A 47,515-nucleotide genomic window follows, 5' to 3' on the forward strand; every position below is an offset into this window, starting at 1 on the left:
GATGGTGCCCGGGAGGTCCTCCTGAATGGCATTGCGCACGGTGTACAGCTGGAGTGAGTACGGCATGGGGCTCTCCTTAGAGGATCTCGACGGCTGTTTGCTTTTGACGGGGCAGTATCAGATGGCGACTGCGGAGACGGTGCCGCCGGTGACCGTCACCTCGAACGGGATGAACCCGCCGTCGGCCGTTGGGACGGTGACGGTGCGGCGGTGCCCTTCTTCAGCGGCGAAAGCCTTGAATTCCATCTGCGTGGCCCACTCGTACTCAGGCCTGTCCGTCACGGTGCCGAGCGGAAGGACCGCTCCCTGCCGGACATAAACCGCCGCTTCCATCACCGTGAACTCCTTGCGGTGCCACCGTGAGCCGGAGAGCTGCTCACCGGTTACCAGGTGCGTCCAGGTTCCCTCGGGCAGGTAAAAGTCCACAGTCCCCCCTGCGCCCATCACGGGAGCGACGAGCAGCTCGGATCCCAGCATGTACTGCCGGTCGAGGTAGGCGCACGCTGGGTCTTCAGGGAATTCCAGGAACATGGGACGCATCAACGGCGCCCCGGTCTGGTGGGCCTCCTCTGCGGCTCCCAGCAGATAGGGCATCAGTTGCATCTTCAACCCGGTGAAGTGACGCAGCACATCACTGGATTCATCGTCCACCAGCCACGGCACGCGGTAGGAGTTGGAACCGTGAAGCCGGGAGTGCGAGGACAGCAGGCCGAACGCAATCCAGCGCTTGAAGAGTTCCGGATCCGGCGTCCCTTCGAACCCGCCGATATCGTGGCTCCAGAAAGCGAATCCGGAAGACGCCAGGGACAGGCCGCCACGGAGGGATTCGGACATGGCGGAGAACGTGGATTCGCAGTCGCCGCCCCAGTGCACCGGTAGCTGCTGGCCGCCGGCGGTGGCAGAGCGGGCGAACAGCACGGCCTGGCCTTCGCCGAGCTCCTTGGACAGAAGGTCGAACACCGCCCGGTTGTAGAGCTGCGCGTAGTAGTTGTGCATCCGCTGCGGGTCCGAGCCGTCATGCCAGGCCACCTCTGTGGGAATCCGCTCCCCGAAGTCGGTCTTGAAGGAGTCCACGCCCTGGTCCAGCAAGGTGCGGAGCTTGTCCTGGTACCAGGTCACCGCGTCCGGGTTGGTGAAGTCGACCAGGCCCATGCCGGCCTGCCACATGTCCCACTGCCATACCGAGCCGTCCGCCCGCTTGACCAGGTAGCCCAGCTCCCCGGCTTCACGGAACAGGTGTGAGCGCTGCGCGATGTAGGGGTTGATCCAGACGCATACCTTAAGGCCGCGCTCGTGCAGGCGCCGCAGCATACCCTCCGGGTCCGGGAAAGTGGCGGGGTCCCAGACAAAGTCGCTCCAGTGGAAGGCGCGCATCCAGTGGCAATCGAAGTGGAACACGGACAGCGGCAGCTTACGCTCGGCCATGCCGTCGATGAAGGACATGACAGTCTTTTCGTCGTAGTCCGTGGTGAAGGACGTGGAGAGCCACAGCCCGTAGGACCAAGCCGGAACACGCGCGGGCCGGCCGGTCAGTTCGGTGTAGCGGCGCAGGATGTCCTTGGGCGTGGGCCCGTGGATCACAAAGTACTGGAGCCGCTGCCCCTCCACACTGAACTGAGTACGGGACACCACCTCGGAGCCCACCTCGTAGGACACCCGCTCCGGATGGTTGACGAACACCCCGTAGCCCGCGTTCGTGATGAAGAACGGCACGTTCTTGTAGGCAAGGTCGCTGGAGGTGCCGCCGTCCTCATTCCAGATATCGATGGACTGTCCGTTCTTCACCAGCGCACCGAACCGCTCCCCCAGGCCGTACACATTGGTTCCCACCCCGAGGGTCAGCTGTTCGTGGACGAAGTGCCGGCCGTCCTGGTCAGTGATCAGACCGATGCTTCGGGGCACCGAGCTGGTCAGTGGCCGGCCGTCCCCCACGAAGTCCACGTTCCAATCGCCCCCGGTGCTGATGTGTGCGGTGAGGCCACCGGACGTGAACGTGGCGGTGCCGGCGTCGTTGGTGATGCTGACATCGGCGCGGCCGTCCTTCAGCCCGAAATGCGGCCCCTTGTTCACAGCGCCCTGGAAATGTTCGATAGTGACCCCAATGACGTCCGGCAGGGGGGACTCGAAGGTGATGGTCAGCTGGGGGCAGTTCAGGGCATCCCCCCGGGACCGGATTTTCTGCGTCGGCGCGTAGATGGTGAGCTTGCCGTCTGTGGCTTCCACGTCCGATACGTCCCGCGGATGCAGTGCTGTGAGGCCTTCGCGGTGGAGCCAGTAACCGTCCGTGAATTTCATGCTGTTCCTCTGTTTCGATCGTTCTTCAAGTTGGAAAGTTCTGCGGCCCCGGTTTGTGTGGGCACCGGTTCTTTGAGCACCAGCGCACCGAAGGGCGGCAGGGTAAGTTCAGGGCCGTGGGCCGTGCCGGTCAGCAGGTCAACCGAGGTCCAGCCCAGCCCCACCTCCTGCGGCCGGGCGGAGTGGTTGAGCAGGAACAGATGCCCGCCGCGGCTGGCGGCCTCCACCGGGTCCGGCAGGGGCGCAGTCAGCGGCGATGCGATCCCTGCCGCTGCCAAGGCGTCCGCCAGGACAAGCTCCAGCGCTTCCGCAGGTAAATCGGCGCCCACATACCAGCTGCTTCCTGCGCCATGGCAATTGCGTACGACGGCGGGACGGCCTTCCAGCCTGCCAGCGCCGAAGTGCGCCATCACCTTCCCGGTATTCCCCCTGAGTGCCAGGTCTTCCGCCCAGATGTGTGCCTGCACGGCCTGTATTGGCCCAAAACGGACTTCCACAGGCGAAGCAAGCGGAACCCATTCCTCGCCGTCGACACCCAGCAGGTCAGCGAGACTTCCTGGGAAACGGCCGTCGGCAAGATGCCCGTTGCTGTCCGCTACGGCGCTGAAGGGACCCACCACCAGTTGTCCGCCTCCCCGGACGTATGCTGCCAATGAGTTCGAGTGTTCCGGGGCCAGGAGGAACAGGCTCGGCGCGACGACAAGGCCATACCTGCCCAGCTCCGCGGAGGGGTGGACCACCTCGACGGACAGGCCCCTGCGGTGCAGCGGGGCGTAATAGGCCTGGAGCTGTTCCAGGACCTGAAGCCGGTTCGTGGGTGTGTCCGGCGATTCTGCTGCCCACCAGCTCTCCCAGTCGAAGAGGACGGCGATGGTTGCCGCGCAGCTGGTGCCGGCGACCTGCCGCAGGGACCGCAGCTCCTTGCCCAGTTCGGCCACTTCGCGGAACGCCCGGGTGTTCTCGCCAGCCAGCGGCACCACGGCGGAGTGGAAGCGTTCTGCGCCGAAGCGGGATTGGCGGAACTGGAAGAAGCAGACGCCGTCGGCCCCGCGGGCGACGGCCGAGAGCGCGTCCACCCGGAGTTCGCCAGGCTCCTTGGGCACATTGTGTTCACGCCAGTTCACCGCGGAGGTGGCGGACTCCATCAGGAGCCACGGCATCCCGCCAGAGAGTCCTCGGCAGAGATCGTGAGTCAGGGCTCCGAGCCTGTGCGAATCAGGGTCCGCCGGGTCCGTGTACCAGTCGTTGGCCACAACGTCGGTTTCCTTGGCAAAGGCGAAGTAGTCCGCCCCGCGGAAGAAACCCATGAGGTTGGTTGTGACCGGGCACCGGGTGTCATAGCGCCGGATGATGTCCCGCTCCGCACGGTAAAGGGAAAGCAGCTGGGCGGAGGTGAACCGCTGGAAGTCCAGTTTCTGGCTTGGGTTGATCAGGTAAGGCGCTTTCCGCGGCGGCAGGATCTCCTCCCAGCTGCCGTAGGCCTGGCTCCAGAACGCGGTTCCCCAGGATTGGTTGAGTCTGTCCAGTGTGGCGTAGCGCCGGGTGAGCCAGGTACGGAACCCCAGTGCCGTTTCGTCGTCGTAGCTGACCTGTCCCAGCTCATTGCCGACATGCCACATGGCCACGGCGGGGTGGCCGGCGTAGCGCCTGGCCAGGGACTCCGTGATGGCAGCGGCTGCCTGCCGGTACTTGGCGGAAGACGGATTGAACTGGTTGCGGGAGCCGTACCAGAGGGTGCTGCCATCCGCGTCCACGGGCAGGGTTTCGGGGTACTCATGGCCAAGCCAGGCCGGCGGTGATGCCGTGGGCGTGGCCAGGCAGACCCGGATACCGCCTCCGTGAAGGAGGTCCATGAGATGGTCCAGCCAGCCAAAATTCCGGGCACCCTCGCTGGGCTCCAGCCGAGCCCAGCTGAAGACTCCCACGGTGACCATGTTGATGCCCGCCTCCTGCATCAGCCGGATGTCCTCGGGCCAGGTGGCCGCGGGCCATTGCTCGGGGTTGTAGTCGGCGCCGAAGATCAGACCGGAACGATCCGTCAGGCCGGTCAGGCTGTGGCTGCTGGAAAACATGAAAATCCTTGGTTAAATGGGAGGTATGGATAATCGAAGGGCTTCAACAGTGGCTACCATCAACGATGTGGCCCGCGAGGCCGGAGTTTCCACCAGTACCGTGTCTTATGTGATGAGCGGGAAGCGGACAATATCGAAAGAAACCCGCGATATTGTCGAAGCTGCCATGCGAAGGCTGAAGTACAGCCCTCGGTCCAGCGCCCGTGCACTCGCCTCGAGCCGGTCCAATGTCCTGGGGCTGGTGGTGCCACTTCGCGCGGATGTCAATGTCGGCGTCGTGATGCAGTTCGTCACCGCCGTTGTCACCACGGCCCGGACTTTCAACCAGGACGTGCTGCTGTTGACCCAGGACGATTCCGGAAGCATCGAACGGGTGACGTCCCAGTCCATGGTGGACGGCCTGCTCATGATGGACATCGAAGCCCGCGATCCGCGCATTCCGGTGCTGGCCAAGCTGCAAAAACCGGCGGTGCTGATCGGGATGCCGGATGATCCCCGCGGCCTGAGCTGCGTGGACTTCGACTTTGCCGGAGCGTCCCGCACCGCCGTCCGGCACCTTGCGGAGCTGGGACACCGCGGGATCGCGTTCATCGGTTCCCCTCCGGCCTCGCTGCGACGGCACGCCACCTACGCGGACCGGGCACTGCGCGGGTTCCAGGACGCATGCGACACCCTGGAGATCGGCTATGTGTCGGTGGCCTGCGAGGCGAACTCGCCGGACCTGGCCAAGGCCCTGGAGAAAGTGTTCGCTGGGCCAGAACCCATCACGGCGCTGCTGGTCCACAACGAGGGCCTGCTGCCGATGCTGCGGGAAAACCTCGCGTTCCGCGGCCTGTCCATCCCGGCTGACGTCTCGGTCGCCGTGATCGCCCCTGCTGACGTGTCCATGGCCACGGCACACCCCTGGACCGCGGTCTCCATCCCGGCCATGGACATTGGCCGGGCGGCCGTGGAGATGGTGATGGACCGGCTTGGCCTGGACAAGCCCGCCGAACTGCGCCTCATCGCGCCCACTCTGACCCTTGGTGAAACCACCGCTCCAGCGGCCCCGGATGCCGGCTCCGTTCCTGTCGGGACTTTTCCTGCCCGGTAGCAGCAGGGCGTTCATCCCTTAACAGCCCCGATCATCACGCCCTTCGTGAAGTGCTTCTGGACGAACGGGTATACCATCAGGATGGGGATCATGGCCAGGACAATCACGGCCATCTGCAGCGCCGGCGAGGCAGCAGCGCCATCGCCTACGTTGATCTGCCCGGGCACAGTGACGCCTTGCAGCACGTAGGAGCGCAACACCACCTGGAGCGGGTTCATGGCGCTGTCATTGATGTAGAGGACGGCGTTGAAGAACGCATTCCAGTAGCCCACACCGTAGAAGAGGGCGATGACCGCGGTGACGGCTTTGGACATGGGCAGCACGATCTGGGTCAGGGTGCGCCACTCGCTGGCCCCGTCAATCCGGGCGCTTTCCAGGATTCCCCTGTCGATGCCCATGAAGAACCCGCGCAGGATGATGATGTTGAATACCGAGATGCAGCTGGGCAGGATCAGCGACCAGTAGGTGTTAATCAGGCCCAGGCCGGACACCAGCAGATATGCCGGGATGATGCCGGCGCTGAAGAACATGGTGACCAGCAGAGTGAAGAGGATGGGAGTGTGGGCGAAGGACCCCGGCCGGGACAGCCCGTAGGCGCAAAGCACGGACACCACCATGCTCAGCAGGGTGCCGGTTGCGGTCACTCCCACAGAGACCAGGACGGCCCGGGTGACCACCCCGCCGCTGAGGATCTGCTGGTAGGCGGAGAACGTCAGCTCGCCGGGGATCAGCACCAGTCCCCCGGCGCGCGTGATGGTGGCCTGCGAGGAGAGGCTGGTGAGCACGATCGTATACAGCGGGCCCAGGACAGCAAGGATGACGGCGGCGAGCACCACAACCTTGACGGCTTTCGCCACCCGCCCGGGTTCTTCCTCCCAGGCCGGCCGTTCCGGCCGGAGCCGGGGTTTGGTTATAGTTGCGCTCATTTGGAATACACACCGCTCTCGCCGAATATGTGGGCTACCTTGTTCGCGGCCAGGATCAGCGCGAGGCTGACGAGACCCTTGATCAGTCCGGCGGCGGCCGCGTAGCTCCAGTCGCCGTTCTGCACGCCCGTGTAGTAGACAAACGTGTCCAGGACTTCGGAGGCATCCACGCCCACAGCGTCCCGTTGCAGGATCAACTGTTCGAAGCCCACAGTCAGTGAATCGCCCAGCCGCAGAATCAGCAGCAGCACAATGACGCTGCGGAGCCCGGGCAGGGTCACATGCCACATACGCTTCCAGCGGCCGGCGCCGTCCACGGCTGCCGCCTCGTACTGGGCGGGGTCGATTGCGCTGAGCGCCGCCAGGAACACGATGATGCCCCAGCCTGCGTCCTTCCAGACCGCCTGGGAGGTGATCAGGAACAGGAAGGTGTCTGGGTTGGTCATCACGTCCACGGCCTGCCAGCCATTGGCGCGCAGCGACTGGTTGAGCAGGCCCGCTCCCCCGAAGATCTGCTGGAAGATGGAGACCACCAGCACCCACGAGAAGAAGTGCGGCAGGTACACCACAGCCTGGATGGCGGCCCGTAGCCGCGGGTTGACCAGGGAGTTCAGCAGCATGGCCAGGGCGATGGGAATTGGAAAGAAAAACACCAGTTGGAAGGCCGTGATCACCAGGGTGTTCTTGACGGCGTGCCAGAAAGCGGGGTCGCCCATCACGCGGCTGAAGTTTTCCAGGCCCAGCCAGGGGCTTGCCGGGATGCCTACGAAGGGTGAGTAGTCCTGGAAAGCCACTATGTTGCCGAGCATGGGCAAGTAGGCGAAGACACCTAGCAGGATCACGGCTGGCAACGCCATGAAAACCAGCGAACGGTCCCGGTTGAACCGGACCCTCAGGCTGGCCCGCGGGCGAAGGTTCCCGCCGCCCGGCTTGCCGGGCGGCACCTGGAGGGCTGCCGACGTCGGACGCGCTGCCGGCGCCGCGCTCCCGGTGTTGGGCCTCGCCGGGGCTAGGGTGGAGGACCTGTGTTCTGGACCAGTGGGCATATTTCCCGCCGGCCTATGCCAGGAATCCGGCGTAGAACTCGCGCAGCTCGTCGCCACCCTTGCTCTTCCAGGTGGCGATGGCGCTGTCCAGGTCGGTGAGGCCTTTGCGTCCGCGGATGATGTCCTTGGCCAAATCCTCGAAGGGCTTCCCCAGGGAGCCGAACTTGGCTGGTTCCTGGATCTGCATGCCGAAGAAGATGTCTTCCTGGACGTTGGGTGCCTGCCGGGCTTCCCACTCTGACTGGGACTGGACCAGTCCCGGGTACTGGATCATGGAGTTCACGATCGGACCGCTGACCAAGAACGCGTAGGTGCTGGTGACTTCCCGGGTTCCCTTTGCGGTGGCCTGCGGGATGCCCTGCGCATCGCGGGTGAAGTGCACGCCCTCCACGCCGTTGTTGACCAGGACGTTTTCCTCGGTGCCGAAGGGGGCTGCGATGAAGTTGGCCAGTGCCAGTATCTCCTCCACTTTGGCGGGTTCCGTCTTCTTGATGAAGCTGAAAATCGCCGCGGGCGAGGCTCGGAAAATTGTGGGCTTACCGCCGTCGGGGGCGAAAAAGTCTAGGGGTTGCATGTTGAACGCGGGGTTCGACGGCAGGACCCGGGCCAATGCTTCGTGCCAGCCACCCACCCCGTCCGAGGACATCAGCGAGGCGCCGGATTCGAAGCGCTGCTTGGCCTGCTGGGCGTTTCCGGCCACTGCGTCCGGGTGAACGGAACCGTCGGCGAACAGCTTGGCCGTCCATTCCAGCGCGGCGCGGTACTCCTCGGTTTCAAACTTGTTCTGGAGCTGGCCGCCCACCTTCTTCCATTTGGGGACCACGCCATGCATAAGCTGCGCACCGTTCCAGATGTCCTCGGAACCCCAGCGGTTCTTGGATTCATCTGTAAGTTCCTTCGCCACGCTGCGGTATTCTTCGGCAGACTTGGGCGGTTCAACGCCGAGTTCCGCGAAGAGGTCCGCGCGGTAGAAGATGGCATCGGAGATCAGCGCGCCCGGATACGGCAGGCCGTACAGGCCGCCCTCAAAGCAACCCAGCCTCCACGCGGCGGTGGGTATGTTTGCCAGGTTGGGGTACTTCTTAATCTTGTCACCGGCGAGGAATTCCGAGAGATCGGTGAAGATGCTGGTGGCTGCCTGCCCGAAGCGCGGCGGCATGTTCCAGGACGGAATGACCATCCAGTCCGGCACGTCCTTGGGCGAGGCCAGGACAGTCTGGATCTTGTCCGCGTAGGTATTGCCGTCGTTGACCTGGAAGTTTATTGTGGCGCCCAGTTTTTCGTTGACGGCCTTGTAGTAGCCGTTGTCCGGCAGCGCCGGCGGGACCGCCCACCACGCAGGGGTCATGACGGTGTAGGTCCCGCCCGCGCCGGGCGCGGAGGCCACGGATTTGACCAGGGCCTTGGGGGTGGAGGTGAACCCGGGGGTGGAACCATTGACGGAGGCAATGTCCGGCTTGACCAGGTCCAGCGGAATGTAGGACGGGACCAGTTTGGCGACGGCCTCGGCAAGGCCTCCGGATGTTGTTGCTTGCGGGGTGGCGGCGCCAGGGCTGCAGGCAGTCAATGCAGCAGGTGCGGCAGCCAGGAACACTGCGCCACTGAGGATACCCAGGAAGGAACGGCGGTTCACTCCCCGCGCTCCGGCCTCGGCGAGCAGTGTGGCACCGGTTTTTCGGCCGCGGGACGGGTCCGCTTGGTAACCAAGCATAATCAGCACTCCTTTGTGTGAACTTGCAACATAAGATCTTTCGAAGTTGTCGAACCGCTTCGATTAAGTTCACAGTAGAGCATCACGTTTCACCCCGCAAGAGAAATAGTGTTGCGGATCACAATCCGCTGATGTCACACTGGTCTTCACTCTGATTTGTAGAAGCGTTTAAACAATCTTCCATCGAAGAAGCACAGCCGATTGGACTCTCCGTGCCCCTATTGCCCGTCACATTCACAGCGCAGCGTCTGTTGGAGTCTCTTTCCCTGGACCAGAAGGTGGCAATGCTGCATCAGCACGCCCCCGCCGTCGGATCCCTGGGCCTGGCCCGGTTCCATACCGGCGCCGAGGCGGCCCATGGTGTGGCGTGGCTGGGACCGGCCACGGTGTTTCCGCAGCCGGTGGGCTTGGCCGCGAGCTGGGACGTGGACCTGATTCGCCGGGTGGGAACCGCCGTCGGACGTGAAGTACGCGGTAAGAAGGCCACGGACCCCAGCGTCAGCACCAACGTCTGGGCGCCCGTGGTGAACCCGTTGCGGCACCCTTTGTGGGGCCGGAACGAAGAGGGCTTCTCGGAGGATCCGCATCTCACCGCGGCGTTGGCCGGTGCGTACTGTGCAGGACTGAAAGGCGGCCATGACCGCTTCTGGCTGACCGTGCCCACGCTGAAGCATTTCCTGGCCTACAACAACGAGGCGGACCGGAACGTTTCGAGCAGCCAGATGCGCGCGCGGGTGCTCCATGAGTACGAGCTTCCGGCCTACCGCGGACCCATCGAGGACGGAGTGGCCGGCGCCGTGATGCTGTCCTACAACCTGGTCAACGGCCGGCCCGCGCACGTTTCCGATCTAGTGGCGGCCGAGTTGCGGCAATGGCGGAACGGCATGGAAATCACCGTCGTCACCGACGCGGGAGCCCCGTCCTCGCTGTACACCGCCGAAAAATACTTCGACGACGGCCCTTCTGCCTACGCTGCCGCCCTCGTGGCCGGCGTGGACAGTTTTACTGAGGACGGTGACCAGCCGGAGCCCTCCCTCCGGCACATCCACGAAGCGCTGGACCGCAGGCTCATCACGGAAGCTGACGTGGACCGGGCGGTCCTCCGGCTGCTCACGTTGCGGGAGCGGAGCGGGGAATTCGAGCCCGACGGCGGACCGTACGGTTCGCTCACACCTGACGTTGTGGGCGATCCGGCCCATGTTGCATTGGCCCGTGAAGCCGCCCGGAAGTCGATCGTGGTCCTCCACAACACTCCTGCGGCCGGCATGGAGGCACCCCTCCTCCCGCTCGGACCACGTCCAGGAAAGGTTGCGGTCATCGGCGCGCTGGGCTCCACAGTCCTGAGCGACTGGTACAGCGGCACCCTGCAGGATGAGGTCAGTATCTTCGCAGGCCTTTCAGTGCGCTACACCGATGTGATGGCGGAGGCCGCTCTGGACGCTGTGTCTCTGCGGTGCGTCCGGACGGATTCCTACCTCAGCGCCGGGAACTCTGGCACCGCGCTCACCGCGGGCGCAGCAACGGCAGGGCCGGAGGGTATCTTCCTGCTCAAGGATTGGGGCGGCGGCGAGTGCACGCTGCAATCCCCTGCCACTGAGAAGTTCGTAGCCGCCAGTGGATATTACCTGACCGCATCGGCTGACCGCGTAGGCGGCTGGGTGGTACAGGAGACGTTCCGACTGCACCCCGCGGTGGATGGAACCGTGTCCATCCAGCACGTTGGCACCGGAAAATGGGTGCGCATCGAGGCGCACACCGGGAGCGCGGCACTGTCAGCCGAAAGCGGCGAAACCGCAGACCGTTTCGCCCTGCGCATCGTCCGCTCCGGGCAGCAGGCCGCCCGGGAGGCTGCTGCCGCGGCGGATGTCGCCGTCGTCGTGGTGGGCAACGATCCGCACTTGGGCGGGCGGGAAACCATCGACCGGTCCACCCTGGCCCTCCCCCAACCTGAACAGGAGCTCATCCGCCTGGTACGGGAGGCAAACCCGCGCACCGTCCTGGTGATCGCTTCTTCCTACCCGTACTCACTGGGAGGTCTGGCGGACACCCCCGCGATAGTCTGGACCTCACACGCGGGCCAGGAGCTCGGCAGCGGGTTGGCGGATATCCTCAGCGGGGATTTCGAACCGACCGGACGGTTGGCCCAGACCTGGTGGCGGCGCGATCAGGACCTTCCAGACATCCTGGATTACGACCTCATCACCTCTCAAAGCACTTACCTTTACAGCACAGCCGAGCCGCTGTATGCGCTCGGGCACGGTCTGGGCTACAGCACGGTCAGCTATGAATCGGCTGTGCCTGCAGGTGATGACGGAGGCGAAAGCGGGCTTAGCGTGACGGTCTGCAACACCGGCACACGCACTGCACACGAACTGGTACAGGTTTACGCCACGTGCCCTGGACACCGCTTCGGGTTCCCGCGGCGGCTCCTGGTGGCGCACTCCCGAGTCGAACTGGCACCAGGTGAACGCCGGACCTTAAGGATTGGGGTGCCCCGGAACCGGCTGGCCACCTTCAGCGTGACCGAAGGGCGGATGGTGCTGGAACCCGGGACATATGAGTTGTTGGTTGGGCCATCTGCCGGCAATCTTCCCTTGGGCGTGGAGGTGGACGTGGAAGGCGAAGGTAGCGGCCCCCGCCGACGGGGAACCTGGATCCGCACCGAACTGTTTGACGAATGCTCCGGCCTCGCGCTGGTGCCGGAGACGCCGCTGGCGGGCACCGCCGTCGCCCCCGCCTCCAGCCAGGAGGCAGCCACGGCGGTCTACCGCGGCTGGCCTGAAGGCCCGGCCAGCGCCATGGCCATCCGGCTCAGGACGGACGGGAGCCCTGGCCGTATTGCAGTCAAACGGCCCGGACGCGGCGGCACTTGGACGGACTCCGCCGAGGCTGCTGTTGCTCCCGGATTCGACGGCGAACTGCTGCTGGAGCTCGAGGGAAAGTGCGTAACTGCCATCCAAATCGTATTGACGGGTCCGGTAACGATGAGCGAGTTGCGGCTGGACTGATGCCCCCTGATGCCGACTCCAACCCAACCCGCCTCCCGCTGAAAGATACCTAGGAACCTCATGACAGCCGCTTTACCCTCTCCGCGTCCGTTGCCGACAGCGCCGAGTCTTCGATGGGGAGTTTTGGCACCCGGTCACATCGCGCACCGCGCAGTCGCGGCGACTCATCAATACTCCGCCCAACGGTTCGTGGCAGTTGGTTCGCGTTCGCGGGAACGGGCAGAGCGTTTTGCAGGTACTCATGGTCTAGAGCGGGCATATGGCTCCTACCGCGCACTTGTGGAGGACCCCACTGTTGACGTGGTCTACATTGCGTCCCCGCACAGCAGCCATGCCGAACTGGCGCTGCTGGCCATAGGTGCCGGCAAGCACATCCTCGTGGAGAAGCCCTTCGCCGCCACAGGTCCGGAGGCTCAGTCGATCGCCGCCGCCGCGCAAAACGCTGGGGTTTTCGCCATGGAAGCCATGTGGACCCGATACCTGCCTCAGGCCGACGTCATTCGCCAGCTCCTTGAGGCAAGGGCGGTGGGAGACGTGCAGATGGTCACCGCTGACTTCGGCTTCGGAGCCCGTTTCGATCCTTCCAGCAGACTGTTCGATCCGAATCAAGCCGGTGGGGCACTACTGGATGCAGGGATCTATCCGCTTTCCTTCGCATCCTCCATACTCGGTGCCCCATCCCTCTTGACAGCAGCCGGGACCATTGCGCCGACAGGGGTGGAGAGCGACGCCATGCTGTTGCTCGATCACCCCCGCGGCAAGTCCTCCATTTCCACCTCAATAACTGCCTCGATGCCTGTTCGGGCCACGATCCTGGGAAATGAAGGAAGAATTGAGGTGCATTCACCATTCATTGGTGCGAATGGCGTCACACTGGTCACGGAAAGCCAGAACTCGGCGGCCGCCTCTTGGGAGGGCCGCCGCTATCCAGACCTCCACGATGCCCTCCATTACCAGATGGACGCTCTGGCACGCTTCGTGGCCGCCGATCTGAAGGAGTCGCCCGTGCATTCCCTCGAGGAAACCGTTGCCATCGTCTCCGTTATTGACGATGCGAGCAGCCAGATCCGGTGCGGAGCAGCTACCCGATCAGCGCCAGCACTGACCCGGCGTTGACCACGCCGCCGGCCGCCGCCCGGATCCCGCTCAGCGTCCCCCCGCGGTGCGCGGCCACCTGGGTTTCCATCTTCATCGCCTCAAGCACGACGACGGGGTCCCCCGCCGCCACCTCGGCGCCCGGCTCTACGAGCCACTTCACCACCGTCCCGGCCATGTCCGCGCGCAACTCACCGGGATCGGCGGCACCTGCCGCAGTGCCGCCGTCGTGCTTTCCGTTCGTGGAGTCCCCGGCCAGGGAAACGCCCGAAGGAACGCCGGCACCCGAGCGGGCCCAGCCATCCAGCAAAGCGGCGGGAAGCCCGACGGCGAGGCGCCGGCCGTCGATGTCAACGGTGATGGTGCGCCGCGAACCGTCCGGAACGGCCGTGCCGAACTCCGGATCGGCCGCGATGGAATCCGCGAAGTCCGTCTCGATCCAGCGTGTGTGGATCCCCAGGGAATCCTCGGACGTGAAGTCCGGAGCCGCCACCACGGCACGGTGGAACGGCAGGACGGTGGCCACGCCGGTGATTTCCATTTCGGCGAGGGCGCGGCGGGCACGGCGGAGCGCCTGCTGCCGGTCGGCGCCGGTGACGATCAGCTTGGCCAGCAGCGAATCGAACTGCGGTGCCACGATGGACCCGGAGCGGACGCCGGAATCCAGCCGGATGCCGGGACCGGTGGGGCCACTGAACGTGGCGATCGTTCCCGGCGACGGCAGGAAGCCCCGGCCCACGTCTTCGGCGTTGAGCCGGAACTCGAACGAATGGCCGCGCGGTTCGGGATCGGATTTAAGCCGGAGAGGCTCGCCCGCGGCAATCCTCAGCTGCTCCTGGACCAGGTCCACGCCGGTGGTTTCCTCGGTGATGGGGTGCTCCACCTGCAGACGTGTGTTCACCTCGAGGAACGCGACCGTGCCGTCGGCGGCCACCAGGAACTCCACCGTCCCGGCCCCGGAATAGGAGGCCTCGCGGCACACTGCCTTGGCGGCGTCGTAAATCTGCCGGGTCTGCCCATCGGTGAGGAACGGCGCAGGCGCCTCCTCCACCAGTTTCTGGTGGCGGCGCTGGAGCGAGCAATCGCGCGTTCCCACCACCACCACGTTGCCGTGCTGGTCGGCCAGGACCTGCGCCTCCACGTGCCGGGGCCGGTCCAGGTAGCGCTCCACAAAGCACTCGCCACGGCCGAAAGCCGCCACTGCTTCGCGGACCGCGGAGTCGAAGGATTCCTCGATCTGGTCCATTTCGCGGACCACTTTGAGCCCGCGTCCGCCGCCGCCGAAGGCCGCCTTGACGGCGATCGGCAGTCCGTGCTCTTCCGCAAAAGCGCGCGCCTCGGCGGCCGAAGCCACCGGCCCGTCGCTGCCCGCCACCAGGGGCGCACCGGCGCGGACGGCGATCTCGCGGGCAGTGATCTTGTTGCCCAGCTGCCGGATAGCCTCCGGGGTGGGGCCGATCCAGGTCAGGCCGGCGTCCAGCACCGCCTGGGCGAAGTCAGCGTTCTCGGACAGGAAGCCGTATCCCGGGTGCACCGCGTCCGCGCCGGACTCAGCGACCACACGCAGCAGGTTGGGGATGCTGAGGTACGTGTCCGACGGCGCGTTGCCACCCAGGCTGTACGCCTCGCTGGCGGCGCCCACATGCATGGCATCGGCGTCCACGTCCGCGTACACCGCAACGGATTCGAGGCCCGCGTCCTCGCAGGCCCCGGCAATGCGGACGGCGATTTCTCCACGGTTGGCGATCAGGACCTTACGCATCAGTTGCTCACTTCGTCTGGGAATCTTGTGTCTCGGGAAACGCCATGGGACACGTCGGCGGACGCGTCAGGAAAAGCGTTGGCGGGCAGACCGTAGCCGGGAGCCCAGCGGAACCGGATGGAACCGCCGATCGGAATCTGCGCGGCGAGGTCCAGCTGGTGGTCCACCACCACGCCGATCACGGGATAACCCCCGGTGATGGGGTGGTCGGCCAGGAACAGTACAGGCTGGCCCTCCGGCGGAATCTGCAGCGCGCCCGCCATGGTTCCCTCGCTGGCCAGTTCCCCGTCCCGGCAACGCCTTAGCGGTTCGCCGGCCAGGCGCATGCCCACCCGGTTGGAGCGGGGTGTCACCGCCCAGTCCTGGCCGCACAGCGATTCCAGCGCGGCGGCGTCGAACCAGTCATCGCGGGGACCGGGCACAATGTCCAGGACCGTTACGCCGGTGTCCGGGAAGTCGGGCTGCAGCTCGGGGTTGCCCACCACGTTGGAGGAGGTGGCCACTCCCGCGCCCAGCAGTTGCCCGGCGCCCAGCGGCGCGGGCCCGATTCCGGACATGGTGTCCGTGGAGCGGCTGCCCAGCACGGCCTCAGCTTCCACGCCGCCGCGGATGGCCAGGTAGCTGCGGAAGCCGCGCTCCGGCGCACCGATGGTCAGGATCTCACCGTCGAGCAGGGCGAACGCGGTGGCCATAGGCAGCTCGCGCACCCGCTCCGGCAGGCCGCCGTCGGCGTCCCCGGAAGAGGGAACGTCCGACGGCGTCAGAATAGTCAGTGCCGACGGCGCGCCGGCCACTGCCAGTACCTGGTCGCCCACGGCCTGCACGCGCAGCCCGCCGGCAACGGTTTCGACGACGGCGGCCGAGGGCTGGTTGCCCACGATCCGGTTCGCGCGGCGCACGGAGGAACGGTCCAGAGCACCCGCCGAGGACACGCCCAGGCCTGCATGGCCGGGGCGGCCCAGGTCCTGGATCAGGCTCTGGAGTCCCGGGGACAGGATCCGCAGCCCGGACTGGACATCAGCATCATGAGCCGCTGGGGTTTCCGAATGTGAGGAGCCAACCCCCGGCGCGGCAACGTCCACGAGCTCCCGCACGGCCCGGAACTGCACGCGGTCGCCGGGTGCGGCCAGGGCCGGCTGCTCCCGGTTGAGGTCCCACATGCGGGCGGCGGTCCGGCCGATCAGCTGCCAGCCGCCCGGGGATTTCCGCGGATACACGGCGGAATAGTTGCCGGCCAAAGCCACGGAACCGGCGGGCACCGCGGTCCGGGGCGAACTCCGGCGCGGGACTTCCAGTGCTTGGTTCTCCCCCACCATGTAGCCGAAGCCGGGGGCGAAGCCGCCGAAAGCCACGGTCCAGATCTGCCCCGTGTGGGCTGCCACCACTCCCCCGGCCCCCAGGCCGGTGAGCCGCCCCATCTCGGCGAGGTCCTCGCCGTCGTACACGGTCTCGATGGTGACCAGCCTGCCCTCGGCGTGGGACTGGACGGTCAGGTCCAGCTCCAGCAGCCGGGCGGCCATCCGCCGAGCGGCTGCGGGCGAGTCCGCCTTGACCATCACGGTATCGGCGGCGGCCAGGACGTCCACCTGGCCGGGCAGCGGCTGCTCCAGCAGGAGGGCCTGCAGGGCCAGCACATCGTGGAGCCCGGAGAGTTCGGCGAGCACCGCCGTCGTGCCTACCGGCTTGACGGACAGCACGCGGGCAGCGAGCGCCCGCGCGGCAGTGGTGGGGTTGCTGACTGTTTCCATGGGATCAGGCCGCGCCGCTCAGGCGTGGCTCGTCTGGACGTCATCGCTGTGGAGCAGGCGGAGGTCCTCTTCCGGCTGCGGGTCGCGGCCCAGGCGCATGCCCACGATGGTGATGACGGCGGTGACGGCGATGTAGCCGGCGATCAGGTACCAGCCGCCGGACGCCGCGCCGTAGAGGAACGTGAAGATCAGCGGGGCTACGGCGCCGCCAATAACGCCGGCCAGCGTGTAGGCCAGTGAGCTGCCGGCGTAGCGGAGGCGGGCCGGGAACTGCTCGGTGATGAACGCGGCCTGCGGGCCGTACATAAAGGCGTGGAGGGCCAGGCCGATCACCACACCAACGGACAGCATCACCACGGACTTGCCCTGGATCATCAGGAAGAACAGGGGGATGTAGAGGGCGGTTGCGGCGGCCGCAATGCCGTAGACCCAGCGGCGGTTGAAACGGTCAGTGAGGGCGCCGGCGAGCGGGATCAGGAAGAGCTGGAAGGCGGAGCCGATCAGGATGGCGGCCAGCACGTTGCCCGTGGTCATACCCAGTTCCCGGGTGGCGTAGACGGCCACGAACACGGTGAACAGTGCGTAGAGGACGTCAGGGCAGAGGCGGGACAGGGCTGCGGAGATCAAGGCCCTGGGCTCGGTGGTGAAGACTTCCTTGATGGGGGCCTTGGGACGGTCGCCGTGGGCCTGGATGGCCTTGAAGACCGGGGTTTCCTCGAGCTTGAGGCGGATGACCAGGCCGAAGACCACCAGGAGGGCGGAGGCCAGGAACGCTACGCGCCAGCCCCAGGACAGGAAGGCTTCGGTGCTGAGGGAGGCGGCCAGGATGGCGAGTACGCCGTTTGCCATGAGGTTGCCGGCGGGCGGGCCGATCTGGGCAGCGGAGGACCAGAAACCGCGTTTGCTGGGATCGCCGAATTCGCTGGAGAGCAGCACCGCGCCGCCCCATTCGCCGCCGACGCCGATGCCCTGGGCCAGGCGCAGCAGCACCAGTATGACGGGGGCGGCGACGCCGATCACGGAGTAGTCGGGCAGCGCACCGATGAGGACGGTTGCGACGCCGATCAGCACCAGGGTGAAGACGAGGACGTACTTACGGCCCACTTTGTCGCCCAGTCGGCCGAAGATGACGCCGCCGATCGGGCGTGCCAGGTAGCCCACCGCGAAGGCCGAGAAGGAGAGCAGGAGCCCCACGAACTCGTCGTCGGAGGGGAAGAAGATCTTGGGGAAAACGAGCGCGGAAGCCACCGAGTAGATGGCGAAATCGTAGTATTCGAGCGATGTGCCGGTGAGGCTGGCGACGTACGCCTTGATGGCGCCGGGGGGCGGCTTCCTTGCCGCCGTTTTGGCAGCTTTGTTGGTGCTGGTCATGGTTCCTCCGAAGGATGAGGTGTGGAGCGGGGGCCTGAATGTGGCCGTGGGATGGTGGCGGGGCGGGACAGGCTAAATGAAAGAGCCGATGCTCACGCCGGCGTCGCCGAGTGCGGACTTCACTGCAGTGGCCATGGCTACGGCCCCCGGTGAGTCACCATGCACGCAGATGCTTTCTGCGCGGATCTTCAGAACGGAACCATCAATGGCGCGGACGGCGGATTCGGTGGCCATCCGTAACACATGTTCCGCCACTTGTTGCGGATCCTCAGGGACTGCTCCCGGGAGCGAGCGCGACACCAGGGTGCCGTCCGGGTTGTAGGCGCGGTCCGCAAAGGCTTCGGACACGGCACGCATGCCGGCCAGTTCCGTGAGCCGCAGGACTTCCGAGCCGGGCAGGCCCATGATCGGCAGGCTGGGGTCGACCGATTTCACGGCGTCGACGACAGCCTGCGCCTGGGCGGTGTGCGCCACGATGGCGTTGTAGAGGCCGCCGTGCGGCTTCACGTACCGGACTTTCGTTCTTTCGGCAGCGGCCAACGCCTGCAGCGCGCCGATCTGGTACACCACGTCGTCGGCCAGTTCGCTGGGGCTGATGTCCAGGAAGCGGCGGCCGAAGCCGGCGAGATCGCGGTAGCCCACATGGGCGCCAATGGCCACTCCGGCAGCTGCTGCTTCACGGCAGGTCCGCCGGATCACGCTGGGATCACCGGCATGGAACCCGCAGGCCACGTTCGCGCTGGACACCGAGGCGAACATCGCATTGTCATCGCCCAGGGTCCAGCGGCCGAACGATTCGCCGACGTCGCTGTTGAGGTCGATCGCTGTCATTTGTGATCCCCGTCTCATGGAGTGGTCTAACTAGGATGCACTAAATTTAGCGATTGTTCAACAATCCTTCGATTCAACGATGTGACGATCGTGTAAATTCTCGAGTATGGCTACTACAGATCCGCTCGTCCGCACCGCCGCAGGCCGCCTTCGCGTGGCTGTTCCGTCTGTGGCCGAGCGGGTGGCTTCTGAACTTCGCCTCCAGTTGGCCGAAGGGGCCCTGCTACCGGGGGCGCGACTCACCGAATCCACCATCGCCGAGGACCTAGGCGTCTCCCGAAATACTGTGCGCGAGGCATTTGCCGAACTGGCCAGCGAACGGCTGGTGGTCCGCCATCCCAACCGCGGCGTTTTCGTCGCAAGCCTGGAGGCCGGGGACGTTCACGACGTTTATACGGTTCGCCGCGCCATCGAAGTCAGCGCTCTGCGCGCTGGGGGCAGCCCGGAAGACGTGGCCGCCGTGCGGGCCGCCGTCGAGGAAGGAAAACTCGCCGCTGCAGCAGGCGACGAGGATGCGATCGGCACCGCCAACCAGCATTTTCACGGCGCCATCGTCGCCCTGGCCAGGAGCCCGCGGCTGAACACCATCATGGCCCAGGTGCTGGCAGAGATGCGCCTGTTCTTCCACAAGGCCACCGTGGATGCGCAGTTCTACCAGCACTACGTGCGGGACAACGAGGAGATCTGCGAGGCACTGGAAGCCGGCGAACTGGACCGCGCAGCCGACCTCCTGCTGGCCTACCTGGACCGCTCCGAGGACAAGATGGCTGACGTGCACGGGGAGTCCGGGACAGCCTGACCGGTAGGCTGGGTTGATGAAACGTCGCCTCGCCGCCCTGTCCGCCGTCCCCCTGTTCCTCCTGCTGACCGCTTGCGGAGAAGTGCAGCAGGCCGCGGAAAGCGCTGCCGGCGAAGCCGCCTCGAAGGTGGCCACCGCTGCGGCCGACGAGGTCAAGAAGCAGGTCTGCGCCGTGGTTGAAGACGGCCTGGTCAGCGCCTCGGACAAGGCTTTGCTCGGCGGCCTGGTTGATGCCGCCAGCACCGCCGGCGTGCCGTCAGAAATTACGACGCCGCTGGGCCAGATCGCCAAGTCCGGCGACCAGGTGCCGGCTGACTCGGTCACTGCTTTGAAGGATGCCTGCGCGGCTTAGGCTCTTTGCATCGGGGCAGGAATTGTCCCGCCAACTTGGGCCCTTTGTCCCTATGACCGGGGACGGTCTGAGAGAAGACTGGTTGCAGGAAAACCCTCAGCACATCGTTCTACAACAACCTGCGCGGAGGCGTGGGACGCGAAACGTGGGACGGATTCTGAGAGGACGCTTGGATGAGTGCAGTTGTTGACAGGCTGGCCGTTGCCCTCGATGCCCACGATCTGGAAGCTGCAGCGGCGCTTTTCCACGTCGATTATCGCAGCGAGCAACCTGCCCATCCCGGCCGGACCTTTGTTGGACGCGCGCAGATGCATGCCAACTGGCAAGCGATGTTCGCGGGCATCCCTGATTTCCACGCGGAACTGATCCGCTCCGTGGATGACGGCAACACGACGTGGAGCGAATGGTCCTGGTCAGGGACGCGCGCCGACGGGCAGGATTTCCAAGTCCGCGGAGTGACGCTCTTTGAGATCACGGACGGCCAGATCACAGCAGGCCGGCTCTACGTGGAGGACGTCGAGCGGGAAGCCGTCAGCATCGAAGAGGCTGTAGAGGGCCTGTCAGGCCAGCGGCCCGACACACCAGACAAGTCACCGTAAACCGACTTCCCGGAGCTTGCGAAAGTACTCAGCAGCGACCTGTACGCCACCTCGCAGTTTGAGACGGAAAGGCTAGGAGCCAGACAACATGGAATAGCTCATTCCTTGGCTGATGTTCTGCATTGCCGCTTCCATATTGTGCGTCTCCAGACCCCATGCGGCCCGGATTTTTGTCGGTGTCTTCTTCATCATCATGGCCGTTGGCGTTAACGTCGTTTTGACCGTCCTCGCCCCGGATCAGTTCATAAGGCTCGGTGATGAACCACTCCTTCCCTTCTATGGCTGGGTGTTCCAGAATGTTTTCGCACCGGCACCCCACATCGTCGGGATCCTGGCCGCTGCAGGCGAAATCGGCATCGGGCTGCTGATCCTCAGTCGAGGCAGGAGCGTAAAACTGGGCTTGGCAGGTGCCATCGCCTTCTTGATCGTCATTACACCGTTAGGAATCTGGACACTGCCCAATCCCGTACTTGCGGGCGGCCTGGCATGGCTACTGAAGGAGGAGTACCCGAGGAGCGTGTTGGACCTACTTCGATCTCGGCGGCACCGGAAAGTCACGAAGGGCACAGCCATATGAGCTGGAAAATATGCTGACACTCTTGGGCGTGGGAGCAGTCCGAGGCCAAAGCAGCTGAGCCTAGCGCTTGCCCTTTTTCCGTGAGCCCTTGCCGCGTCCCTTGTCCGGGTTCGGCGCGTAGCGCTGAGCCACCTTGGGCTTCTTGACGGCCGGTCCGCGCCGGTCCGGCTTAGGTTCCTTTTTGGGCTTCTCCTGCTGCGCGGACGGCTGCCGGGAGCTCGCCGCGGTCCGCCCGCGGACAATCCCGATGAACTCCTCGATGATCTCGTCCGTGGAGTCGGCGGGCCAGGCCAAAGCGATCTCCGTGACCGACGCGCCGGTGAGCCGGCGGGCCACGGTGTCCTTGACGTTGAAATGCCGGGCCACGGACATCGGCAGGATCACCAGACCGGCGCCGGAGGCCACCACCTGCATGGCCGCTTCCGGGCCGCCCATTTCCGCAACATCCAGGAACGTCTCTGCAGCCAGATCTTCCAGGGCCACTTCCTCGAACACCGAAATCTCGTGGCCCTTCGGGGCCACCACCACCGGCTGTTCCTCATAGAGGGGAATCACGTTCAGGTCCCCGCGCTCAATCGGCAACCGGACAAAGCTGAGATCCGCGGAACCGTCAGTTAATACCGAAACCTGCGCGGCGTCGTCGGCCATAAAAGACTCAAGCGGGATATCCAGTACGCGCTCTTCCCAGCGGCGGATCCACTTCCCGGGCGTCACGCCGGCCACGTAGGCGAACCGGAGCACGCGGGGTGCCTCCTGCTCCGGTGATTCGTCGGTGCTGTTACGGGACGGCGCGGGGCTCTGCGGGGAATCATTGTCTGCGGGCACGTCTTCACAGTACCGCCCGCCCGGATACCCTTGAAGCATGACCTCTGCAAACTCCCAGTCCATGAAACCGGCCACCGTTGCCAAGAAGCTTGGCATCTACCTGCCGGCAACACCGCAGGAGTTCCAGGATTCCACCATCAGCCGCGCCGATTTCGCCGAGCTCCAGGCCAACCCGCCGGAGTGGCTCGTGGAACTCCGCCGCAACGGCCCGCACCCCCGCCCGGTGGTGGCGCAGAAACTGAACGTCTCCATCAGCGGCCTGGCCCGCGGCGGCGTTGAGGAAGCACTCACGACGGCGGAAATCACCGCGCTGCTGCAGGCTCCCCCCGCGTGGCTGGTCACCGAGCGCTCCACCCACGCGGCCGTCCGCACCGAAGCCCAGCGCGTCAAGGACGAGGCCGCCAAGAAGGACGCGAAGAAGGCCCGCAGCCAGGCCGAGTAGTCCGGCCCTTTCGAGAGAACGTCAGTCCTGGTGCAGCATCGCGTAGTTGCCGCAGCCGTCGTCGAACACGGCGCTAATCCCGGACGGGTCCTCTGACGGTTCGCTCTTGAACTTCACACCGGCAGCGACCAGCCGCTCGTACTCTGCCTGGACGTCCGGAACGCCAAAGACGATGGCAGGAAGCCCGGCTTCGTGCACCGCGTTCATGTAGGACGCCCCGATCGGGTTGTCGCTGGGTTCCAGCAGCAGCCCCGCGGTGTTGTCAGCGGCGCCGGGGTCTTTGATGATGTAGAGGTTGTACTCGGGCATCGCCATCAGGGTGTCGAAGCCGAGGGTCTCTGTATAAAACTTGTGGGCCGCCGCCGGGTCCTGGACATGGATGCTGCACATCTTGATTCTCATGGTCCCCAAGGTACCCGGCCGTCTTCCGCGGTGAGAAGCCTGCAGCGGTTGTTGCGCAGGACCGGTCAGTACTCTCGGGCTTCCACCATCTCCAGGATGCTGGTTTTGGCCTCGCCGGTCCTGGCTGGAGCCTTTTCCGGGGACGGCCACACCTTGGTGCGCAGCGTGTGGAGAAATGCGCCGGCTTCGGCCACAGAGTCGAAGTCAATGTCGAGCATCACTTTGTGGTCCTGCTCCGCCGGCCGGAAGATTCGGTAACGCCGCGCTCCGGAGCGCTCCCGCCCAGCGGCGTCTTTCTCGAAGGCGCTCCTCCATAGCTCATAGTCACGAACCTGAAGCTCGATCCGCAGCGTTGCCATGACTCTTATCCTTCCCATGCAGCCCGAATATTAATTACACGAGCAATGTAATCATTACGCTGATATTCTACTCATATGGGAACAACGGTCAAGAGCCGCACGTATGTCTCGCCCCGCCGCCGGGAGCAAGCGGAGGCCACGCGCAAGGCGATCCTCGAGGCTGCCCAACGGCTCTTTGAGCGCCAGGGTTACCCCGCTACATCGATGCCCTCCATTGCCGAAGAAGCCGGGGTGGCGTTGAAGACGATCTACGTCCACTTCGAGACAAAGGCCGCGCTGGTGCACACACTGTGGGACGCCCGGCTCGGAGGCGAAGAAGCCAATCTGCCTGTCCTGGAACGGGGCTGGTACAAAGCCGTGGTCAAGGAAGCGGATCCAGAACGAAAGCTCCGTCTGGTCGCCGCGCAGGCACGACGCGTCAAAGCCCAGTCCGGGGCGCTGCTGGAAATGATTCGCACCGCCGCGTCCGTCGACTCAGAAATTGCTGACCTCTGGGCAGGCATCGAAGCGAAACTCCTCGCTGTGCAGCGCGCCATCATTGAACAACTCCATGCCAGCGGATCCCTCGCCCCATCTCTGAACGTCTCACGGGCAACGGACATCCTCTGGGCCCTCAACCACCCGAACATGTGGCAACTCCTGGTCCCGAGCCGCGGCTGGACCGACGAAGAGTACGAGCAATGGCTGGGCGACGCCTTCTGCTCCCAACTCCTTGACGCTCCCCGCAACCCGCAGTGAAACACCTCCGCCGACGCTCAAGGCATTCGGCCGATAACCAGACTTTCGTAAAGCTGGCGCTGAGAAGGGGTTCCTAGGAGGGCCCGACAACCTCTTCGGGCAGTCCTTCCGCTGCAGGCGGGTCGCTAGTTTTTCGGGCCTTTCGGGTTTCCAGTCCGCCCCAGTCCGTGGCTTTAGAATTCTTTTGCCACGACGCTCAGCGATAACCACTTGCTCGATAGGCCATACTGACGTCATGCCGAGAAGATATTTCGAGTCTGATTCCGACTCGCCCGAGGAGTCGTGGCGGCGCATTCGAGCGCTGCGTTCTGGGCCGCCTGCCGGTATGCCCGCGTCACGGCGGACACTCTTCAGTAGCTCGTTAGAGCAGGCGCAGCAGCAATTTGAAGCTGCCGCTGGTGTGGGATTCGAATCTCGGGCACTCAATCTTTATTACGGTCTTTCTCAGGCTGGTCGCGCCATCGCTGCCGCCCTTACACCCTCAAATATGGGCAAATCCCCAGAGGTAAGTGGTCACGGGCTCCGCGTCGCCGACTTCCAGTCAGCCAAAGCCAAAGACTTTTGGGACATCAAGGTTAGGGCCGAGGGAAATGACGACACGTCATATGGTCGTTTGGCCACCCTTCTTGGCTCTGCGCCTCTATTGAGTCCAGTTCCGCTTGGCCAGATTTGGCACATGATCCCGGAACTTCATCTAGATCACCCCATAGGTAAATTCATCGAACCGCGATGGGTTCACCGGCCGTACCCCCGAAGCGGATTTCCCCCCGAAAGTGCATTTACTCTTCAAGCAAGCGAAGACGAGATGGATCAAGACGCTGCCAAGCTGCGCGCCCATTACCCTGACCTCAAGGACGCCAAAGTACTCAAATTCAAAGGGGGCTCATACTCCGAGGACAATGGGGTGCGAACAGACGAAGCGGTCTTCTCTCATGAGGGACAGCCGGCGCCAATGCGCAGGCTCAGGAGTAGCATCGCACTTATGCCGGCGTGTGGAGACAGCCAATCCTCCCTGGATCCACTGCTAACCTGGTGGGTCCTTCTCTACACGCTGTCGATGATCACCCGGTACAAGCCGGTCATGTGGACTGAGGTCATTGACGTAAATCGTTCGCCCCTTGCCGTTCCCCTGGAGACATTGCTAAGCAAAGCTCTTGAAGCTGTTCCAGCACAAATACGCTTGACCCTTTCCAGTGCTGACGCGACGATTTTCTAGCTCCAAGACCGATTCTCATCCAATTCAGGCGCATCCAAACCTGACGAGCCGGGCCAAATGCCTTGACTTTCTTCTGGCCGGGGCCTAGAACTCAACCTGACAGGATGGCTTGGAGGCGCGGGTGACTGGACAGCGGATCGGGTACGTCCGAGTAAGCACTCTTGACCAGAATGAGAAACGCCAGCTCGAAGGCCAGGTTCTTGACCGAGTTTTCACGGACAAGGCATCCGGCAGAGACACCGCCAGGCCGGAGCTTACGGAGTTGCTGCGGTTCGCCCGGGATGGCGACACTGTGGTGGTTCACAGCATGGACCGGCTCGCCCGGAATCTCGATGACCTGCGTGCCCTTGTGCAGGGCCTCACCCGCAAAGGTGTTCGGGTGGAGTTCGTCAAGGAGAGCCTGGTCTTCACCGGCGAGGACTCCCCCATGGCCAACCTCATGCTGTCCGTCATGGGTGCTTTCGCCGAATTCGAACGATCCCTCATCAGGGAACGCCAGCGGGAAGGCATCGCCTTAGCCAAGCAGCGCGGCGCCTACAAAGGACGGAAAAAGACCCTCACACCGGACCGGGCATCCGAACTCGTCCAGCGCGCCGGCACCGGTGTTCCAAAAGCCCTCCTTGCCCGTGACTACGGGATCAGCAGGGAGACCGTCTACCAGTACCTCCGCAATGCAAAGTTGGAGTGATCCGCTCCCTTGCCTGGCCGTCGATGTGCCCGGGACTGCGCAGCCGTCAGCTTTACAGAATCACGGTTATCGGCGTTTCGTCGAGATGTTGTTAGACGACAGAATCCCGCATCTAATGGCAGCCTAGGAAGTCACTCGTAAAAAGCCTCCCGCAGAACCTCGGCCCGCCGCAGCATTTCATCACCAAGGGTTTTAGACGAGTAGGGAAGCAAAGGCGTGATTCAGTGCGACTCTGACGGCCCCGAGCAGGGGTGCGTGATCAGTTAGCGTCGAGGCGGCGAGGTGTGGATGAGCCGAGTTGAGGCCGTCTAACTCTTTGTTAAGCGATGGAATGAGGACATCTCCTGCGCCCGCTGGACCGCCTGAAAGCACGATCATCTGTGGGTCCAGGAAGGTGGCGACCACGGCGATAACCCGTGCGGTACGTTCAGTCACCACCTCTAGCACTTCCCGGGCTGCCGGATCACCCTTTCGGGCTGCGTTGATGACCATCTCGGCCTCCATTGAGGCAGGTATTCCCCCACACTGTTGCAGAAGCTCGCTGTCATTTGCATGTCCGGGGCGTTCTCCATCTAGTATTTCGGCCGCGGCTATGGCCCCTAGTTCACGGCACATACCGCCAATTGCATCTGTATTTCCAACGCCCTCCACTAATTCCAAAAACCGCATTTCGCCCGCTGCCCCGCCACCTCGGATGAGCTGACCACCGAGGTAGATTCCGGCGCCAAGCCTTTCGCCGGATAGGAGCACGACGACGTCGTCAACGTCCTGGGCAATGCCAAGCCAGCGCTCAGCGATAACAGCGAGGTTGGCGTCGTTATCGACAATCAAGGGCCAATCGAAGTCCGGGAGCAACGCGAGACGCAGATCCAAGGCGGCAAGCCCGGGAAGGTACGACTCCAGGGCAACCGCGTGACCGTTTGGCCTTACTGGCGCAGGTACAGCCATTCCGGCCGCCATCACCCTTGATGGTTCTACACCCGCTTGCGCCAGGACCTCCCATGCGGCCCGGCGGGCAACCATCAGGCGTTCGGGTGCCCCAACGTGCTCGTCCCGCCACCTTTCAGAGTGTTCCGAGACGATGGTGCCAGCAAGATCTGCCAAGCAGATCTGAAGTTTCGTGGCCCCCAGGTCGATGCCCAGCACATATCCTGCAGCGGCATTCAGCGTGAACCGTCGGGATGGCCGTCCGCTTCGCGCAGCCAACCGGGAAGATGTCTCGATTTCGCTTACCCAGCCGAGCTTGAGCAATTCGTCGCAGACTGTCAGCACTGTGGGTCTGGAAAGGCCGGTCGCCTCCATAAGACCTGTGGCGTCAAGCGTTGCGCCTGAGACAAGAGCCCGCATGACTGCAGAGGCTGAGATCTTGCGCAAAACCGGGAGCGTGGCCTCTGTTTTTCTTGTGCTGCTTTTCAACGCCAACCCCTTGACCGATGCGACTTCTGATCCACATACTAGTGGGGCGTTTATTAACGCCTTTTATATATTTCCTCACCAGTGGTACTGGCGGAAATTCTAGTGCCCAGAATCCCCAGGAGAGCAATGAAGCATCACCTCAGAACGACCTGTGCTGCGGCGGCCCTTGCGGTCGCAGCATCGGCGGCCGCCTTCTCCCCCGCCGTCGCAGAAGCCGAACCAGCGCCGGGGGCGCCGGGGGCTTCGGCAACGTGGACAAAAGGTGACAAGGAAGGCGTTGGAACGTCGGTCAGTACGGCGTCGAAGGTCTGGTACACCCTCACCGAGGGAACTCTCAGCGAGGTGTACTACCCGCGGGCCGATACCCCCAATACCCGGGAACTCCAATTCGCCGTCAGCGACGGATCACGCACGCAGCGCGAGAATGAGGACACGACCCGGCGGGTGGAGCTCGCTGACCCACAAGCGCTGAGCTATCGGCAGATCACTGAAGACAGTGCCGGTCGCTGGCGGCTGACGAAGACTTACGTGACAGACCCGCAACGTTCTGCTGTGGTGCTCGGGGTTACCTTCGAGGTACTCGATGGTGGGGATTACCAGCTTCATGCCTTATTCGATCCTTCCCTGGCCGGGACCTCCGGCGGGGACTCCGGCAGGACTGTCGGTACTGCCCTGGTGGCAGAGGACCTCTCGATTCCGGACACCCCGGTTGCCTCTGCATTGGTTTCGAGCTCAGGATTCAGCACCACCAGCACCGGATATGTCGGCACCAGCGACGGAGGAACCGACCTTGGCGCAGATGGCAAACTTGACGGCGCCTACACCGACGCCGGGCCGGGAAATATCGCCCAGACGGGAACGATCGCGCTGACAGGAGCAAAGACGGAATTCTCTCTTGCGCTGGGCTTTGGCGCGAATGCGCAGGAGGCGCTCGACACCGCTAACGCGAGCGTGAAGCGGGGCTTCCCCAAGGTGTCCAAGGACTACACGAAAGAGTGGAAGCAGTACCTGCAGTCCCTGGACAAGCCGGCCAAATCCCTGGACGGTGACCTCGGGACTCAATACAACGTCTCCCTGATGACGGTCAAAGCCCATGAAGACAAGACCTTTCCCGGCGCTTTCATCGCATCGCTGACTACGCCGTGGGGGCAAGTGGCGAACGCGGAGCAGCACCGTGAGGGGTACCACGCTGTGTGGGCACGTGACATGTACCAGTCGGTGACTGCCCTGCTGGCTGCCGGGGACGAGGAAGCTGCCCGCCGCGGCGTTGAGTGGCTGTTCAAGTATCAGCAGTTGCCGGACGGACATTTCCCCCAGACTTCCAAGGTTGACGGGACCGTTGGCCAAAATGGGATTCAGTTGGATGAAACAGCGTTCCCCATCCTGCTGGCGAACCAAATCGGACGCACAGATGCTGACTTCTACGCGAATGAGCTCAAGCCAGCCGCGGACTACCTGGTCGCCGCCGGTCCCAAGACCCCGCAGGAACGCTGGGAGGAAACAGGCGGATATTCAACGTCGACGCTGGCCTCGCAGATTGCCGCGCTGGCGGCCGCGGGAGACATTGCAGAAATGAACGGTGATGCCGGTTCCGCTGCGATTTACCGGGCGACCGCGGACGAGTGGCAGCGCAATACGGAAAAGTGGATGTTCACGACCAATGGACCGGTAGGTGACGGCAACTACTACCTGCGCATCAGCGGAAGCGGTAACCCTAACGATGGCGCAGTCCGCGACTGGGGCAACGGCGCAGGCGTACATCCGGAAAACGCCGTGTTGGACGCCGGCTTCCTGGAGTTTGTTCGGCTTGGTGTGAAGCCGCCCACCGACACGCACGTAGCGGACTCTCTTGCCGAGACAGACGCCTCCATTTCACAGGACACTCCGGGGGGCCGGATGTGGCACCGCTACACCTATGACGGCTACGGGGAAAAGGCCGACGGTTCTCCTTGGGACGGCACCGGCATCGGGCGGCTCTGGCCGCTGCTGACAGGCGAGCGGGGCGAATACGAACTGGCGAACGGCAAGGATGCGCTCCCCTACCTGGCAACTATGCACTCCGCAGCCAATGACGGCTTCATGATTCCCGAGCAGGTTTGGGACCAGGATGAACCGACTGCATACGGTCATGAACTGGGCCGCAGCACCGGCTCTGCCTCGCCGCTCTCGTGGGCGATGGCACAGTATGTGCGGCTTGCTGCGGGCATGAAGAACGGAGCACCTGTCGAAACTCCGCAGAACGTCGCCCAGCGATACGCCTCAGGTGCTGTCGCCGAACCCGCACTTACGATCAGTTCGCCCGCCCAGCTCACTACCTCCGGCTCCCCCACTACCACTGTTGCGGGTACCACGGCGGCAGAGAAGGTTTACATTTCCGTCAACGGCAAGATCACCGAGGCCCCGCTTACCGCCGCGGGCGACGGCACATCCACGTTCTCATTGGACGTTTCCCTTCCCGGCACCAAGAACACCGTGACCGTGGCCGCGGTGGGAGCCGATGGAGGCACTGCCGTCGAGGACCGGACCGTCCTGCATTACGGCACACGAATCGGCGGACTGCAGGACCCCTCTGGAGACGATAACGGCCCCGGCAGCTACACCTACCCGACCAACCCGGTCTACGCCCCGGGCACTTTCGACCTCACCGGCGTCGACGTCTACGACGCCGGTGACAAGTATGCATTCGTGAGCACCATTGCCGGTGACGTCACCAACCCCTGGGGCGGCCAGGGTATCTCGCACCAGCGCATCAACGTCTACCTCAGCAACGGCGACGCAACCGCCACCCCTGCCCTGCCCGGCACGAACGTCAACGTTGAGCACACCTGGGATTCCGTCATCGTCACCGACGGCCGGTTTGACGGCGCCGGCGTTTACAGCCCGGACGGCACCCGCACCTCGGCGGTCAGTCTGCTGGCAGTACCCGAAGCCAAGCAGATTGTGACCATGGTGCCCAAGGAAGCGCTCGGAACACTCGATCCAGCGTCGGTAAAGTTCGCCGTGGCCATGTTCGGCAACGCCGAAGCCGGCGAGGGCATCGGCAACGTCCGCCCCGTCTATGACGGCGCGTACTGGGCTGCCGGCGACCCGTCCTGGATCAAGGAGTGGCGCTTCGGCGGCGGAGCCGGTGTCTTCGACGGCGGCATCGCCTCCCGGGATACGGACACCAGCGATCCGAACGCACTGGACGTGATTGTCCGTGACGGCCAAAGCCAGGCCGACGTGCTCAACTGGCAGGCGGGCTCGCCCGTGGTGATTCCTATGGTGGGAATGACGCCGTAACCCAAATTCCCAAGGCGGGGCCGGAAATTCCGGCCCCGCCTTTCCCATCCATGCCCCAATTGGAACCAAAAGAAAGACCCAGACAGTTGTAACTGGAATGATTTAGAACAGGGGAAAGCAATGAAGCATTACCTCCGTCTATTGGCCTCAGCATTTGCGCTGCTGCTCCTGCTGCCGGCTGCCGGCCAGGAGCCAGCCGCTGCGACAGAACAGACCGGTTTCACTGCCACCGGACCCGACCTTCGGACCTGGTGGCACAACAACTACGAATACAACCCAACCTCACCCACCCAGAACGGCACAGTCCGCCGGTCATCCTTTTACGAGGTGCAAGTAGCCACAGCAACGGCACCAGGAACGCGCTACGACTCCTTCGCCTACATGAGCATTCCCCGCAGCGGAAAGGGGAAGACCGGCTACACGGAGCCGGACGGAGCAGAGTTCTCTTCGTCAGCGAACCTCTCAATGAGCTGGTCCAGCTTTGAGTACTCAACGGACGTCTGGGTGGACGTCAAACTCACGACAGGCCAAACGATCACGTCTGTGGATCAGGTAACGATCCGGCCCAGCAAGTACACCTTCGAGAAAGAGCTGGTGAACCCCAGCACCATCCGGGTCAAAGTCCCCTACTCGTCGACGGGCTACCGGCTCTCAGTGGAATTCGCGCCCCAGCTCTTCACTGCATACAACGACATGTCCGGAACGGCAGGGGTGTTGACTGAAACCGGTGGCGGGGATCACCGCGCCATCCATACCGAACCACGGAATTCCATGATGATCTTCGCCGAGCCGACCCTGGGCGGCGGCGAGGCGGAGCGGTTGATTCCCACCTCCGCATCCGGAGCTATCAACTATCCGCAGGAAGGCCTGGTCGACAACCTGGGGTCGGTCACCGAGGAGATCATCTACTTCCGGCCCGGGACGTATTACATGGGATCGGACCACCGGGCCTCGATGCCGCCCAACGTCAAATGGATCTACCTGGCTCCCGGGGCGTATGTCAAAGGTGCCTTCTACTTCCCCAACTCGACGCAGGGCGTCTACAAGGTCACTGGCCGCGGCGTGCTCTCCGGCGAACAGTACGTCTATGAAGCCGATACAACCACCAGCGGGTACACGCATTCAACCGGCGCTAATTGCCACAACACCTGCGTGAAGATGCTGGAATTCACGTCTTCATCGACCATGCAGCAGTACTTGGACGTGGAGGGAATCACCATCAGCGAACCTCCCTACCACTCCTTTGTCATTTACGGGCCGCAAAACGCCTATGAGATGGAAATGCGGGTGGATAACTACAAGCAGGTGGGCAGCTGGTACTGGCAGACCGACGGGATGGAACTCTACGAGGGCGGGCGGATGAACAACACCTTTTTCCACTCCAATGATGACGTCCTGAAGCTCTACCACAGCAACGTGACGGTGGATAACACGGTGATCTGGAAGAACGAGAACGGTCCGGTCATCCAGTGGGGTTGGGCGCCGTACAACATTGACAATGTGGTCGTCACCAACACAGACGTCATCCACAACCGCATGTATTGGAAGGACGTCAAATACAACACCTGCATCATCAACTCGTCCTCCCACTACGCGGACATGGGCTCCTCCACCACGGCGAACCCCGCCACCACGATCAGGAATTTCCGGCTGGAGAACATTACTGTCGAAGGAATGACCAACTGCGCCCTCAGGATCTATGCGCTTTCCAACACCGAGAACATCCACATCAAGAACCTGAATATCGGAAGCTGGAACGGGTTGGACCACACGTCCCAGGTGAGCCACCTGAAGCGCTATTCAGACACTGCCAACAACAAGGTCTGGCTGGGCAACGAGACTGTCGACAGCAGAGGCATCAAGCTCGAGAACTACACCGTCGGCGGGGCCAGGATCGACAAAACCACGACCAACTGGAGCGATAACCAGGCGGGCCGTCTCGGCTTCGACGGCGAAAACTGGGATAACTGGAACGCATGGTGAGACCGAAGACTTCCTAACCCGAAGCCTTTCCGGCGGCTGGGGAGCTCATGTCCGGGCTCCCCAGCGGTCCAACCCCGCGCTGATCTTCCGGGGACTTACACCCCGGGCAGCGTGCCGTGCACAAATGCCTGGATGGCCAGGACAGCAGCACCACGGCACCAATCGACATTGTTCTTGGTTCCGAGAACGATAGGAGGCGTCGAGGTGCGCGGGTCGCGGTCCCTGGCAATGCCTTCCCTTATGGCGTCAGCGACAATGGAGGCGAGCCGGACGCCTTCACCGGCGATGATGATCCGCTGCGGAAGCGTCAGGTTACACACGGCGGCGATGAGCCGGCCAAGTCCCCGCCCTGCGTCCTCTGTCACACGTCTGGCCGCGGGGTCACCGGCTTCCGCCAGGTCCAGAGCCTGCTCATAGTCCACTGGGCGTCCCAATGCATCGGAGACATGGCGCGCGATGGAATCTGAGTTAAGCACACTGGTGGCGCAGCCGCGGTGACCGGCGAAGCACAGCGGTCCCGCTGGATCCAGCGGCCAATGTCCCACTAATCCAATCCCGTAGTCCTGGCCGGTAACGATTGCACCATTAGCCACCAGCCCGAATCCGGTGCCGGCTCCCAACGTGATGACGGCGAACCTGTCATCGTCACGGCCCTCGCCGAACCAGTGCTCATACTCGGTGAAGGCAACAAGGTCATTGTCGACGAGCGTCGGGATTCCGGTCGCCTCACCTACAAGCTTGGCCAAAGGCACGCCACTCCAGCCAAGGAACGTCGCATCCACTACGTACTCACGATTCCGAATAAGTCCGCCGATACCAATACCGATGCCGTTGATCGGCGCGTCTGCACCCAGTTCCCCAGCTAGTTGGGCAATTTGCCGAACCACCGCTTCCGGTGTCCTATCGCCGATACTCACTGATTCTTGATGCTGGATCTCTCCCCGCAGATTGGTTCGGGCCGCGATGATCTCGTGCTCGCGGAGCTTCATGCCCACAAAGTGCTTCGAATCGATGTCTACGTCCAACAGCCGTGTAGGCCGGCCGACGCGGCCATCGTTGTGCTCACCAACCTCCCGGAGCAGACCGCCCTCCAGCAGTGGGGCACTCAGCCGGGTCAACGACCCAGGCGAAAGCTGAAGCCGACGGGCTATCGCCGCCCGGGAAATGGGACCCCTTCGGAGAACTTCGATAGCCACAGGCAGGGAAGCATTCGTCGGAGCGACCGACCACGTTGAGGGGCTCTTCACCCCTCCATCATGGCATGCGCAGATACTTTTGTCACAAAAGATATTTCTCGTTATGCACTTGCCAAAAGTGATGTTTAGCACTTTGAATAGTTCCGCATCAGAATAAACTGCAGCCCCTAGACGGGCTTCCTCAGACCAACGGAGCTCACCGATGTTCAACCACAACAAACTCTCGCGGCGGGCCTTCACGGCCCTGGCAACAACTGCGGCCGCCGCACTCGCCCTGTCCGCATGTTCTGCACCGCAAGCCGCGCCCGAGGCAAAAACCCTCAAGGTTTGGTGGTGGGAAAACGACGACAGCGCACTGGCCACTGGCTGGAACCGGGCCATCGAAATCTTCAAGGAAAAGCACCCTGACGTGGAGGTGCAGTTCGAGCTCAAAACCTACGAACAGATGCAGCAGTCCGGCCAGCTCCTGCTGGACTCCAACGACGCACCGGACGTCCTGGAGTACCTGAAGGGCAACGCCACGGCCGGGGTGGTCTCGCAGGCCGGACTCCTGACTGACTTGACGGACGTGGCTAAGGAACGCGGCTGGGATCTGGACAGCTCGGCCCAGGATGTGGGCCTGTACGAGGATGGTGTGATGGGTTCGGGCCAGCGGTATGGCCTCACCAACTACGGCGAATACGTTTCGGTCTGGTACAACAAGGACCTCTTCGCCCAGCAGAACCTGCAGGTCCCCACCTCGCTCCAGGAACTGGAACAGGCGATGGACAAGTTCACCGGTGCAGGCATCACTCCGCTGGCCCTCGGTTCCCAGGACTACCCCGGAACCCACCTGCTGTACGAACTGGCACTGGCCAACATGGATAAGGACGCCTGGTCCGCCTACCAGAAGTTCGAAGGCGACGTGGATTGGACTGCCTGGGAAAAGGCTGCCCGGACTGTGCAGGACTGGACGCAGAAGGGCTTCATCAGTAAGGACTCCACCGGTATCGCAGCCCAGGACGCCGGCAACGCCTTCGTGGCCGGACAGTACCCGATCTTTGTCTCCGGAACCTGGTGGGCCGGCAGCTTCGCGGATGAAATCAAGGACTTCGAATTCGACCAGTTCCTCTTCCCGTCAACGGACCTGCACCCGGGCTCCGGCGGCAACCTGTGGGTCGTGCCCGAGAAGGCACGCAACAAGGAACTCGCCTATGACTTCATGGAAATCACCATGAGCCCGGAGATCCAGAACCTCCTGGGCAACGAAGGCGCCGTCCCCGTAGCCGCAGATGAGTCCGCCATCACCACCCCCATCGGCAAGCTCACCACGCCGCGGTTCAACGAACTGCTCAACAGCAATGACGCCGGCCTTGGCTGGTACCCCGACTGGCCCGTGGCCGGACTCAACGACGTCCTGGTGGCCCAGACCAGCGACCTGGTCCAGGGCAACGTAACCCCTGAAAAGGCCGTCGAAAACATCAAGGCAGCATACGAACAGGGCAAACCCAGCAAGTAGCCGGCACCAACACGTGTGGCGGCGCACCGGACCGGTGCGCCGCCACATCCCAAAGGACACGTCATGACCGCAGTTACCCCTGCCCCACCGGCCACCGCCACCCGAAAAATCCAGCGCACGACAAGAACCCCGAAACGATCTGCACGGGAGAGCTCGCGCGGCTATTGGATCTACCTCATTCCCGGTGCCGTCGGTTTCTTGGCCGTCGTGGCCGTTCCGTTCGGAATGAACCTCTACTACAGCCTCACCAGCTGGCGCGGCGTCGGGACCCCAAAATTCGTCGGCCTGGACAACTACGTCCGGCTCATGGCCGATCCCGCGTTCTGGGCATCCTTCCTGCACAGCACCGCATTCATCCTGGCCATGGCGGTCATTCCCACCGCCCTGGGCGTCTTCCTGGCTGCCGTCCTCTTCGACTACATCGCTCCCAAGTTCGGCTCCCGCGCAGCCAGCATCCTCCGAGCCACCTTTTACCTCCCGCAGATCCTCCCCATCGTGGTCGCCGGCGTCCTGTGGAAATGGCTCTACCAGCCCCAGTACGGAATCATCAACACGGTCCTGGACGGGTTGGGCCTTAGCTGGCTGCAACAGAACTGGCTCGGCGACTCGGACACCGCAATGCTCGCCGTCATGAATGTTCTGATCTGGCTGCAGATCGGCTACACCGTCGTGGTCTTCATGGCAGGGCTTTCCCGCGTTGACCCCGCCCTCTACGAAGCCGCCGAGATCGACGGTGCCGGCTGGTTCCAGCGCTTCTGGAGCATCACAATCCCGCAGCTGCGCCCGGAGATCGCCGTCGTCCTGATCACCACCTCCGTGGCAGCGCTGAAGGTCTTCGCCCCGATCTACGTCCTCACCAAGGGCGGACCCGGGACCAGCACCATCGTCCCGGCCTACTTCTCGTACTCAAACTTCTTCACCACCACACAGGTGGGCTACGGCGCCGCCGTCGCCTCACTCCTGGCGCTGCTCGTCACCATCATCGCGATCGTCCTGCTGCGCTACCAGACCCGCAACGCCGAGGGATTCGAAAAGTGACCACCACAGCCCCCGCCCCTGAAACAGACCGACCAACGCGCGAACCGCGGCAAAAGCCGGAGCGCACCAACAGGAGCGCCAGGTCCCGGCGCGGCATCAGCGGCTGGACCATCCTGATCCTCCTGGCCGGGGCAGCTGCCCTGATGATTTTCCCGTTCTGGCTGGCCCTCATCAACGCATTCAAACCCTCCGCGGAGTACATCGCCGACGGCCCGATCGGAATTCCCACCGAGCTCGACTTCACAGCGATCATCGACTTCTGGATCGGAGTGAACTTCAACCAGAAACTGCTTAACAGCGTCATCCTCTCCGGCAGCGTTGCCCTGATCGCAGCCACGCTGAGCCTGCTCAGCGCCTTCGCCATCGGCATCGGCCGGATTAAGGGCAGGGTATGGATCCTGGCTGTCTTTATGCTTGCCTTCACCATCCCGCAGGAAGCCCTGGTCTACCCGCTCTTCGTCCTCTCCCGGGAACTTAACCTCTATGACTCCCTGCTCGGCGTGACCATTATCCTGGCCGTCCTGCAGAGCGCGTTCGGCACCTACATGCTCGCCTCAGTGCTCGGATCCTTCCCCATGGAAGTCCTCGAGGCAGCACGGCTGGACGGGGCAAGCCGCTTCCAGATCCTCCGGCTCATCGTCCTGCCCCTCACCCGCCCAACCCTGGCCGTGCTGGTCACCTTCTTCTTCATCTGGACCTGGAACGACTTCTTCCTCCCACTGGTCCTGCTGCCATCTGCCTCCAACCAGACCGTCTCCGTGTCCCTGGGCGCCCTCAGCGGCCAGTACACCAGCGACCCCACCGCACTGGCCGCGGCATCCATGGCCGGCATCCTGCCCGCCCTGATCTTCTTCCTTCTCTTCCAGCGCACCCTCATGCGCGGCGTAAACATCGGAGCCATCAAGTGACCACCCTCCAGCCCGTCCTCCGGCACTCCAGCCTCCGCCCCAGCGATGAATGGTGGAAAGCCGCCGTCGTCTACCAGGTCTATCCACGCAGCTTCGCCGACTCCAACGGCGACGGCATCGGCGACATCCGCGGCATCATCAACCGCCTGGACCACCTGGAAGACCTTGGCATCGACGTCGTCTGGCTCTCCCCCGTCTACGCCTCACCCCAGGACGACAACGGCTACGACATCAGCGACTACTACGCCGTGGACCCCACCTTCGGGACCCTGCAGGACCTCGACGAACTCATCGCCGCCCTTCATGCCCGCGGCATGAAGCTGGTCATGGACCTCGTGGTCAACCACACCTCCGACGAGCACGCCTGGTTCCAGGAATCCCGAACCAGCAGAACCAGCGCCAAACGCGACTGGTACATCTGGCGCGACCCCAAGGAAGGCGCCGAACCAAACAACTGGGGCTCCTTCTTCTCCGGCTCCGCCTGGGAACTGGACCAACCCAGCGGGCAGTACTTCCTCCACCTGTTTTCCCGGAAACAGCCGGACCTGAACTGGGACCACCCGGAAGTCCGCGCTGCCATCTACCAGATGATGAATTGGTGGCTGGACCGCGGCATCGATGGTTTCCGAATGGACGTCATCAGCTTCATCTCCAAGCACCCCGCCCTCCCCGACGGCCCAGTGGAGGACGGCGGAACCTGGGGCAACGGCATCCCGTTCTACGGGTCGGGGCCGCGGGTCCATGAATATCTCCAGGAGATGCACCGCGAAGTCTTCGGACATCGGGAGGCTGACCTGATGACCGTGGGCGAAATGGTGGACGCCACCCCGGAGCTCGCCCGGCTCTATACCGACCAGGACCGTCGGGAGCTGGACATGGTGTTCCAGTTCGAGCACGTGGGCCTGGATCACGGTACGGGGGGCAAGTTCACCCGGAAGCCCCTGGACCTGGTGGCCGTGAAGCACTCCTTCGCCCGGTGGCAGGAAGCCTTGGCGGACGTCGGCTGGAACAGCCTGTACTGGAACAACCATGACCAGCCTCGTGCCGTCTCCCGCTTCGGCAATGACACCGGCTACTGGTACGAATCCGCAACGGCCCTTGCGACGGTGCTGCACCTGATGCGCGGCACGCCCTACATCTACCAGGGCGAAGAGCTGGGCATGACCAACATGCCCTTTTCCAGCATCGACGACTTCCGCGACCTGGAAAGCCTGAACTACTACCGCGAAGCCCTCGCCGGCAGCGACGGCAGCGAGGCCGCCGAACTCCTTGCCGGCATCGCCGTGGGCGGACGCGACAACGCCCGGACACCCGTGCAGTGGGACGCCACACCGAACGCCGGCTTCACCACCGGCAAGCCCTGGATCCCGGTGAACCCCAACCACACCTGGCTCAACGCCGAAGCCCAGAGGACCGACCCCGGCTCCGTCTTCGCCTGGTACCGCTCCCTGGTCCGCCTCCGGCACGAAGAGCCCGTCATTATCGACGGGCGCTTCACCCTCCTGTACCCCGAGGACCCGCAACTGTTCGCCTACACGCGCACCAACGAGACCACCAGCCTGCTGATCCTGGCGAACTGCTCAACGAAACCAAGGGCACTAAACATCCAGCTGGCCCGCGAGCTAGCCACGGAGTGGGCATCAGCGGAAGTGGTCCTGCATAACCACCCCGGCCAACCCTGGGACCGCCAGGAACTGCAGCCCTGGGAGGTGGCAGTCCTCCGCCGCCTCACCTGAGACCCCCTCCAGCACCAGTCCATCCGACGAAAGGAACCATTATGCCCGGAACAGGGCTGGGCCGATTGGCCAAACGCATCACAGCGGCAGCCGCCGTCTTCCTTATCAGCAGTGGCGCCGTCCTCCCGGCGCAGGCAGCCACGGCACCGGGGCACACCCCCTCTGCGGTGCCTGCTGCGCCTACCGACAAACGCACCAGTACCACTGCGGACAACGGCAACCTTCACACCTGGTGGCATGACAACGCAGTTTTCAACACCACCAGCCCAACTGGTAACGACGAAGTGCGCCGGTCCTCCTTCTACGACGTGCAGGTGGCCCAGGAGAACCAGCCGGACAAAGCCTATGACGCCTTCACTTACATGAGCATCCCCCGCAGCGGGAAGGACAAGATCGGCTACACCAAGGAAGACGGCGCCGAGTTCTCCTCCCAGGCCGGCCTCACCATGAGCTGGTCCAGCTTCGAATATGCCAAAGACGTCTGGGTGGACGTGAGCCTCCGCACCGGCCAGACCATCACCTCAGCAGACCAGGTGCAGATCCGCCCCAGCAGCTACAACTTCGAAAAGCAGCTCGTTGACGCGGACACGGTCAAAATCAAGGTTCCTTACTCCGATGCCGGCTACCGGTTCTCGGTGGAATTCGAGCCGCAGTTGTATACGGCCTACAACGACATGTCCGGGGACAGCGGCAAGCTGACCACCGAAGCCGAGGGCAACCGCGCCATCCACACCGAACCCCGCAATTCGATGATGATCTTCGCGGAACCTAAACTCCGCGGAGAGCAAAAGGAACGATTGGTTCCCACAGAGGAGTCGGGCAGCATCCACTACCCTGCCGAAGGTGAGGTGACCAACCTCAACACCGTTACCGAGGAAATCATCTACTTCAAGCCCGGCACCTACAGCATGGGCTCCGACTACCACGCGGTCCTGCCGCCCAACGTCAAGTGGGTCTACCTGGCGCCGGGTGCTTACGTGAAGGGAGCCTTCAGGTTCCTCCATGACAACCAGAGCCAGTACAAGGTCACCGGCTACGGTGTCCTCTCCGGCGAGCAGTACGTGTACGAGGCAGACACCCATAACAACTACAACCACCTCAGCGGAGCGTCCAACTGCCACTCGTCGTGCGTGAAAATGCTGCAGTTCGCTTCCGCCGATGCCGAGCAGAAGCTGGACCTGCAGGGCGTTACAGTCGCCGAGCCCCCGTACCACTCCTTCGTGGTCTACGGAAACGAGCAGACCTTCCACATGAACGTTGAGAACTACAAGCAGGTGGGCAGCTGGTACTGGCAGACCGACGGCATCGAGCTGTACAAGGGCAGCACCATGAAGAACACGTTCTTCAACGCCAACGACGACGTGCTGAAGATGTACCACAGCGACGTCACCATCGATAACACCGTGATCTGGAAGAACGAGAACGGACCAGTGATCCAGTGGGGCTGGACGCCACGGAACATCGACAACGTGAACGTCACCAACACCACGGTCATCCACAACCGGATGTACTGGAAGGACGTCAAGTACAACACCTGCATCCTGAACTCCTCATCGCACTGGGAGGACATGGGTTCCACCACCAAGGCGGATCCCAACACCACGGTGAAGAACATGCGCTTCGAGAACATCACGGTGGAGGGCATGACCAACTGTGCCATCCGCGTCTATGCCTTATCTGATACCGAGAACATCCAGGTGAAAAACCTCAACATCGACGCGTGGAACGGGCTGGACTGGACCTCGCAGGTCAGCCACCTCAAGCGCTACACCAACCCTGCCGGCGAAAAAGTCGCAATCGGAAACGAGATTCCTGACGGGAACGGACTTGCCTTGGAGAACTACTCCGTGGGCGGCGAAGTGATCGAAAAAACCGCCGGCAACTGGGCGGACCACCAGCTGGGCCGAATCGGCTTCGACGGCGAAAACTGGGACAGCTGGAACGTCTGGCGGACCACGCCGTAGCAGCCGCAGAACATGGACCGAACCTAAACTCTGCGAACCGGAAGTGGGCAGCGCCAACGAGCCGCTGCCCACTTCCGGTACACGACGAACGTGCTTCAGCCGCCACACTCCCCAAGTGTTTGGTCTTTGCCAGGCGAGTGTGCATCCCAACGAATGAGCTCCCTGTGGGCACGCAGGGGCCCATCCGCCGTGCCCAGCCACTCGCCTCTGCATTGGCCTGCAAGCAAAAGGCTCTCACCTAACAGCGGCTACTTGCCCGCATTCGCCCGTATCAAACGCCTTAGTTCATCCCCCCGAGGAGGGCTCATGTCTCACCCTGTTCACAACCCCCATAGCGATAAGGGCAGCTCCATCACAGTCAAAGAACGACTTCCACTGTCCCTTGAAGTCACGACGGACAACGACCCGCTAAGCCGGGACAATAAGCTCAGTGAAGCGGTCGACCGGCTAATACCTGCCGCGTTCGAACGCAGACACGGCATACTCGTAACCCAACGCGAGTGGGGCAGGTACACCATCCAGGTTGATCCTGGCGTGCCGTGCGGCACTATCCACGAAAAGCGCTTTTGAATGCGCCATTTGGGCACATCGCCAACCCAAAAGGGCCTGGGGCAGGCCACCTTCCCGCCGACCCCTGCCTTGAACGGAAGCTCAATGGACGAGAAGCTGCAACAGAACCCTCCGCTGATCGGCATCGACATCGGTGGAACCGGAATCAAAGGAGGCATCGTCGACCCCAAAAACGGCTTTCTCCTAAGTGAAACAATCAGTCTACCCACCCGCAGCCGGCAACCCCGGAGGCTGTTGCCACGGCAGTGGCACTGGTGGCCGCCGAGCTTTCGATATCTCCCGAGGCACCAGAAGCCCGTTCCCCGGTAGGCGTCACGGTTTGGTCCACTCGGCTGCCAACGTGGACAAGAGTTGGCTCAATACCGATATCGATTTCGCTTCTGACCGCCCAGCTGAGCCGACCCGTAAAGGTCATCAATGACGCCGATGCCGCCGGTCTGGCCGAAGGACGCTACGGCGCCGGCAAGGGTGTGGCAGGCAGCGTTCTGGTGGTCACCCTGGGCACGGGGATCGGCTCAGCCTTCATCTTTGACGGCAAGCTCGTCCCGAACGCCGAACTAAGCCACCTGGAAACCGACGGCTTCGCCGCCGAGATCAAAGCTTCTGCTGTGGCCCGGGAGCGGAACGGACTGTCCTGGGCTGAGTGCAGGGTGCTGCTGCAGCGTTACTTCTCGCATGTGGAGTTCCTGTTCTCCCCGGAGCTATTCATCGTCGGCGGCGGCATCTCCATGCGTGCCGACGAGTACCTTCCCAACCTGAAGCTCTGCACCCCCCATCGTCCCCGCGGTCCTTCGGAATGAAGCAGGGCATCGTGGGCGCCGCCATCGACATTGGGCTGAAGCCCAACCGCGCCCTATTGCCGGCAAGTCAGATTGCTGTATTGGGGCCATTATTGGGGCTAAGCCGAGCCTCGCGAGGCCCAGTCATGGCTCCTCGAGTTAGGCCTTTGGATGCGGTCCGCTCTGGGTGAAGCGCGGAAAGTGTGAGTCTAAGTCCCCCCAACTGACGTCGGGAACTGCTTGCAACCGCGTAAATCCGTTTGGTTCTCCGAAAATTGGGGAACGGACCCTGGCTCCAGCCACGTGAAGAGGCAGACTGCCCGGCCCGCAACCGCGGACCATTCTCATAGGTTATCCACCGCTACTGCTGCCAGCGCTACCCCAACGGCTCCCCAATTTCCAGCCGCGGATAACCCAAATTCACCCCAGCCTAACCCGTTCAAGCACCTTGGTTCTGGCAGCTGGGCATGTACTCAGAAGGGAGAAATCCGGTCTTCACCCGGGTTTGGCGTGAACTGTTGCGGATGACGCTCCCAGCAAACTGGAGCTTCGCTCGGATAGTGAAGAAGCCGCGAAACAGCCCTACATCCCCAGGTAGTCACCGACCGCTTGTGACGGGTCAGCATGAGGAGGGGTTAGTGCCCGTTGTCCTGATGTCAGGAGCCAGTGCCCCTTTTGGGAGGAATGCGGATGGTTCGAGCTTGATCCGTGTCAGTGCGGATTCGATGGCCCCTTTGACTACAGCCTCTGCTCCGAATGTGCTCGCTACCAGTTCCGGAAGCGGTAAGCCGGAGTCGGTAGGTAATACGGTGCGTGCGTGTTCGAGGACAGGTTCGATGGCGCGTGAGATGCCGCCTGCGATGACTACACGCTCAATGTCCAGGAGGCTGGAGAGCACAACCGCAATCCGCGCCAGCCGGGCGCCGAGCCGGGCGATGATGTCCTCTGCGAATGGATCCCCCTCGCGGGCTGCTTGGAATACGTCCTCGGCGGTGATCTCCCCCTCGGGTATGCGGCGCAATATTGTTTTTCCGTTATAGGAGTGAATGCGCGAGCGTGCCCATTTTCGTGCAAGTGCTCCGAAACCGTCCCAGCCGCCCTCGTCAGGCACGAACTTGCTGTCGGACAGTGTGTCGAGGAATCGCATTTCGCCGGCGCCGCCTCGAGGTCCCCGAAGCAAGCGCCCGTCGACGATCAAGCCCGCACCGAATCGCTCGCCGGTTAACAATGTTGCCAGATTAGCCGAGGGGTTGTGGGCGCGTTCGGCAACAGCGGCAAGGTTGGCGTCATTCTCGATGATGACCGTGCCGTGAAGGTGGGAGTCGAATGCGGAATTCATCAGATGCCAGAACTCGCCTCCTTCAGGAGACATGCCATGAGCGTCGATCGGCGCGGGAACGCCGACGACCGTGAGTAAGACGTCATCGAGGGCGCGTCCGACGTCGTGGAGGGTCAGACGGATCAGTTCCCGGGCGCATGCGGCGCGGCCCGCGCGTCCCAGCGCATGGGAGTCGATGCTCTGGCGTCGTGTGCCCAGCTCACGGCCGCGCAGATCTGCGACGATGGTTGTGAAGTGGGTCTCCCCGGCATCAAGCCCAACTACAACACCGGCAGCCTCGCGCAGTTGGTAGCGGCGGGCTGGGCGGCCCACCTTCAGTGAGCGTCCCGCGGCCTGACTGTCGTCCGCTTCCTCCAGCCATCCGGCGTCGACCAGACCATCGCAAACGCCGAGCACCGTGGCGCGGGTTAGCCCGGTCATGGCCATGGCCTCGCCAGCTGTGAAGACTTGTTCCTGAAGAGCGAATCGCAGCAGAGCATCGGAGTTGATCCGCCGCAGCAGCTGCGTTGAGCTCGCCGTGGTTCCATTCATCCCTTGACGATATCCCGAATGACGGTCATCCTAATATAGGTTCTAAATATAGAACCCAAATAATCTGTTAGACACCCTTAGGAGCCGATGTTGCCACCTTTGACGTCCGCCGGGACGCGAGTCTCCCGACGCACCTTCCTTACTGCTGCCGGGGGCGCGCTGGCCGCTTTCGGCTTATCGGGGTGCGCGCAGGGAGGTTCTCCGGCGACCATTACGTTCCATCAGTCAAAACCGGAAGCCGTACCGTACTTCCGTGACCTGGCGGCGAAGTTCACCACGTCACAGGACCAGTTCCGCATTCTTCATGACATGGCGACAAATCTTTCTGCCAGCTTTGTGCGCAGCAGTCCGCCGGATCTCGGTTGCCTGAACTACAACCTTGAGATGGCCCGGTTCATGGAGCGCGGGGCACTCGCGGACCTTTCCGATCTCCCGGAGGCAGCTTCCATCCGGGAGGATGTTCTCGACCTTACAAACTGGTACCCCACCTATCCGGGCCGTACGAGCGTCATTCCCTATTCGGTCATGGGTGCCTCGGTCATCTACAACCGCCGCATCTTCGAGCAGAACGGGGTGGCTGTCCCGACAACGTGGGACGAACTGATCGAAGTATGTGAGGCGCTCAAGGCCGCAGGCATCACGCCGATCTACGGCACCTTCCGCGACCCCTGGACGATCGCGCAGGGCCTGTTCGACTACACGGTGGGCGGCATGGTCAACGTGCGCGACTTCTACAAAAAGATGCACGAGATTGGCGAGAACGTCGGACCGGATTCCGAAGTGTCGTTCCAGAAAACGATGCTTGAGCCAGTGCAGCGCATGGTCCAGCTGACGACGTATGTCAATCCCGATGCGCCCAGCCGCGGCTATGGGGATGGCAACACTGCCATGGCGCAGGGCCAGGCGGCAATGTACTTCCAGGGGCCGTGGGCCTTCGGGGAGATTGAAAAGGCCGGTACGGATGTGGATCTCGGCACCTTCCCGTTGCCGATGACCGATAACCCGGACGATCTGAAAGTCCGCGTCAACATCGACCTCTCGCTCTGGGTTCCCGAAGTCGCCAACGCACAGGAGGGTGCCCGCGACTTCCTTCAATACCTTATGCAGCCGGAGATCCAGAACCCTTACAACGCCGAATTCCTGGGATTCGGCACGACCAAGGACGCCCCAGCGGTCACGGACCCGCGAATCGTTGAGATGCAGAAGTACTACGACGAGGGCCGCTTCTACATGGGCGCCTCACAGTTCATTCCTAACTCAATTCCCGCCGCCAACTACCTCCAGTCAATCGTCGGCGGCGCCGACGCCGAGAGCACGCTGCGCCGAATGGACGGCGACTGGGCGCGCCTGGCTTTCCGCGCGTGATCACACTTCCGTTCTAATGCACGAAACGAGGACCATTCATGTCATCGACGACTAAGCCTTCCACCGCAGCGGGGGGGACGGCCCGGGCAGCGGCCAGAGCGACAAGAGCGCGCAAAAGCCGCATCGATCCGCGCTACTACTTCTTCCTTTTCCCCTCGCTGGCGATTTTCACGCTCGCCGTCACGCTTCCGGCCGTACTCGGGTTCGTCTACAGCTTCACGAACTCCGTTGGCTTTGGTGAGTTCAGCTTCATCGGCATCCGAAACTTCATCGCGGTCTTCCAGGATGAAGGAATCCTTGGCGCCTACGGCTTCACGCTCGGCTTTTCACTCGTAACGGTCATCGTCGTGAACGCAGTGGCCTTCCTTCTGGCCCTGGGACTGACATCCCGTGTCCGTTTCCGTGCTGCACTGCGCACGGTATTCGTGATCCCGATGGTGATTTCAGGCATCGTGATCGCGTTCGTCTTCCAGTACCTCTTCTCCAACTCGCTGCCACTGGCAGGCCAGGGCCTGGGAATTGAAGTGCTGTCGACGAGCATCCTCGCCAACCCCGACCTTGCATGGCTGGCGATCGTCTTCGTCACGGCGTGGCAGTCGATTCCGAGTGCGATGCTGATTTACATCGCAGGGCTCCTCACCGTCCCCGCCGAGGTTTACGAGGCAAGTTCCATCGACGGAGCAACGCACTGGCAGAACCTGCGGCATATCACCTTGCCACTCATTGCCGGGTATGCCGTGATCAACACCATCCTCGGCTTTAAGAACTACCTCAACGCCTACGACATCATCGTCGGCCTTACCGACGGCGGCCCCGGGGTCGCCACACGAAGCGTCGCCATGTCAATCTTCCGTGGCTTCGAAGGCGGCGACTACGCCTACCAGATGGCCAACGCCGTGATCTTCTTCCTCATCAGCATCGTCATCGCAATCATCCAGCTTCGCGTCACACGTGGCAAAGGAGGGATCGCAGCATGAGCAGCGCACCCAGCACCATCCCCGCAGGACCCGCGTCCGGCGGGAAGAAACCCCGGATCCGCGCCGCCCAGGAGCGCAGTAACTGGCCCGCTACCATTGTCCTGATCGTCTGCACGCTCAGCGTACTCGTCCCGCTATACGTCACCATCAGCATGGCCTTCAAAACCACCGGCCAGGCGGTGGACGGCAACGCCTTCTCGCTGCCAAGCCCCCTGACGTTCGAGAGTTTCGTCCAGGCATGGACGCTCACGAACTTCCCCCGCGGCCTTGCGATCTCCGTGTTCGTGTCCCTTACCGCCGTGGCTGGGGAAATCATAGTTTCCGCGCTGGCGGCTTACGCGATCGTCCGCAACTGGGACCGCCGGCTCTTCCGCTGGTCCTTCTTCTACCTGCTCGCGGCGATGTTCATCCCGTTCCCCGTGGTGGCGCTTCCGCAGATCCAGCTCACCGGCCTCGTCGGACTGGACAACCCCCTCGGCGTGGCGATCCTGCACATCGTGTTCGCCCTGGCGTTCAACACAATGCTGTTCACCGCGTTCCTGCGCTCCATTCCGCTGGAGTTGGAGGAAAGCATGCGCATCGACGGAGCCGGCACGTGGCAGGTGTTTTGGAAGCTCATCTTCCCCTTGCTCGGACCGATGAGCGCCACCGTCGGCATCTTCGCGTTCATCGCCTCGTGGAACGACTTCATGATGCCCTCACTCATCATCTCCGATCCGGAACTGCAGACGATCCCGGTGTTGCAGAAGATCTTCCAGACACAGTTCAGCAACAGCTACAACGTGGCCTTTGCCTCGTACCTGATGGCGATGGCGCCGGCAATCGTCGTCTACCTGTTTACCCAGCGCTGGGTCATGTCCGGCCTGACCCAAGGCGCCGTCAAGTGACTCCAGCCGCGAAACCAACCACTCAGCAAAAAGTAAAGGACCCAGTCTTGCCCTCCATCATCACCACGGCAACCAGCACCGAGCACAAGGA

Annotated in this window: 36 protein-coding genes and 1 pseudogene; 22 read left to right on the forward strand and 15 right to left on the reverse strand. The window is 63.2% G+C overall.

Annotation, left to right across the window (positions count from 1 at the left end; genetic code table 11):
* Positions 1-117 precede the first annotated feature (117 nt).
* Together yicI and ACP7AX_RS18015 are read right to left on the reverse strand one after the other, a co-directional pair.
* Positions 118-2,295, reverse strand: coding sequence for an alpha-xylosidase (gene yicI, locus ACP7AX_RS18010; RefSeq protein WP_426228427.1), 2,178 nt, complete (start codon positions 2,293-2,295; stop codon positions 118-120).
* A complete protein-coding gene (locus ACP7AX_RS18015; protein WP_426228429.1) occupies positions 2,292-4,367 on the reverse strand; it encodes a beta-galactosidase in 2,076 nt (691 codons plus the stop codon). The genes yicI and ACP7AX_RS18015 overlap by 4 nt, the downstream gene beginning before the upstream one ends.
* 49 nt (positions 4,368-4,416) lie before the next feature.
* Between ACP7AX_RS18015 and ACP7AX_RS18020 the strand changes: the two genes are divergently transcribed.
* Positions 4,417-5,460 carry a LacI family DNA-binding transcriptional regulator gene (locus ACP7AX_RS18020; protein WP_426228431.1) on the forward strand — a complete coding sequence of 348 codons (1,044 nt, stop codon included), beginning with the start codon at positions 4,417-4,419 and terminating at the stop codon, positions 5,458-5,460.
* Positions 5,461-5,471: 11 nt separating this feature from the next.
* Here ACP7AX_RS18020 and ACP7AX_RS18025 read toward each other — a convergent pair whose 3' ends face one another.
* Genes ACP7AX_RS18025 through ACP7AX_RS18035 form a run of 3 tightly spaced genes read right to left on the reverse strand, consistent with a single transcriptional unit; the run spans position 5,472 to position 9,143 of the window.
* Positions 5,472-6,386 carry an ABC transporter permease subunit gene (locus ACP7AX_RS18025; RefSeq protein WP_131684163.1) on the reverse strand — a complete coding sequence of 305 codons (915 nt, stop codon included), beginning with the start codon at positions 6,384-6,386 and terminating at the stop codon, positions 5,472-5,474.
* Positions 6,383-7,432 carry an ABC transporter permease subunit gene (locus ACP7AX_RS18030; protein WP_131684162.1) on the reverse strand — a complete coding sequence of 350 codons (1,050 nt, stop codon included), beginning with the start codon at positions 7,430-7,432 and terminating at the stop codon, positions 6,383-6,385. The genes ACP7AX_RS18025 and ACP7AX_RS18030 overlap by 4 nt, the downstream gene beginning before the upstream one ends.
* 13 nt (positions 7,433-7,445) lie before the next feature.
* A complete protein-coding gene (locus ACP7AX_RS18035; protein WP_426228434.1) occupies positions 7,446-9,143 on the reverse strand; it encodes an extracellular solute-binding protein in 1,698 nt (565 codons plus the stop codon).
* Positions 9,144-9,427: 284 nt separating this feature from the next.
* Here ACP7AX_RS18035 and ACP7AX_RS18040 point away from each other — a divergent pair, with 284 nt between their 5' ends.
* Together ACP7AX_RS18040 and ACP7AX_RS18045 are read left to right on the forward strand one after the other, a co-directional pair.
* Positions 9,428-12,151 carry a glycoside hydrolase family 3 C-terminal domain-containing protein gene (locus tag ACP7AX_RS18040; protein ID WP_426228436.1) on the forward strand — a complete coding sequence of 908 codons (2,724 nt, stop codon included), beginning with the start codon at positions 9,428-9,430 and terminating at the stop codon, positions 12,149-12,151.
* Positions 12,152-12,211: 60 nt separating this feature from the next.
* On the forward strand, positions 12,212-13,267 hold the full coding sequence (locus ACP7AX_RS18045; RefSeq protein ID WP_426228438.1) for a Gfo/Idh/MocA family protein: 1,056 nt from the start codon (positions 12,212-12,214) through the stop codon (positions 13,265-13,267).
* Here the strand turns inward: ACP7AX_RS18045 and ACP7AX_RS18050 are convergent.
* The 4 genes from ACP7AX_RS18050 to ACP7AX_RS18065 all read right to left on the reverse strand — a co-directional run bounded on the left by ACP7AX_RS18050 (position 13,233) and on the right by ACP7AX_RS18065 (position 18,958).
* Positions 13,233-15,008 carry an acetyl/propionyl/methylcrotonyl-CoA carboxylase subunit alpha gene (locus ACP7AX_RS18050; protein WP_426228440.1) on the reverse strand — a complete coding sequence of 592 codons (1,776 nt, stop codon included), beginning with the start codon at positions 15,006-15,008 and terminating at the stop codon, positions 13,233-13,235. The genes ACP7AX_RS18045 and ACP7AX_RS18050 overlap by 35 nt on opposite strands.
* A complete protein-coding gene (locus tag ACP7AX_RS18055) occupies positions 15,008-16,756 on the reverse strand; it encodes a carboxyltransferase domain-containing protein (RefSeq protein WP_426228442.1) in 1,749 nt (582 codons plus the stop codon). The genes ACP7AX_RS18050 and ACP7AX_RS18055 overlap by 1 nt, the downstream gene beginning before the upstream one ends.
* Positions 16,757-16,774: 18 nt before the next feature.
* A complete protein-coding gene (locus tag ACP7AX_RS18060) occupies positions 16,775-18,127 on the reverse strand; it encodes an MFS transporter (protein WP_426228444.1) in 1,353 nt (450 codons plus the stop codon).
* A gap of 72 nt (positions 18,128-18,199) precedes the next feature.
* Complete coding sequence (locus ACP7AX_RS18065) at positions 18,200-18,958, reverse strand: LamB/YcsF family protein (protein WP_426228446.1); 759 nt, start codon at positions 18,956-18,958, stop codon at positions 18,200-18,202.
* A 106-nt stretch (positions 18,959-19,064) separates the two neighbouring features.
* On the opposite strand from ACP7AX_RS18065, the gene ACP7AX_RS18070 reads away from it, so the two are divergent.
* From ACP7AX_RS18070 to ACP7AX_RS18085, 4 genes are all read left to right on the forward strand, one after another.
* Positions 19,065-19,757, forward strand: coding sequence for a GntR family transcriptional regulator (locus ACP7AX_RS18070; protein WP_426228448.1), 693 nt, complete (start codon positions 19,065-19,067; stop codon positions 19,755-19,757).
* 16 nt (positions 19,758-19,773) lie between these two features.
* Positions 19,774-20,109 (forward strand): hypothetical protein, encoded by a 336-nt coding sequence (locus ACP7AX_RS18075; protein WP_426228450.1) that lies wholly within the window; start codon positions 19,774-19,776, stop codon positions 20,107-20,109.
* Positions 20,110-20,282: 173 nt separating this feature from the next.
* A complete protein-coding gene (locus ACP7AX_RS18080; RefSeq protein ID WP_426228452.1) occupies positions 20,283-20,708 on the forward strand; it encodes a nuclear transport factor 2 family protein in 426 nt (141 codons plus the stop codon).
* 112 nt (positions 20,709-20,820) lie between these two features.
* Entirely contained in the window at positions 20,821-21,285 is a 465-nt protein-coding gene (locus ACP7AX_RS18085) for a hypothetical protein (RefSeq protein WP_426228454.1), read from the forward strand.
* Between the two features lie 60 nt (positions 21,286-21,345).
* On the opposite strand, the gene ACP7AX_RS18090 is transcribed toward ACP7AX_RS18085, so the two are convergent.
* On the reverse strand, positions 21,346-22,185 hold the full coding sequence (locus ACP7AX_RS18090; protein ID WP_426228456.1) for a LysR family transcriptional regulator substrate-binding protein: 840 nt from the start codon (positions 22,183-22,185) through the stop codon (positions 21,346-21,348).
* Here ACP7AX_RS18090 and ACP7AX_RS18095 point away from each other — a divergent pair.
* The gene (locus ACP7AX_RS18095; RefSeq protein ID WP_131684150.1) at positions 22,148-22,552 is read left to right on the forward strand and encodes a DUF5997 family protein; all 405 of its coding nucleotides are present in this window, start codon (positions 22,148-22,150) and stop codon (positions 22,550-22,552) included. The two genes, ACP7AX_RS18090 and ACP7AX_RS18095, sit on opposite strands and share 38 nt — an antisense overlap.
* A 21-nt stretch (positions 22,553-22,573) precedes the next feature.
* Here ACP7AX_RS18095 and ACP7AX_RS18100 read toward each other — a convergent pair whose 3' ends face one another.
* Both ACP7AX_RS18100 and ACP7AX_RS18105 read right to left on the reverse strand, forming a co-directional pair.
* Positions 22,574-22,954 (reverse strand): VOC family protein, encoded by a 381-nt coding sequence (locus ACP7AX_RS18100; protein ID WP_426228458.1) that lies wholly within the window; start codon positions 22,952-22,954, stop codon positions 22,574-22,576.
* Between the two features lie 65 nt (positions 22,955-23,019).
* Entirely contained in the window at positions 23,020-23,313 is a 294-nt protein-coding gene (locus ACP7AX_RS18105) for a hypothetical protein (protein ID WP_426228460.1), read from the reverse strand.
* Positions 23,314-23,388: 75 nt separating this feature from the next.
* Here ACP7AX_RS18105 and ACP7AX_RS18110 point away from each other — a divergent pair, with 75 nt between their 5' ends.
* The 3 genes from ACP7AX_RS18110 (at position 23,389) to ACP7AX_RS18120 (ending at position 25,955) form a co-directional block, all read left to right on the forward strand.
* Positions 23,389-24,051 (forward strand): TetR/AcrR family transcriptional regulator, encoded by a 663-nt coding sequence (locus tag ACP7AX_RS18110; protein WP_426228462.1) that lies wholly within the window; start codon positions 23,389-23,391, stop codon positions 24,049-24,051.
* A 325-nt stretch (positions 24,052-24,376) separates the two neighbouring features.
* On the forward strand, positions 24,377-25,267 hold the full coding sequence (locus tag ACP7AX_RS18115) for a YaaC family protein (RefSeq protein WP_426228464.1): 891 nt from the start codon (positions 24,377-24,379) through the stop codon (positions 25,265-25,267).
* 121 nt (positions 25,268-25,388) lie between these two features.
* A complete protein-coding gene (locus ACP7AX_RS18120) occupies positions 25,389-25,955 on the forward strand; it encodes a recombinase family protein (protein WP_426228466.1) in 567 nt (188 codons plus the stop codon).
* Between the two features lie 192 nt (positions 25,956-26,147).
* On the opposite strand, the gene ACP7AX_RS18125 is transcribed toward ACP7AX_RS18120, so the two are convergent.
* The gene (locus ACP7AX_RS18125) at positions 26,148-27,371 is read right to left on the reverse strand and encodes an ROK family protein (RefSeq protein ID WP_141001163.1); all 1,224 of its coding nucleotides are present in this window, start codon (positions 27,369-27,371) and stop codon (positions 26,148-26,150) included.
* Positions 27,372-27,497: 126 nt separating this feature from the next.
* Between ACP7AX_RS18125 and ACP7AX_RS18130 the strand changes: the two genes are divergently transcribed.
* Both ACP7AX_RS18130 and ACP7AX_RS18135 read left to right on the forward strand, forming a co-directional pair.
* Positions 27,498-30,653, forward strand: coding sequence for a glucan 1,4-alpha-glucosidase (locus tag ACP7AX_RS18130; RefSeq protein WP_141001164.1), 3,156 nt, complete (start codon positions 27,498-27,500; stop codon positions 30,651-30,653).
* Between the two features lie 120 nt (positions 30,654-30,773).
* Positions 30,774-32,636: a family 49 glycosyl hydrolase gene (locus ACP7AX_RS18135; protein WP_141001165.1), complete on the forward strand. Its 1,863-nt coding sequence runs from the start codon at positions 30,774-30,776 to the stop codon at positions 32,634-32,636.
* A gap of 95 nt (positions 32,637-32,731) precedes the next feature.
* Here ACP7AX_RS18135 and ACP7AX_RS18140 read toward each other — a convergent pair whose 3' ends face one another.
* The gene (locus tag ACP7AX_RS18140; protein WP_426228470.1) at positions 32,732-33,754 is read right to left on the reverse strand and encodes an ROK family protein; all 1,023 of its coding nucleotides are present in this window, start codon (positions 33,752-33,754) and stop codon (positions 32,732-32,734) included.
* Between the two features lie 280 nt (positions 33,755-34,034).
* Here ACP7AX_RS18140 and ACP7AX_RS18145 point away from each other — a divergent pair, with 280 nt between their 5' ends.
* The 6 genes and pseudogenes from ACP7AX_RS18145 to ppgK form a co-directional block, all read left to right on the forward strand.
* Positions 34,035-35,330, forward strand: a complete 1,296-nt coding sequence (locus ACP7AX_RS18145; protein WP_141001167.1) for an ABC transporter substrate-binding protein — start codon at positions 34,035-34,037, stop codon at positions 35,328-35,330.
* Between the two features lie 63 nt (positions 35,331-35,393).
* Positions 35,394-36,368: a carbohydrate ABC transporter permease gene (locus ACP7AX_RS18150; protein ID WP_141001168.1), complete on the forward strand. Its 975-nt coding sequence runs from the start codon at positions 35,394-35,396 to the stop codon at positions 36,366-36,368.
* Positions 36,365-37,276: a carbohydrate ABC transporter permease gene (locus ACP7AX_RS18155; protein WP_219994803.1), complete on the forward strand. Its 912-nt coding sequence runs from the start codon at positions 36,365-36,367 to the stop codon at positions 37,274-37,276. Before ACP7AX_RS18150 ends, ACP7AX_RS18155 begins: the two co-directional genes overlap by 4 nt.
* On the forward strand, positions 37,273-39,012 hold the full coding sequence (locus tag ACP7AX_RS18160) for an alpha-glucosidase (RefSeq protein WP_426228473.1): 1,740 nt from the start codon (positions 37,273-37,275) through the stop codon (positions 39,010-39,012). The genes ACP7AX_RS18155 and ACP7AX_RS18160 overlap by 4 nt, the downstream gene beginning before the upstream one ends.
* Before the next feature lie 41 nt (positions 39,013-39,053).
* Entirely contained in the window at positions 39,054-40,976 is a 1,923-nt protein-coding gene (locus tag ACP7AX_RS18165) for a family 49 glycosyl hydrolase (protein ID WP_426228475.1), read from the forward strand.
* 654 nt (positions 40,977-41,630) lie between these two features.
* A pseudogene (ppgK, locus tag ACP7AX_RS18170) lies at positions 41,631-42,402 on the forward strand (polyphosphate--glucose phosphotransferase); the annotation flags it as partial.
* Between the two features lie 542 nt (positions 42,403-42,944).
* Here ppgK and ACP7AX_RS18175 read toward each other — a convergent pair.
* Positions 42,945-44,195, reverse strand: coding sequence for an ROK family protein (locus ACP7AX_RS18175; RefSeq protein ID WP_426228477.1), 1,251 nt, complete (start codon positions 44,193-44,195; stop codon positions 42,945-42,947).
* A gap of 87 nt (positions 44,196-44,282) precedes the next feature.
* On the opposite strand from ACP7AX_RS18175, the gene ACP7AX_RS18180 reads away from it, so the two are divergent.
* From ACP7AX_RS18180 to ACP7AX_RS18190, 3 genes are read left to right on the forward strand one after another with little or no spacing between them, the layout of a single operon-like run.
* A complete protein-coding gene (locus tag ACP7AX_RS18180) occupies positions 44,283-45,560 on the forward strand; it encodes an ABC transporter substrate-binding protein (protein WP_426228479.1) in 1,278 nt (425 codons plus the stop codon).
* Positions 45,561-45,598: 38 nt separating this feature from the next.
* The gene (locus tag ACP7AX_RS18185; RefSeq protein ID WP_426228481.1) at positions 45,599-46,537 is read left to right on the forward strand and encodes a carbohydrate ABC transporter permease; all 939 of its coding nucleotides are present in this window, start codon (positions 45,599-45,601) and stop codon (positions 46,535-46,537) included.
* Positions 46,534-47,424 carry a carbohydrate ABC transporter permease gene (locus ACP7AX_RS18190; RefSeq protein WP_426228483.1) on the forward strand — a complete coding sequence of 297 codons (891 nt, stop codon included), beginning with the start codon at positions 46,534-46,536 and terminating at the stop codon, positions 47,422-47,424. The genes ACP7AX_RS18185 and ACP7AX_RS18190 overlap by 4 nt, the downstream gene beginning before the upstream one ends.
* The last annotated feature ends 91 nt before the right edge of the window (positions 47,425-47,515 follow it).

The organism is Pseudarthrobacter sp. DSP2-3-2b1, assembly GCF_049895945.1.
GTDB lineage: Bacteria > Actinomycetota > Actinomycetes > Actinomycetales > Micrococcaceae > Arthrobacter.

Bases quoted from the DNA above. Each gene is read 5' to 3' on its own strand.
- yicI (WP_426228427.1), bottom strand. From the start codon at position 2,295: ATGAAATTCACGGACGGTTACTGGCTCCACCGCGAAGGCCTCACAGCA.
- ACP7AX_RS18015 (WP_426228429.1), bottom strand. From the start codon at position 4,367: ATGTTTTCCAGCAGCCACAGCCTGACCGGCCTGACGGATCGTTCCGGT.
- ACP7AX_RS18025 (WP_131684163.1), bottom strand. From the start codon at position 6,386: ATGAGCGCAACTATAACCAAACCCCGGCTCCGGCCGGAACGGCCGGCC.
- ACP7AX_RS18030 (WP_131684162.1), bottom strand. From the start codon at position 7,432: ATGCCCACTGGTCCAGAACACAGGTCCTCCACCCTAGCCCCGGCGAGG.
- ACP7AX_RS18035 (WP_426228434.1), bottom strand. From the start codon at position 9,143: ATGCTTGGTTACCAAGCGGACCCGTCCCGCGGCCGAAAAACCGGTGCC.
- ACP7AX_RS18040 (WP_426228436.1), top strand. From the start codon at position 9,428: ATGCTGCATCAGCACGCCCCCGCCGTCGGATCCCTGGGCCTGGCCCGG.
- ACP7AX_RS18045 (WP_426228438.1), top strand. From the start codon at position 12,212: ATGACAGCCGCTTTACCCTCTCCGCGTCCGTTGCCGACAGCGCCGAGT.
- ACP7AX_RS18050 (WP_426228440.1), bottom strand. From the start codon at position 15,008: ATGCGTAAGGTCCTGATCGCCAACCGTGGAGAAATCGCCGTCCGCATT.
- ACP7AX_RS18055 (WP_426228442.1), bottom strand. From the start codon at position 16,756: ATGGAAACAGTCAGCAACCCCACCACTGCCGCGCGGGCGCTCGCTGCC.
- ACP7AX_RS18060 (WP_426228444.1), bottom strand. From the start codon at position 18,127: ATGACCAGCACCAACAAAGCTGCCAAAACGGCGGCAAGGAAGCCGCCC.
- ACP7AX_RS18065 (WP_426228446.1), bottom strand. From the start codon at position 18,958: ATGACAGCGATCGACCTCAACAGCGACGTCGGCGAATCGTTCGGCCGC.
- ACP7AX_RS18070 (WP_426228448.1), top strand. From the start codon at position 19,065: ATGGCTACTACAGATCCGCTCGTCCGCACCGCCGCAGGCCGCCTTCGC.
- ACP7AX_RS18075 (WP_426228450.1), top strand. From the start codon at position 19,774: ATGAAACGTCGCCTCGCCGCCCTGTCCGCCGTCCCCCTGTTCCTCCTG.
- ACP7AX_RS18080 (WP_426228452.1), top strand. From the start codon at position 20,283: ATGAGTGCAGTTGTTGACAGGCTGGCCGTTGCCCTCGATGCCCACGAT.
- ACP7AX_RS18085 (WP_426228454.1), top strand. From the start codon at position 20,821: ATGTTCTGCATTGCCGCTTCCATATTGTGCGTCTCCAGACCCCATGCG.
- ACP7AX_RS18095 (WP_131684150.1), top strand. From the start codon at position 22,148: ATGACCTCTGCAAACTCCCAGTCCATGAAACCGGCCACCGTTGCCAAG.
- ACP7AX_RS18100 (WP_426228458.1), bottom strand. From the start codon at position 22,954: ATGAGAATCAAGATGTGCAGCATCCATGTCCAGGACCCGGCGGCGGCC.
- ACP7AX_RS18105 (WP_426228460.1), bottom strand. From the start codon at position 23,313: ATGGCAACGCTGCGGATCGAGCTTCAGGTTCGTGACTATGAGCTATGG.
- ACP7AX_RS18110 (WP_426228462.1), top strand. From the start codon at position 23,389: ATGGGAACAACGGTCAAGAGCCGCACGTATGTCTCGCCCCGCCGCCGG.
- ACP7AX_RS18115 (WP_426228464.1), top strand. From the start codon at position 24,377: ATGCCCGCGTCACGGCGGACACTCTTCAGTAGCTCGTTAGAGCAGGCG.
- ACP7AX_RS18130 (WP_141001164.1), top strand. From the start codon at position 27,498: ATGAAGCATCACCTCAGAACGACCTGTGCTGCGGCGGCCCTTGCGGTC.
- ACP7AX_RS18135 (WP_141001165.1), top strand. From the start codon at position 30,774: ATGAAGCATTACCTCCGTCTATTGGCCTCAGCATTTGCGCTGCTGCTC.
- ACP7AX_RS18145 (WP_141001167.1), top strand. From the start codon at position 34,035: ATGTTCAACCACAACAAACTCTCGCGGCGGGCCTTCACGGCCCTGGCA.
- ACP7AX_RS18150 (WP_141001168.1), top strand. From the start codon at position 35,394: ATGACCGCAGTTACCCCTGCCCCACCGGCCACCGCCACCCGAAAAATC.
- ACP7AX_RS18165 (WP_426228475.1), top strand. From the start codon at position 39,054: ATGCCCGGAACAGGGCTGGGCCGATTGGCCAAACGCATCACAGCGGCA.
- ACP7AX_RS18175 (WP_426228477.1), bottom strand. From the start codon at position 44,195: ATGAATGGAACCACGGCGAGCTCAACGCAGCTGCTGCGGCGGATCAAC.
- ACP7AX_RS18180 (WP_426228479.1), top strand. From the start codon at position 44,283: ATGTTGCCACCTTTGACGTCCGCCGGGACGCGAGTCTCCCGACGCACC.
- ACP7AX_RS18185 (WP_426228481.1), top strand. From the start codon at position 45,599: ATGTCATCGACGACTAAGCCTTCCACCGCAGCGGGGGGGACGGCCCGG.
- ACP7AX_RS18190 (WP_426228483.1), top strand. From the start codon at position 46,534: ATGAGCAGCGCACCCAGCACCATCCCCGCAGGACCCGCGTCCGGCGGG.